The 57,671-nt window shown below is 69.9% G+C and carries 45 protein-coding genes and 3 pseudogenes (1 of these 48 running past the window's edge); 17 read left to right on the top strand and 31 right to left on the bottom strand.

Annotation, left to right across the window (positions count from 1 at the left end):
• Together dapC and fdxA are read right to left on the bottom strand one after the other, a co-directional pair.
• Positions 1-596 carry the 5' portion of a succinyldiaminopimelate transaminase gene (gene dapC, locus ABZ826_RS19215; RefSeq protein WP_361449213.1) on the bottom strand. 499 nt of this gene lie to the left of the window's left edge, so only the first 596 of its 1,095 coding nucleotides appear in the window; it begins with the start codon at positions 594-596; its stop codon lies off the left edge, out of view.
• Positions 597-710: 114 nt separating this feature from the next.
• Complete coding sequence (gene fdxA, locus ABZ826_RS19210) at positions 711-1,031, bottom strand: ferredoxin (protein WP_018956287.1); 321 nt, start codon at positions 1,029-1,031, stop codon at positions 711-713.
• A gap of 117 nt (positions 1,032-1,148) precedes the next feature.
• Here fdxA and ABZ826_RS19205 point away from each other — a divergent pair, with 117 nt between their 5' ends.
• Positions 1,149-2,150, top strand: a complete 1,002-nt coding sequence (locus ABZ826_RS19205; RefSeq protein ID WP_361449209.1) for a GNAT family N-acetyltransferase — start codon at positions 1,149-1,151, stop codon at positions 2,148-2,150.
• A 16-nt stretch (positions 2,151-2,166) separates the two neighbouring features.
• On the top strand, positions 2,167-2,997 hold the full coding sequence (locus tag ABZ826_RS19200; RefSeq protein WP_361449206.1) for a transglutaminase-like domain-containing protein: 831 nt from the start codon (positions 2,167-2,169) through the stop codon (positions 2,995-2,997).
• 156 nt (positions 2,998-3,153) lie between these two features.
• On the opposite strand, the gene ABZ826_RS19195 is transcribed toward ABZ826_RS19200, so the two are convergent.
• Together ABZ826_RS19195 and ABZ826_RS19190 are read right to left on the bottom strand one after the other, a co-directional pair.
• A complete protein-coding gene (locus tag ABZ826_RS19195) occupies positions 3,154-5,481 on the bottom strand; it encodes an ATP-binding domain-containing protein (RefSeq protein WP_361449203.1) in 2,328 nt (775 codons plus the stop codon).
• A gap of 238 nt (positions 5,482-5,719) precedes the next feature.
• Positions 5,720-7,804, bottom strand: a complete 2,085-nt coding sequence (locus ABZ826_RS19190) for a translation factor GTPase family protein (RefSeq protein WP_361449200.1) — start codon at positions 7,802-7,804, stop codon at positions 5,720-5,722.
• A 152-nt stretch (positions 7,805-7,956) separates the two neighbouring features.
• On the opposite strand from ABZ826_RS19190, the pseudogene ABZ826_RS19185 reads away from it, so the two are divergent.
• Positions 7,957-8,228 (top strand): annotated as a pseudogene (locus ABZ826_RS19185) (DapH/DapD/GlmU-related protein); the annotation flags it as partial.
• A 36-nt stretch (positions 8,229-8,264) separates the two neighbouring features.
• On the opposite strand, the gene ABZ826_RS19180 reads toward ABZ826_RS19185, so the two are convergent.
• Positions 8,265-9,515 (bottom strand): hypothetical protein, encoded by a 1,251-nt coding sequence (locus ABZ826_RS19180; protein WP_361449197.1) that lies wholly within the window; start codon positions 9,513-9,515, stop codon positions 8,265-8,267.
• A gap of 278 nt (positions 9,516-9,793) precedes the next feature.
• On the opposite strand from ABZ826_RS19180, the gene ABZ826_RS19175 reads away from it, so the two are divergent.
• Positions 9,794-10,519, top strand: a complete 726-nt coding sequence (locus tag ABZ826_RS19175) for a class F sortase (RefSeq protein ID WP_361449194.1) — start codon at positions 9,794-9,796, stop codon at positions 10,517-10,519.
• Between the two features lie 106 nt (positions 10,520-10,625).
• Here ABZ826_RS19175 and ABZ826_RS19170 read toward each other — a convergent pair whose 3' ends face one another.
• The 8 genes from ABZ826_RS19170 to ABZ826_RS19135 form a co-directional block, all read right to left on the bottom strand.
• Positions 10,626-11,237 (bottom strand): response regulator transcription factor, encoded by a 612-nt coding sequence (locus tag ABZ826_RS19170; RefSeq protein WP_361449192.1) that lies wholly within the window; start codon positions 11,235-11,237, stop codon positions 10,626-10,628.
• Complete coding sequence (locus ABZ826_RS19165; RefSeq protein ID WP_361449190.1) at positions 11,234-12,430, bottom strand: sensor histidine kinase; 1,197 nt, start codon at positions 12,428-12,430, stop codon at positions 11,234-11,236. Before ABZ826_RS19165 ends, ABZ826_RS19170 begins: the two co-directional genes overlap by 4 nt.
• Positions 12,427-13,182 (bottom strand): ABC transporter permease, encoded by a 756-nt coding sequence (locus ABZ826_RS19160; protein WP_361449187.1) that lies wholly within the window; start codon positions 13,180-13,182, stop codon positions 12,427-12,429. The genes ABZ826_RS19165 and ABZ826_RS19160 overlap by 4 nt, the downstream gene beginning before the upstream one ends.
• Positions 13,176-14,114, bottom strand: a complete 939-nt coding sequence (locus ABZ826_RS19155; protein ID WP_361449184.1) for an ABC transporter ATP-binding protein — start codon at positions 14,112-14,114, stop codon at positions 13,176-13,178. The genes ABZ826_RS19160 and ABZ826_RS19155 overlap by 7 nt, the downstream gene beginning before the upstream one ends.
• 240 nt (positions 14,115-14,354) lie before the next feature.
• Positions 14,355-16,115 carry a hypothetical protein gene (locus ABZ826_RS19150; RefSeq protein ID WP_361449181.1) on the bottom strand — a complete coding sequence of 587 codons (1,761 nt, stop codon included), beginning with the start codon at positions 16,113-16,115 and terminating at the stop codon, positions 14,355-14,357.
• A 430-nt stretch (positions 16,116-16,545) separates the two neighbouring features.
• Complete coding sequence (locus tag ABZ826_RS19145; protein ID WP_361449178.1) at positions 16,546-16,992, bottom strand: DUF6113 family protein; 447 nt, start codon at positions 16,990-16,992, stop codon at positions 16,546-16,548.
• Entirely contained in the window at positions 16,989-17,888 is a 900-nt protein-coding gene (gene mshB / locus ABZ826_RS19140) for an N-acetyl-1-D-myo-inositol-2-amino-2-deoxy-alpha-D-glucopyranoside deacetylase (protein ID WP_361449175.1), read from the bottom strand. Before mshB ends, ABZ826_RS19145 begins: the two co-directional genes overlap by 4 nt.
• 120 nt (positions 17,889-18,008) lie before the next feature.
• Positions 18,009-18,203: a hypothetical protein gene (locus ABZ826_RS19135; protein WP_093896879.1), complete on the bottom strand. Its 195-nt coding sequence runs from the start codon at positions 18,201-18,203 to the stop codon at positions 18,009-18,011.
• 166 nt (positions 18,204-18,369) lie between these two features.
• On the opposite strand from ABZ826_RS19135, the gene ABZ826_RS19130 reads away from it, so the two are divergent.
• Positions 18,370-20,502 carry an alpha/beta fold hydrolase gene (locus ABZ826_RS19130; RefSeq protein ID WP_361449170.1) on the top strand — a complete coding sequence of 711 codons (2,133 nt, stop codon included), beginning with the start codon at positions 18,370-18,372 and terminating at the stop codon, positions 20,500-20,502.
• Positions 20,503-20,531: 29 nt separating this feature from the next.
• On the opposite strand, the gene ABZ826_RS19125 is transcribed toward ABZ826_RS19130, so the two are convergent.
• From ABZ826_RS19125 to ABZ826_RS19100, 6 genes are all read right to left on the bottom strand, one after another.
• Complete coding sequence (locus ABZ826_RS19125) at positions 20,532-21,533, bottom strand: hypothetical protein (RefSeq protein WP_361449167.1); 1,002 nt, start codon at positions 21,531-21,533, stop codon at positions 20,532-20,534.
• Between the two features lie 226 nt (positions 21,534-21,759).
• Positions 21,760-23,031, bottom strand: coding sequence for a dipeptide ABC transporter ATP-binding protein (locus tag ABZ826_RS19120; protein WP_361449164.1), 1,272 nt, complete (start codon positions 23,029-23,031; stop codon positions 21,760-21,762).
• Complete coding sequence (locus tag ABZ826_RS19115; protein WP_361449161.1) at positions 23,021-23,998, bottom strand: ABC transporter ATP-binding protein; 978 nt, start codon at positions 23,996-23,998, stop codon at positions 23,021-23,023. The genes ABZ826_RS19120 and ABZ826_RS19115 overlap by 11 nt, the downstream gene beginning before the upstream one ends.
• A gap of 13 nt (positions 23,999-24,011) precedes the next feature.
• On the bottom strand, positions 24,012-24,986 hold the full coding sequence (locus ABZ826_RS19110) for an ABC transporter permease (protein ID WP_361449158.1): 975 nt from the start codon (positions 24,984-24,986) through the stop codon (positions 24,012-24,014).
• Entirely contained in the window at positions 24,979-25,902 is a 924-nt protein-coding gene (locus ABZ826_RS19105; RefSeq protein WP_361449155.1) for an ABC transporter permease, read from the bottom strand. Before ABZ826_RS19105 ends, ABZ826_RS19110 begins: the two co-directional genes overlap by 8 nt.
• A 72-nt stretch (positions 25,903-25,974) precedes the next feature.
• Positions 25,975-27,609 (bottom strand): ABC transporter substrate-binding protein, encoded by a 1,635-nt coding sequence (locus tag ABZ826_RS19100; RefSeq protein ID WP_361449152.1) that lies wholly within the window; start codon positions 27,607-27,609, stop codon positions 25,975-25,977.
• Between the two features lie 365 nt (positions 27,610-27,974).
• Between ABZ826_RS19100 and ABZ826_RS19095 the strand changes: the two genes are divergently transcribed.
• The 6 genes from ABZ826_RS19095 to ABZ826_RS19070 all read left to right on the top strand — a co-directional run bounded on the left by ABZ826_RS19095 (position 27,975) and on the right by ABZ826_RS19070 (position 35,048).
• Positions 27,975-29,009, top strand: coding sequence for an ABC transporter permease (locus ABZ826_RS19095; protein ID WP_361449149.1), 1,035 nt, complete (start codon positions 27,975-27,977; stop codon positions 29,007-29,009).
• Positions 29,010-29,089: 80 nt separating this feature from the next.
• Positions 29,090-30,859, top strand: a complete 1,770-nt coding sequence (locus ABZ826_RS19090) for an ABC transporter substrate-binding protein (protein ID WP_361449146.1) — start codon at positions 29,090-29,092, stop codon at positions 30,857-30,859.
• Positions 30,860-30,965: 106 nt separating this feature from the next.
• Positions 30,966-31,946, top strand: a complete 981-nt coding sequence (locus ABZ826_RS19085; protein ID WP_361449143.1) for an ABC transporter permease — start codon at positions 30,966-30,968, stop codon at positions 31,944-31,946.
• 58 nt (positions 31,947-32,004) lie between these two features.
• Positions 32,005-33,042 carry an ABC transporter ATP-binding protein gene (locus tag ABZ826_RS19080; protein ID WP_361449140.1) on the top strand — a complete coding sequence of 346 codons (1,038 nt, stop codon included), beginning with the start codon at positions 32,005-32,007 and terminating at the stop codon, positions 33,040-33,042.
• Positions 33,043-33,068: 26 nt separating this feature from the next.
• On the top strand, positions 33,069-34,154 hold the full coding sequence (locus tag ABZ826_RS19075) for a dipeptide ABC transporter ATP-binding protein (RefSeq protein WP_361449137.1): 1,086 nt from the start codon (positions 33,069-33,071) through the stop codon (positions 34,152-34,154).
• A 369-nt stretch (positions 34,155-34,523) separates the two neighbouring features.
• On the top strand, positions 34,524-35,048 hold the full coding sequence (locus tag ABZ826_RS19070) for a hypothetical protein (protein WP_361449134.1): 525 nt from the start codon (positions 34,524-34,526) through the stop codon (positions 35,046-35,048).
• A 121-nt stretch (positions 35,049-35,169) separates the two neighbouring features.
• On the opposite strand, the gene ABZ826_RS19065 is transcribed toward ABZ826_RS19070, so the two are convergent.
• From ABZ826_RS19065 to ABZ826_RS19035, 7 genes are all read right to left on the bottom strand, one after another.
• Positions 35,170-36,321, bottom strand: coding sequence for a dipeptide ABC transporter ATP-binding protein (locus ABZ826_RS19065; protein ID WP_361449131.1), 1,152 nt, complete (start codon positions 36,319-36,321; stop codon positions 35,170-35,172).
• Positions 36,314-37,372, bottom strand: coding sequence for an ABC transporter ATP-binding protein (locus ABZ826_RS19060; RefSeq protein WP_361449128.1), 1,059 nt, complete (start codon positions 37,370-37,372; stop codon positions 36,314-36,316). The genes ABZ826_RS19065 and ABZ826_RS19060 overlap by 8 nt, the downstream gene beginning before the upstream one ends.
• 14 nt (positions 37,373-37,386) lie before the next feature.
• The gene (locus tag ABZ826_RS19055; protein ID WP_361449125.1) at positions 37,387-38,337 is read right to left on the bottom strand and encodes an ABC transporter permease; all 951 of its coding nucleotides are present in this window, start codon (positions 38,335-38,337) and stop codon (positions 37,387-37,389) included.
• Positions 38,330-39,256, bottom strand: a complete 927-nt coding sequence (locus ABZ826_RS19050; protein WP_361449122.1) for an ABC transporter permease — start codon at positions 39,254-39,256, stop codon at positions 38,330-38,332. Before ABZ826_RS19050 ends, ABZ826_RS19055 begins: the two co-directional genes overlap by 8 nt.
• Before the next feature lie 150 nt (positions 39,257-39,406).
• The gene (locus ABZ826_RS19045; protein ID WP_361449119.1) at positions 39,407-41,050 is read right to left on the bottom strand and encodes an ABC transporter substrate-binding protein; all 1,644 of its coding nucleotides are present in this window, start codon (positions 41,048-41,050) and stop codon (positions 39,407-39,409) included.
• A 435-nt stretch (positions 41,051-41,485) separates the two neighbouring features.
• Positions 41,486-43,357, bottom strand: coding sequence for a translational GTPase TypA (gene typA, locus ABZ826_RS19040; RefSeq protein ID WP_361449116.1), 1,872 nt, complete (start codon positions 43,355-43,357; stop codon positions 41,486-41,488).
• 702 nt (positions 43,358-44,059) lie between these two features.
• Positions 44,060-46,501, bottom strand: coding sequence for an ABC transporter family substrate-binding protein (locus ABZ826_RS19035; RefSeq protein WP_361449113.1), 2,442 nt, complete (start codon positions 46,499-46,501; stop codon positions 44,060-44,062).
• A gap of 463 nt (positions 46,502-46,964) precedes the next feature.
• Here ABZ826_RS19035 and ABZ826_RS19030 point away from each other — a divergent pair.
• Positions 46,965-47,206: pseudogene (locus tag ABZ826_RS19030) on the top strand (succinate dehydrogenase/fumarate reductase iron-sulfur subunit); the annotation flags it as partial.
• Positions 47,207-47,231: 25 nt separating this feature from the next.
• On the opposite strand, the gene ABZ826_RS19025 reads toward ABZ826_RS19030, so the two are convergent.
• The 3 genes from ABZ826_RS19025 to ABZ826_RS19015 all read right to left on the bottom strand — a co-directional run bounded on the left by ABZ826_RS19025 (position 47,232) and on the right by ABZ826_RS19015 (position 49,856).
• Positions 47,232-47,786, bottom strand: a complete 555-nt coding sequence (locus tag ABZ826_RS19025) for an isochorismatase family protein (protein WP_361449110.1) — start codon at positions 47,784-47,786, stop codon at positions 47,232-47,234.
• Between the two features lie 34 nt (positions 47,787-47,820).
• Complete coding sequence (locus tag ABZ826_RS19020) at positions 47,821-49,233, bottom strand: MFS transporter (protein WP_361449107.1); 1,413 nt, start codon at positions 49,231-49,233, stop codon at positions 47,821-47,823.
• Positions 49,234-49,388: 155 nt separating this feature from the next.
• Positions 49,389-49,856: a MarR family transcriptional regulator gene (locus ABZ826_RS19015; protein ID WP_361449104.1), complete on the bottom strand. Its 468-nt coding sequence runs from the start codon at positions 49,854-49,856 to the stop codon at positions 49,389-49,391.
• 170 nt (positions 49,857-50,026) lie between these two features.
• On the opposite strand from ABZ826_RS19015, the gene ABZ826_RS19010 reads away from it, so the two are divergent.
• The gene (locus ABZ826_RS19010; RefSeq protein ID WP_361449101.1) at positions 50,027-51,079 is read left to right on the top strand and encodes a LacI family DNA-binding transcriptional regulator; all 1,053 of its coding nucleotides are present in this window, start codon (positions 50,027-50,029) and stop codon (positions 51,077-51,079) included.
• Between the two features lie 184 nt (positions 51,080-51,263).
• Here ABZ826_RS19010 and ABZ826_RS19005 read toward each other — a convergent pair.
• Positions 51,264-51,449, bottom strand: a pseudogene (locus ABZ826_RS19005) (DNA mismatch repair protein MutT); the annotation flags it as partial.
• Positions 51,450-51,558: 109 nt separating this feature from the next.
• On the bottom strand, positions 51,559-52,548 hold the full coding sequence (locus ABZ826_RS19000) for an acetylxylan esterase (protein WP_361449098.1): 990 nt from the start codon (positions 52,546-52,548) through the stop codon (positions 51,559-51,561).
• A 253-nt stretch (positions 52,549-52,801) separates the two neighbouring features.
• Here ABZ826_RS19000 and ABZ826_RS18995 point away from each other — a divergent pair, with 253 nt between their 5' ends.
• The 4 genes from ABZ826_RS18995 to ABZ826_RS18980 all read left to right on the top strand — a co-directional run bounded on the left by ABZ826_RS18995 (position 52,802) and on the right by ABZ826_RS18980 (position 57,292).
• On the top strand, positions 52,802-54,052 hold the full coding sequence (locus ABZ826_RS18995) for a sugar ABC transporter substrate-binding protein (protein ID WP_361449095.1): 1,251 nt from the start codon (positions 52,802-52,804) through the stop codon (positions 54,050-54,052).
• A 5-nt stretch (positions 54,053-54,057) separates the two neighbouring features.
• Complete coding sequence (locus ABZ826_RS18990; RefSeq protein WP_361449091.1) at positions 54,058-55,050, top strand: sugar ABC transporter permease; 993 nt, start codon at positions 54,058-54,060, stop codon at positions 55,048-55,050.
• A complete protein-coding gene (locus ABZ826_RS18985) occupies positions 55,047-55,967 on the top strand; it encodes a carbohydrate ABC transporter permease (protein WP_361449088.1) in 921 nt (306 codons plus the stop codon). Before ABZ826_RS18990 ends, ABZ826_RS18985 begins: the two co-directional genes overlap by 4 nt.
• A 122-nt stretch (positions 55,968-56,089) precedes the next feature.
• Positions 56,090-57,292, top strand: a complete 1,203-nt coding sequence (locus tag ABZ826_RS18980) for a family 1 glycosylhydrolase (protein WP_361449085.1) — start codon at positions 56,090-56,092, stop codon at positions 57,290-57,292.
• Positions 57,293-57,671: the final 379 nt, after the last annotated feature.

Here is a 57,671-nt window from a genome sequence, read left to right as displayed (position 1 = left end):
TCGGCCTCCCAGCCCAGCTCCAGGTAGCACTCGTCGCTGAAGACCAGCACGCCGTGCTCTCGCGCCCAGGCGACGATCCGGGTCAGCTCGTCCTTGGCCAGGACGCGGCCGGTCGGGTTGGACGGCGAGTTGAGCCAGAGCAGCTTCAGGCCGGCCGGGTCGAGCTCGGTCGGGTCGTCGTAGACCACGGGCTCGGCGCCGCAGATCCGGGCGCCCACCTCGTACGTCGGGTAGGCCAGGCGGGGATACGCCACCTTGTCGCCCGCGCCGAGACCGAGCTGGGTCGGCAGCCAGGCCACCAGTTCCTTGGAGCCGACGACCGGCAGGACGTTCTCGTGCGCCACGGAGACCGCACCGAGCCGCCGCTCCACCCAGCCCGTGATCGCGTCACGCAGTTCGGCGGTCCCCCACACCGTCGGATAGCCGGGGCTGTCCGCCGCGGCGACGAGCGCCCGCTGGATCAGCTCGGGCACCGGGTCGACGGGCGTGCCGACGGAGAGGTCCACGATGCCGTCCGGGTGGGCGGCGGCCGTCGACTTGTAGGGCGCGAGCTTGTCCCAGGGGAAGACCGGGAGACGGGAGGAGACTGCGGACACGGATCTCTGCTTTCTCGTACGGGGATTGCTCGGGCCGCTCGGCCGTGGAAATGCCTCGGTCCCGCACGGTGACGAGCCGTACGGGACCGGGGCTGCGCACGCGTCTGCCGCTGACTACTGGTTCTGCGGCGGCAGCGCGGCGATGAACGCGTGGTCGCGTTCGATCAGGCCCAGCTTGGAGGCACCACCGGGCGACCCGAGGTCGTCGAAGAACTCGACGTTCGCCTTGTAGTAGTCCTTCCACTCCTCCGGGGTGTCGTCCTCGTAGAAGATCGCCTCGACCGGGCACACCGGTTCACAGGCTCCACAGTCGACGCATTCGTCCGGGTGGATGTACAAGGACCGCTGGCCCTCGTAGATGCAGTCGACGGGGCACTCTTCGATGCAGGCCTTGTCCTTCACGTCGACACAAGGCTGCGCGATGACGTAGGTCACGCTGTCGTTCCTCCTCGGTAGGGCGTTGGCTCTCGCGCGGGAGCGCGGCGTCGTCGATGCCCGCCCCTAGTATCTCCGTTCCCGGGCACGAACCGAACAGGAGGGGCGGAGAGAGCTGTGGAATTCACCATCGGCGGACAACTCGAAGTCCGAATTACCCCGGCTGACGTGGGCAAACGTGTATCAGTCCGGCGCGTGACCGAGCGTGGTCCGCGGGGAGCGAAGTTCACCGACACGGTTGGTGTTCTCACATCATGGGACGCTGGTGTGCTGTCGATCACAACGAAGAGCGGTGACTCCGTCCGTATCACGGAATCGACGCTGGTGGCGGGCAAGGTCGTGCCCGCCGCGCCGGCCCGGCGGCGCGGCCCCGCGGCCTCCTTCGACGAGCTCGCGCGGGTCTGTGCCCGCGCCTGGCCACCGGTGGAGAGCGAGCCGCTGGGCGACTGGCGGCTGCGCGCCGCACAGGGGTTCACCCGGCGCGCCAACTCCGTCCTCCCGCTCGGCGATCCGGGTATACCGCTCGACGAGGCACTCGGGCGCGTCCGGGGGTGGTACGAGGAGCGCGGTCTGCCCGCGTACGTCCAGACCGCGACCGGCGCCGAGGGCACCCAGGAACGGCTCTGCGCGGAGCTTGAGGAGCGCGGGTGGCGGCGCGAGGTGACAGCGGAGGTCCGCATCGCCGCCCTGGCTCCGATCGCCGATCTGGACGCCGATGTGTCGGGGGTACGGCTGAGCCGGGACCTCGACGAGGCGTGGCTCTCCCGGTATCAGCGCTTCGAGACACCGGGACCGCACGTCCTGGAGGTGCTGCGCGGCGGCCCTTCGGTGTGGTTCGCCGTCGTGCCCGGTGGCGCCGGGGATGCGGCGCCCGCAGCGATCGGACGGTGCGTGGTGGACGGGCGGTGGGCCGGTTTCATGGCCGTCGAGGTCGATCCCGCGCAGCGGCGCCGGGGGCTCGCCACCGCCGTGATGACCGCGCTCGCCCGCAAGGCCCTGGACGAGGGCGCGTCGGCGGCGTGGCTGCAGGTGGAGACGGACAACGAGGGGGCGCGGGCGCTCTACGAGGGCATGGGGTTCGCGGTCCATCATCGGTATCACCACTTCCGGCGGGCGTGACGGAGGCAGGCATCCCATGAACCCCGAGAGGGAGGATCCGCGCAGCCGGTTCGCCGAGGAGGCGCGCGCCGAGCGGCCGGACCTCGCGCTGCTCTGCCTGCTGCTGGCCGCGGTGGCCGACCCCGCGCTGGACGCGGACGGGATCGACGCGGCGCAGATCGAACTGGACGAGCTGGCGGGCCGGCTTCCGTACGGGGTGCGGGGCGGCCGGGCCTGGGCCTCGGCCCTGGCCGAACTGCTCGGCGAGCGGTGCGGCTTCGCGGGCTCGTCGGCGGACTACCACCGGCTCGGTTCGTCACTGCTCCACGAGGTGCTGCGGCGGCGGCGCGGGCTGCCGATCCTGCTGTCCGTGGTGTGGATCGAGGTGGCGCGGCGGGCGGGCGCTCCGGTGTACGGGGTGGCGCTGCCCGGTCATTTCGTCGTCGGGTTCGGCGATCCGGCCGAGCGGGTGCTGGCCGACCCCTTCGACGGCGGCCGGCCGATGACCGGGCAGGACGCGGAGCTGCTGGTGGCGGGGGCGATCGGGGAACCGCTCGACGAGTCGATGCTGGTGCCCGCGCGGCCGCTGGAGATCGTGCTGCGGATCCTGAACAACATCAGGGCGTGGGCGGCGGCCCGTCCGGAGCGGACGGATGTCGCGCTGTGGGCGGTGGACCTCTCGCTGCTGCTGCCCTCGCATCCGGCCCGGCTGCGCTACGAGCGGGCTCAGCTGCTCGTGCAGAGCGGGCAGTTCGGGCGCGGGGCCGCGGAGATGGAGGAGTACGCGGATGTGGTCGAGGGGGTCGAACCCGAGACGGCGGAAGCGATCCGGCAGCGGGCACGGGCGGCACGGGCGTTGCTGAACTGACGGGCGCGGGCGGCAGGGCGGCCGTCGGCCCCGGCGGCGGGGGCGTCGCCGGGGCCGGCGGGACGAGCTGCGGAAGCGTCGTCGCAAGGGCAGCGCGGCGGGCCGTCGCCGGATCGGCCGCCCCGGCCCACCGCGCCCCGGCCCCCGGCCCCCGTCTCAGCGCAGTTCCGTCACCGCCGCCGCCAGTACTCCGGGGGCCGGTCCCTCGTGGATGATGCCGAGTCGCTGTGTCGCCCGCGTCAGTGCCACGTACAGGTCGTTCAGGCCCCGTGTCGAACGGCCGAGGACGGCCGCGGGGTCGGCCAGCAGCACCGCGTCGAACTCCAGCCCCTTGGTCTGCCGCACGCCGAGGACCACGACCCGGTTCTCCAGGTCGGGCTCCTCCCCGTACGCCGCTCCCGGCACGGCCCGCGCCACCGCGGCCCCCAGTTCGTCGCGCCGCGCGTCGGGGACGATCACGGCGAGCCTGCCCTCGTCCAGCGCCGCCGCCTCCTTCGCGGCCAGGTCGGCGAGGGTGCGGGCGGTGTCGCGGGTGTGCAGCCGCCAAGGGGCGACACCCGTCTCCCGTACCGAGCGCGGCGGTTCGAGACCGGGGCCGAGCGCGGCGAGCACATCGGTGGTGGACGCCATGATCTCGGCGGGGGTGCGGTAGTTGACGGTGAGCGACGCCTGCCGCCACCGGTCGCCGACGTGCGGGGCGAGCGCGGACGCCCATGAGGATGCCCCGGCCTCGTCACCGGTCTGGGCGACATCGCCCACCAGGGTCATGGAACGGGTCGGGCAGCGCCGCATCAGCAGCCGCCAGGCCATCTGGGAGAGCTCCTGCGCCTCGTCGACGATGATGTGCCCGAAGACCCAGCTCCGGTCGGCGAAGGCCCGCTCGGCGACCGTACGGGTGGTGCGCTCCTCATGGCGCTCGGCGAGGGTCTGCGCGTCGACCAGTCCGGCCAGGCCGCCGTCCTCCTCGTCCGCCCCGTCGGCCGCCGCGAGGTCCAGGACGCCCTGTGCGTACGCGACGCCCTCGGCGCGCTCGTGCGCGGCGACAGCCTCGGCCGCCCGGTTGTCCTGGCCGAGCAGTTCGGCGGCCTCGTCGAGGAGGGGTACGTCGGCGGCGCTCCAGCCGCCGACGTCCGGCGTACGGAACAGCAGCCCTCTTTCCTCGTCGGTGAGTCCGGCCGCGGCCGAAGCGAGGCGCGCGGGCTGTCCGTACAGCTCGGTGAGGAGTTGCTGCGGGGTGAGCGGCGGCCACAGGGCGTCCAGCGCGGCCCGTACGTCGGCGTCAGTGGTGAGCAGTCGCCGGGCGTCCGCGATGTCCTGGGCCTCGGTGCGTTCCCGAGCGGCGGCCGAGTCGTCGTCGAGGAGCCCCGGCAGGGCCTCCAGGTCGTCGCGGACGGCACGGTCGAGACCGGCCTCCGCGAGCACCTCGGCGATGTCCGCCTCCAGCCGGTCGGCGAGCGCGCGGGTGGCCGCCACGGAGCGCCGGGCGAGCGCGGTCACCATCTCGCGCCGGAAGACGGGCGCGGCGAGGTTGTGCGGCAGCCGGGTCGCGCGGGCGGCGTCGGCGGCGCGTACGCACTCCTCGTGATCGAGCCGGACGACATCGCCGTCGAACTCGACTTCGAGCGTCACGCCCGCCGGCACCTGACGGTCGAGTACCGCCGCCGCGATCACGGCCGCCATCTCCGTACGGCCCTTGAGCTCGGCGGTCTGCGGCTCCTCGGCGCGGTCGGCCCGGATCCCCGGGTACAGCTCGCCGACGGTGGACAGCAGCACGCTGTTCTCACCGAGGCCCGGCAGGACCTGTCCGATGTATCCGATGAAGGTGGGGTTGGGGCCGACGACCAGCACACCGCGGGAGGCCAGCTGCTGGTGGGTGTAGAGCAGATACGCGGCCCGGTGCAGGGCGACGGCGGTCTTGCCGGTGCCGGGCCCGCCCTGGACGACGAGGACCCCGCGGTGGTCGGAGCGGATGATCGCGTCCTGCTCGGCCTGGAGGGTGGCGACGATGTCGTGCATGCGGCCGGTGCGCCCGGCGTCGAGGGAGGCCAGCAGGGCCGCCTCGCCGGTCAGTTCGCTGTCCGGCACTCCGTCCCGGTCGAGCACCTCGTCGTCGAGCCGGACGACCCGCCGGCCACGGGTGGTGAGGTGGCGGCGCCTGCGCACCCCGTGCGGGGCCGCGGGCGTGGCGACGTAGAAGGCGCGGGCCGCCGGGGCCCGCCAGTCGAGCAGCAGCGGATCCTCGTCGGCGGACTCCGCGGGCAGTCCGATACGGCCGATGTAGTAACGCTCCCCGTCGCGCAGGTCGAGCCGCCCGAAGCAGAGCCCGTTCTCGGCCGCGTCGTACCGCGCGACCTGTCCGGCGTACCGGGCGGCGGCGGCCTCCCGCTCCAGCCGCCCCTGCCGGGTCCCGCCGGTCTCCCGCAGCACACCGGTCAGCTGCTGCCCGGCGTACGCGCGCAGCGCCTCCACACGGGCGTGAAGCATGTCGAGATGGTCCTGCTCGTGTGTGATCTCAACTCTGGACAACGGTGTACTGACCCCCTGCGGGCGGTGGTGGGCGGCAGCCCAGGGTGCCTTACAACGGGGCGAAACGGGAGCCGTGCAGGTCCGGGCAGGTACGGGCACGGGCGGGAGGGCGCCCGGACCGGTCCGGCGGGGGCGGGAAGGCGCCGGAACGGCCCGGCACGGGAAGCGGACCGTGCCGGGCGGGTCCGGGCCGGTGTCAATCCCCTCGGGCGGCGATCCTGCGTACCGTGTGCAGCAGGTACTCCTTGCGGTTGAGCGGATCGCGGTCGGTGCGCGGCCGGTCCGGGACCGTACCGACGACGGCCCGGTAGCAGTCGAAGTCGGATTCCAGGACCCCTTCGCCACGCGTCAGGGCCGGAAGCTGCTGTTGCAGTTCATGGACCCGGGCCGCGGGAATCTCTCCCTCCAGCACACATCCCGCACCGTGCACGGCCGGCGTTCCGGGGACGGCCCGCAGCTGTGCGAGTACGGGCAGGAGCGGGCCGAGCAGGTCGGCGGGGAATTCCAGGCGGAAGCGGTGCATCGGCTCGTACACCGTGGTGCCGGCCCGCTCCAGCGCGCTCATGAGGACCAGCGGGGTCAGATTGCGGAAGTCCCCGGCGGTGCTCGACATGCTCTTGTCGAAGGCGGCGTGGGAATGGCTCTGCCTTGGCCAATAGCCGGAATGCGTCATGGTGACGACGCAATCGGTGACCTGCCAGCCGTGGATTCCCTGGCGCAGGGTCACGCCGACGGTCTCCTCCACCGCCCTCATCAGGGAGAACGGCATCGATCCCAGCTCCACCTCCAGCCGGTACGCGATACCGCTTCCGATCGGGCCGGGGTCGACGCGAAGGCCGATGGTCGCCAGAAAGGGATTGGGGTCCTGGTCGCCGACCTCGTACGCCGCACCACTGCCGTTCGGCCGCTCCAGACAAATGGTCGTGGTCTCGCGGAAGGTGACGTCGATTCCGAATTCATCGGCCAGCGTCGCCTGGATGACTTCCTTCTGCACCTCGCCGTAGAGCGAGACGGACACCTCTTTCCGGATGTCGTCCTGACGCAGATTGATCAATGGATCCTGCTCGGCGAGTTGTGCGAGCGCGAAATGCAGCTCACCCCTGCTCGCCGGAGGACGAGGGACCACGACCGATTCCAGCGTCGGCGGGGCGAACCAGCGATCCGGCGCGCGCGTCCCCGGTTCGCCGACCGTATCGCCGATCCGGATCTCACCGAGACCCCGGAGCTTCGCGATCCGGCCCGCGCCGACCGCGGGCTCGCGCACCGCCGCACCGCGGTCGAAGACGCTGATCCCGGTCACTTTCCCCGCGCCGCGCCCGTCGCCCCGTTTCCCCTCGCCCCGCTTTCCCTCACCCGTCCCGTTTCCTTCGCCCCGTCCGTCGCCGCACTTTCCTTCGCTCCGGCCGAACGGCAGCCGGTCGCGGACGCGTACCGTGCCCGAGAACATCCGGACGTACGCGATCTTCTCGCCGCCCGGCCCCCGCTCCACCTTGAAGACGGTGCCCGAGACCGGCCCGTCCGCCTCGCCCTCGCTCACCGGCAGCAGCTCCTTGATCCCGCCGATCAGGGCGTCCACTCCGGCCCCGGTGATCGCCGAGCCGAAGAACACCGGATGCACCAGCGCCCGCCCGGTCTGCACGGACAGTGCCTCGCGCAGCCTGCCGTACGGAAGGGCGGCCGCGCTCTCGACGTAGGCGGCCAGCAGCGCGTCGTCGTGATCGGTGAGCAGTTCGGTCAGCCGGTCCGTGAAGTCCGCGTCGGCGGCGGTGTACGGCGTACAGCGGGCGGCCCTGCGACCGGCCCCGTCGACCGACCCCATGGCGACGACGGCCGGGGTCAGCTTCTCGGAAATGCCGCGCAGAACGGACTCCTCCCGCGCGCCACCGCGATCGACCTTGTTGACGAAAACGAGCGTCGGAATGCGCAGGCGGCGCAGCGTCCGCATCAGAACACGGGTCTGCGCCTGGACGCCCTCCACCGCGGAGACGACCAGCACGGCACCGTCGAGCACGTTCAGCACCCGTTCCACCTCGGCAATGAAATCCGGGTGGCCGGGTGTGTCGATCAGATTGATGGTGATGTCGTCGATGGCGAACGAGACAACTGCGGATTTGATCGTGATGCCGCGTTGCCGTTCCAGGGCCAGGGAATCGGTCTGAGTGTTCCCGTCGTCGACGCTGCCGATCTCGTCGATGACACCGGCGGTGTGGAGCAGCCGCTCGGTCAGGCTCGTCTTACCGGCGTCGACATGCGCCAGAATTCCCAGATTCAGCGTGTGCACGAAACTCCATGGATTCGAGAGCGGTGGCGATTTCCGTCTGAATGAACATGAGAGTTCCGCGCATGATCTTCTCCTCGGTCGATCGACTGGTGCGGGGAGTACAGCAGGCGCCGCCCCGCACGACAACCGATTTACCGGCGGCTTCACCGCCGCCCCGCCGGGCGAAGTGGGAGGCGGCGCGGCCCATCACATCGGTGACAACGTCCGGCTCGGCGGCGGGGTCATCGTCTGCCCCGGCGTGACGATCGGTGAGAACACCGTGGTCGGCGCGGGTGCGGTCGTCACCCAGGACCTGCCGGCCGATGCAAGCATCCCGGCCTTCGGCGCGTCGCCGGTCCACAAGCACCGCCACGCGAATTCGAGGGGTGATTCCCGAGAGCACCCCATCGGACGTCGCACCTTTGCCCGTCACCGCACGCACTGAGAAAACCATCCGAACTCCCGTTGTTCCAGGCGGCGTTCACGTCAACCCGAGGGACCACCGCCGACCGGGAGGACGGCCGGACGGCGGTGCCGCCATGCTGGCAAACGGGTGGAAGGGCGCCGCCCAAACCTCGCGCGGCACCGCGTGCAGTCCAACGGGTGATAATCGGCGCTTCGCCACCCGAAGGGCCCAGGGCTTAGCTCCAATGCGGCGCGCCCCGATGGCGCGGAACCGCATTTCGGCTGACGGTGGATCACGTCGCCACTGCTCCACATTGAGTCGACACCCAGTCACTCTTCGCAGTCGCGGCGGAAGGAATGTGTTCAGATGCGCTCTGCCCGCACACTGTTCGCTTCGGCCGCTGTCACAGCGGTCCTCGCCATCACCGGCCCCTCCGCCTACGCCGTGGTCACGGCGGCGGACTCGGGGCCCACTAACGGCACCACGTCCTCGCGCGGCGATGACCAGGGACGGGACGACTACGGCGACCGCGGCGGAGACCGCGGGGGCCGGGACGACGACTACGGCGACCGCGGCGGAGACCGCGGCGGTCGCGACGAAGGTGGCCGCGGCGGCGACCGCGGACGCGACGAGGGCAGGCCCCGCGGTGGCGTCCACGCCGGCGGCGGCTTCATGGCCGGCATCGTCGCCGGTGACCACGGTGGCGACGAGGGTGGCCGCGGTGGCGACCGCGGTGGCCGCGGCGGCGACGAGGGTGGCCGCGGCGGCGACCGCGGCGGCCGTGACGAGGGTGGTCGCGGCGGCGACGAAGGCGGCCGCGGCGGCGACCACGGCCGTGGCGAGGGCAAGCCCCGTGGCGGCGTCCACGCCGGCGGCGGCTTCATGGCCCGGGTCACCACCAGCGACGAGGGCGGCCGCGGCGGCGAGGGCGGCCGCGGTGGCGACGAAGGTGGTCGCGGCGGCGACGAAGGCGGCCGCGGCGGCGACGAAGGCGGCCGCGGCGGCGACGAAGGCGGCCGCGGCGGCGACCGTGGCCGTGACGAGGGCGGGCGCGGCGGCGACCGCGGTCGTGACGAGGGCAGGCCCCGTGGCGGCGTCCACGCCGGCGGCGGCTTCATGGCCCGGGTCACCACCAGCGACGACGGCGGCCGCGGTGACGAGGGCGGCCGCGGTGACGACGAAGGTGGCCGCGGCGGCGACGAAGGCGGCCGCGGCGGCGACGAAGGTGGCCGCGGCGGCGACTACGGCGGCGGCCGCGGCGGCGACGAAGGCGGCCGCGGTGGCGACCACGGCCGTGGCGAGGGCAAGCCCCGTGGCGGCGTCCACGCCGGTGGCGGCGGGATGGCGATGACCGGTAGCAGCCTGGCCGCCGGCTCGGCGCTGCTGCTCGGTGGCGTCGGCGTCGGCGCGTACAAGCTGCGCCGCCGTCAGTCGTCGGGTGGCGCGATCGCCTGACCGGCTCCAGACCTCAGCCGGTCGTCACATTGCCGCGGCCGTCGTCCCCCGGGCGGCGGCCGCGGCGCCTTCGTTTCCCCGCCGGTCGACACCGGCCGAGCCCCGGCACACCCCTCCTCCAGCACCGCGCAAGTGAAAGGCACGTTCCCATGGCCGCCCCGCAGTCGCCCGGTTCCACCCCCACCCGGACTGCCCCCGGAACCACACTAGGCCGCGCCTTGATGTGGCCCGCCGTGACAGCCGGGCTCGGCATGCTCCTCATCTACAACTCCTTGAACACCTCGGTCGACGACAAGCCGCCGGCCCCGCCCGCCGCCGTCGCGCCCGCCATGCCCGCGCCCGAGATCCTGGGCTCCCATGCCGCACCCCCTCCCGTCACCCCGTCGGAGTCACCCGTCGGCCCGGCGATGGCGCGCTCGGCCCCCACGCGGCTGCAGATTCCGTCCATCGGCGTCAACGCGCCCTTCACCGACCTGGCCGTCGGCGCCGACGGCCGGCTGAACCCGCCGCCCGCCACCGACCCCAACCTGGTGGGCTGGTTCAAGGGCGGCGTCACCCCCGGCGAGCGCGGCGCCTCGATCGTGGCGGGCCACGTCGACACGATGACGGGCCCGGCCGTGTTCCTGCAGCTTCAGTTCCTCAAGCCGGGTGCCGCGGTCAATATCACCCGCGCCGACGGCTCGATCGCCACGTTCAAGGTCGACACCGTCGAGACGTTCAGCAAGGCGAAGTTCCCGGACAAGCGCGTCTACACCGACACCCCGTCCGCCCAGCTGCGTCTGATCACCTGCGGCGGCCCGTACAACAAGACGGTCAAGGACTACGAGGACAACGTGGTGGCCTTCGCCCACCTCGACACCCCGCAGAACGGCTGACGACCGGCGGCCGACCGCGGACTGACGCCTCGCCGGGGCGGGCGCAGGCGTGCACCGGCACGTGTGCTCGGAAGCGCGTCGCACCACAGAACCCCTGGCCGACGCCCTACAACCAGCCCTTCTCGCGGGCGATCCGGACCGCCTCCGCGCGGTTGCGGGCCGCCAGTTTCTGGATCGCCATCGAGAGGTAGTTGCGGACCGTGCCCTGGGAGAGGTGGAGCGCTGCCGCGATCTCCACGTTGGTGGAGCCGTCCGCCGCCGTGCGCAGCACATCGCGTTCGCGGTCGGTGAGCGGGCTCGCCCCGTCGGCCAGCGCCGCCGCCGCGAGGGTGGGATCGATGACCCGCTCCCCGGCGAGCACCTTCCGTACCGCTGCCGCCAGTTGTGCGGCGGGGGCGTCCTTCACCAGGAAGGCGTCCGCGCCCGACTCCATGGCCCGGCGCAGATAGCCGGGGCGGCCGAAGGTCGTGACGACGACGACCTTCACGGCGGGGAGTTCGCGCCGCAGGGCGGCCGCCGCGTCGATGCCCGTCATCCCCGGCATCTCGATGTCCAGGAGCGCCACGTCGACGCGGTGCTCGTGTGCCGCGGCCAGCACCTCGTCCCCGCGGGCGACCTGGGCCACCACCTCGATGTCGGGTTCCAGGCCGAGGAGTGCCGCGAGGGCCTCGCGCACCATGGACTGGTCCTCGGCGAGGAGGAGTCTGATCATGCTCATTCCGCGGATCCTAGGCCGGAATCGAGCGGAACACTCAAGGTCAGGGTGAAGCCTTTACCGGATCCGGAAGCGGAACCGGCACCAATGCCGCCGGACCGGGTGGTCAGCGTGCCGTCGACCGTGGCGAGGCGTTCGGTGATGCCGGTGAGGCCGTTGCCCGGCTTCGTCCCCGCGGCTCCGACGCCGTCGTCCGTGACGGTGAGTTCGAGGACCCTGCCGTCGAGGGTCTGACGCGGGGCGAGGGTGACCGTGCAGTGCCGGGCCTCGCTGTGACGTACGACATTGGTGACGGCTTCCCGCAGCGCCCAGGCGAGCACCTCCTCCGGCTTCTCGGGGAGGCCGTCGGGGGCCTCGGCCGGTATGTCCGCGGCGATGCCCGCAGCGGCGAGGGCGGTACGGGCTCCGGCCAGCTCGCCGGGGAGGGTCGGCCGGCGGTAGCCGGTGACGGCGCCGCGTACGTCGACCAGGGCCTGACGGCTGACCTGTTCGATGTCCGCGACCTGGGCCGCCGCCTGCTCCGGGTGGTCGGGGAGCATCCGCCCGGCCAGCTCGCTCTTGAGCGTGATGAGCGAGAGCGAGTGGCCGAGCAGGTCGTGCAGATCGCGGGCGAGCCTGAGCCGCTCCTCGTTGGCGGCGAGCTGGGCGACGGTCGCGCGGGCCTCACGCAGCTGGACCGTCGTACGGATCAGCTGCCGTACGCCGGTCATCGCGAACCCGCCGAGCAGCGCGGGGAAGACCAGGGCGGTGATGATCTCCCGGGAGTGGTTGCCGGTCAGACCGATCGCGACCAGGACGGCGGTGACGGCGGGGATCAGCCAACGGGCGGTCCGCAACGGCATGGTGGCGCCGACGGAGACCGAGACGTACACGAAGAGGACCAGCCACGCGGTGCCGAGAGTCAGCGAGAGGACGGCGGCGAGGGCGCCCAGGAAGGCGATCGTGGAATGGACGAGGCGCCGGTCCAGGGCCTTCGCCGTCTGGCGGAGGACCAGCACGAGATACGCCCCGACGAACACCACCAGACCGAAGGTGCCGAGCGCCGTCGCCCACGCGGGGTGATTGCCGTCGATGAGGTCCTTGACGGGAGCGCTCATGAACGCGAGCCAGACACCGATCCAGAGCAGCTTGATCCCGACCTGTCGGCGGCCCGTCGGCGGGCGCCCGACGCCCACGGACGTCTCGTCGTCGTTCACGCCTTCAGGGTGTCCTTCCGGTAGAGCCAGGCCGCCCCGCCCGCGAAGATCAGGAAGTAGACACAGAGGATGGCGACGTCCTTGGCGTGCGGCGATCCGCCCATCTCGATCGCCTGGCCGAGAGAAGCGTACGCGTGCGTGGGAAGCCATTCGGAGATGTTCTGGAGCCACTGCGGGAAGGTGTCGCTCGGCATCCACAGGCCGCCGAGGATGGAGAGACCGAAGTAGATGATCATCGTGATCGGGCGGACCGCGTCACCGCTGGCGATGTAGCCGATGGCGACCCCGAGCGCGGCGAAGACCAGTGAACCGGCCCAGATGACCCCGGCCAGCGCGAACCACTGCCAGGTCTCCACCCGGACGTGCTTGACGGCGGCGGCGACCAGGAAGACGACCACGATGCAGGGCAGGGTGACCATCGCCGCGCTGGCGATCTTCGCCAGGACGTAGCCCCGGCCGGGCAGTGCGGTGAGCCGGAGCTGACGGACCCAGCCCTTCTCGCGCTCCTTGGCGATGCGTTCGCTGTTGCCCATGAGGACGGCGGTCAGCGCGCCGAAGGAGGCCATCGAGACCATGAAGAACGCCTGGAAGGTGAGATCGGTGTGCGGGATCCTGTCGCTGGTGTTCTGGGTGCCGGAGATCAGCAGATAGATCACCGAGGGGTAGATGACCGAGAAGAACATGAACTTCTTGTTCCGCAGGGTGCGGGTCACTTCGAGCCTGATGAGGGTCCACGAAAGGTAGTTCAGCATGCGGTCCTGGCCTCCTCGGCCTCGGTGATGGCTACGAAGGCCTGCTCCAGGCCGAGTCCCGCGACTTCGAGTGCGCGCGGGTAGAGGCCGAGCCCGTAGACCGCGTGGACGGTCGCGTCGGCATCGTGCGACTGGATACGGACCCGGTTGCCGGTGATGTCGAGCGCGGCGAGGAACGGCAGCCCGCGCAGGGCCGCTTCATCGACCGGACCGTCCAGCTCGAAGGTGATCCGGCGGGCCCCGGCCTTCGCCTTGATCTCGGCGGCGGTGCCGTCGGCCAGCAGCCGGCCCTTGTGGAGGACGAGGACACGGTCGGCGATCGCGTCGGCCTCTTCGAGGTAGTGGGTGGCGAACAGGACGGTGCGGCCCTGCTCGGCCTGCTCGCGCATCGTGGCCCAGAACGCCTGGCGCGCGGTGACGTCCATGCCGGTGGTCGGCTCGTCGAGGACGATCAGGTCGTTGGCCCCGGCGGTGGCGAGCGCGAACCGTACGCGCTGCTCCTGGCCGCCGGAGAGCTTGTTGACCATGCGGTCGGCGATCTGCGCGATGCCGGCACGGGACAGCACCTCGCCCACCGGGTGGGGCTTGGGGTGCAGATCGCAGGCGAGACGGACCAGTTCCTCGACCTTGACGTCCTCCATCAGGCCGCCGGTCTGCAGCATCGCGCCGACACGGCCCGCGGCGATGGCGTTCTGCGGGGTGGTGCCGAAGACCCGGACCGAGCCGGAGTCGGCGGTGCGCAGTCCGAGCAGCAGATCCAGGGTGGAGGACTTCCCGGCGCCGTTGGGGCCGAGCAGCGCCACGGTCTCGCCGGGACGGAGGTCGAGGGTGAGCCCGTCGACGGCGCGTACCGCTCCGTACGCCTTGCTGACCCGGTCGAAGCGGACCGCGGCGGTCTTCGCCCCGGTGGCCTCGGTTGCTGTCGTTGTCATGCGTCCAGCGTGGCGGAGGGAGGGGTACGCCCGGCAGGGTCGCGAATCGTGGAATCGGGATGACAGATGTCATGCCGAGCGCATGACCCCGTGGCCGGGCCCGCGCGTGAACGCGGCCCCGTCATCGGAACGCAGCCGCCGCGCACGCACAGGGATCCGCACACGCACAAGGCCCCGCCCCCGGCCGGAGATCCGGGCGGGGGCGGGGCGGGTGGGATGCTGTTCGCCGCTGTGGGGCGGTTATCCGTTGCCGTTCAGGGCGATCGTGGCCGTCCGCTCGACGGGGGTCTTTCCGCGCAGCGCGGTCTGCATGGCCGCCGCCACGTCGTCGGCGTTGAGCTGGTGCTGCTTGCCGTCGCCCTTGGTGATCATGATGCCGTTGAAGACGCCGTCGCACAGGGTGTCGATGGCGTTCTTGTCGTAGTGCTCGACCAGCCGGCCCTTGACCGGCACCATCGTGAGGATCTGCGGCAGCGACTTGGCCGGGCCGAACTGGATCTGCTTGGGGCCGGCCTTGATCGTGACCAGACCGGACATCGCGGGCTTCGCGAACTCCCTCATCGCCCGGTCCAGTTCCGCCTGGTTGATCGTGGGCTCACGGATGGTGACGGGCAGTTGGACGGTGGCCACCTTGCCGGTCTGCACCTGGGCCCGGTACGCGTCGCGCACCGAGATCATCGAGCGGTTGACGTCCAGCGTCTTGCCCGACTTGCCGGGTACGGCGACGGCCTTGCCCGGCTCGAACTTGATCGTGCCGTCGTTGGCCGAGCCGGAGACACCCGCCAGATCCGCCAGCGCGACACCGAGCTTCTCCTCGTCGACCGGGATCACCGGGTCGACGACGCGCTTGCCGCCGAAGAGGGACCCGATGACGGAGACCGGGTTGTAGTCGCTGCCCGCGGCGGACCGCACGGTCTCCTGGCTGTCCAGGCCGAGCCCGGCCTTGTCCGGCGCGAGCTCGGTGTTCTTGCCGTCCACCGACAGCTGGAGGGGTGCCACGGCGCGCTTGCCGAGAGCGGCGTCCAGCTTCGCGACGCCGTCGTCCTTCGTGCCGCCGCCGATGTCGACGCCGAGAACGGTGGTGCCCTTGGGCACGTCGGAGTGGTTCATCAGCAGCCCGGCACCGTACGCGACACCAAGCAGGCCGACGATGCCCGCGCACAGGAGGACCAGCTTGGAGCGGCCCTTCTTCTTCGCGGGCACGGGCGCCGGGGCGGGGCGCGCCGCGGCGGGGGCCGGTGACGGGGCGGCCGGACCGCCGGGGCCCGCCGGTCCGGTGCCCATCGCGTCATCCGCGATACGGGGCGTCAGATCGGGGCGTCCGCCGCCGGGGCCTCCGAACGGGGACGGGGAGCGGTGCTCCGGCGGAACGACGGGGATGCCGCTGGTGAGCGTGTCACCGGAGACGTTGCCGCCGGGCCCGGGGGCGGCCGGGGCCGCGAACTGGGGCGTCAGCACCGCCGTGTCGTCGGGCATCCGCGGGGGCGTGCCACCCGGGCCGCCGGAGCCCGGTGCGCCCGGTCCGTCGAGGTTCGGGGTCAGGGACGAAGTGCCGGTGACCGGGCCCGTGGTGGGTCCCGAGGGGCCGGGGGTACGCACTCCGAGGTTCGGCGTGGGGCGCGAGGCGCCCGCGCCGAACTCGTCGAGGGCGCTGCCGCCGGAGCCGGGCGTGTCCTGGTCGCCCGTGCGCTGCGGACCGTCCGAGAAGTACGGCAGGTCGGGGCGGGGCGGGGCGGGCGCGGCGCCCTTGGGGCCGTCGGCGCCACCCGGCGCGCCGCCGGTGGCGATGACCGAGGTGTTCATGGGGGCCTTGCGCGGGGCGAACCAGTCGCTGCCGCTCTTCTCCCTGGCCGGCTTCTCGGCGGCCGGTTCCGCGGTCGCCGGACCGGCCGCGGCGCCCGGCGCGGCGTCGGAGGCGTCCGACGTGCCGTTCGGCGCGGGCGGGCCGGGGCGCGGGATGGTGCCCGTGCGTTCGACGTCGGCGGTGTCGGCGTCGCTCATGGGCGTACGCATGACCACGGGCGGGATGGGACGCGAGCCCGGGATGTTGATCCGGATACGCGTCGTCAGCGTCGTCTCGGTCCTCGGCTCTTCGAACTGAGGCGGGTCCGCAGGCTCCGGGGCCCCCTCCGGGGCGTCCTGCGAAGGGTGCAGCGACGGATACTGGCGGGATCCGTACGGCGGCGTCCCCGAGGGGTACGCGGCTCCTCCGCGCCCCTGGGGCCCGGAGGACGAACTGTCAGTTTCACGACTCAAAGCAGGTTCTCCCGATTGGCTCCGCCGCCCGTACTTCCCCCATGCCGCAGGCCAGGGGACGGCTCGGCGCGCGAACCACCATACTGGCCGCCGCCGACAGACACCCCGCGACCGGGGGAAACGATCGCATGACCGACGAACGGACAAGGGGCATTACGGGATCGGACGTGGCACATTACTTGCCAGGTCGGCCGCTGTCGGCGGCCGGACGGGGCGACCGCGACATGGTGGCACAGATCACAGCGACGGCCATCCCGCCGAGCATGAAGAGGGTAAGACCCAGTTCATCGCCGAAGACATAGTCGCCCTCCGGCCGTCCGCCGAGCAGCACAACGACCGAAATCAGCCAGCCCGCCGCGGGTGTCAGGGCACCGAGCTGGGTGTCGAAGACGCGGCGCCCGCCGTAGAACAGCCCGGCGCAAGCGAGCAGCGCCAGCAGCAGTCCGGCGGGGAACCAGGCGGCTTGGACGAGCGCCCCGGCGATCCCGACGAGCGCGCCGAGGACGGCCAGGCCCACGTAGGCGGCGATCCGCCCGGGGTTGAGGGGGGCGGCCAGGCCGGTCGCGGGAACGCCCCCGGAGGGCGCGCCGGAGCGCGGTGCGCGCTGCTTGCCGTCGCTCATCGCTCCGCTCCCGCCACGCCGGCGAACAGGTCGTCCTCGCGCGCCCCTCGCGGGGCTCCGGAGGTGCCGCGCACCAACTCGTAGTACTCCGTGGTGAGGACGGGCTGGCCGAGGTCGTTGGAGAGGGCGAAGAAGGGGCCGTCCACGGCGATCTGGGTGACATGGGCCCGCATCGCCGCGCTCTTGGCCGCGGCATGGGCCGTGCCGTCGATCCGCGCGGTGATCCTCGCGTCGTCGACCACACCCGGTACGTCGTCGATGGCGGCGATCCCCGGGAAGGCGTCCGGCGCCGTGTCCCGCAGACGCGCGAAGCCCTCTTCGACGACCGAGCGCGGCACCCGGTTCCAGTAGATCTTGGCGACGGTGTGCGGGGCGTCCGGTCCGGGGCGGTACGCGGGGTCGGCGGCGAGCTCGGCGGCGCGCATCGCGACGCGGTGGGCCTGGATGTGGTCGGGGTGTCCGTAGCCGCCGTCGGGGTCGTAGGTGACGAGGACCTGCGGGCGCACCGAGCGGATCACCTCCACGAGGTACCCGGCGGCGTCGTCCACGTCCGCGTTCCAGAAGGCGCCGGGGCGGTGGTTCTGCTCGGCGCCCATCATTCCGGAGTCGCGGAAGCGGCCGGGGCCGCCGAGGAGCCGGTGGTCGGCGACCCCGAGCTCCTTCATCGCCGCGGCGAGTTCATCCCGGCGGTGGGGGCCCAGGGTGTCGTCCCGGTCCGCGGCGAGATGGGCGAGTCCGGGCGGGATGACCTCGCCCTCCTCGCCGAGCGTGCAGGTGACCAGGGTGACCTGGGCGCCCTCGGCCGCGTACCTGGCCATGGTGGCGCCGTTGTTGATCGACTCGTCGTCGGGGTGCGCGTGCACCAGGAGCAGACGCCGGGCTGGATGGTCCGTCATGGGGACCAGCCTACGAGCCGAACGCCCCGGGGCCGTGCCGGGCGTCGCGCCGCAGGTCCCGATCCGCCGACCGGGCCCCGGCCGGCCGCCCCCGCGCACCGGCCGCCGACGAGTCGGGGCTCAGAACTTGAGGCTTCCGATCATGCCCGCCACATTCGTGGTCAGGTTCGAGATGCTGGGGGCAATGGACGAGCTGGCGAGATAGAAACCGAGCAGTGCGCAGACCACCGCATGTCCACCCTTCAGTCCGGATTTCCGGATCAGCAGGAAGACGACGATCGCCAGCAGCACCACCGCCGAAATCGAGAGTGCCACGGCGGTTCACCTCCATCAGTACGGTCGGGACGGGCAGCACACATGGAGCCAGCAGGTTCATACCCACCGAGCGCTACGGATCATAACTATCCGTCGCACCGCATTGATCGGGGCACAGCAGCACGAGGGGCGCACGACCGGGCGGTCGGGCGCTAGGTTCGGGCCCATGACTTCGCAGAAGATCTCATTTCCGCGTCAGCACGCCAGGACGATGCGATTCACCCTCGGCGCTCCCCGTGCGTTCACCGTGTCACCCGACGGAGAGCGGGTGGTCTTCCTGCGGTCGGGATCCGGCACGGACCGTACGGGCCGGCTGTGGGTGCTGGACCTGCCGGAGGGCGGTACGCCCCAGGAGCGCGTCGTCGCCGACCCCGAGACGCTGCTGGGCGGTTCGGCGGAGCGGCTGTCGCCCCAGGAGCGGGCCCGGCGCGAGCGCAGCCGTGAGGGCTCCTCCGGGATCGTGGGCTACGCGGTCGACGCGGCGGCCGAGTTGGCCGCGTTCGCGCTCTCGGGCAAGGTGTACGTCGCGGAGCTGCGGGCGGGTACGGCGCGGGCACTGCCGGTGCCCGGCCCGGTGATCGACCCGCGGCCGTCGCCGGACGGGCGCCTCGTCGCGTACGTCGCCAAGGGCGCGCTGCGCGTCGTGGGCGCCGGGGGCGAAGGGGATCTGGCGCTCGCCGAGCCGGAGGGGCCGAACGTCTCGTACGGCCTCGCGGAGTTCATCGCGGCCGAGGAGATGCAGCGCTCGCGGGGCTTCTGGTGGTCGCCGGAGTCGGACCGGCTGCTGGTCGCCCGGGTCGACGACAGCCCCGTACAGCGGTGGTGGATCGCGGATCCCGCGCACCCGGACCGCAAGCCGGCCGAGGTCGCCTATCCGGCGGCGGGGACCCCCAACGCCGAGGTGCGGCTCTTCGTGCTGGGCCTGGACGCCACCCGTACCGAAGTGGTCTGGGACCGGACGCGTTACCCGTATCTGGCGCAGGTGCACTGGTCGTCGGCCGGGGCTCCGCTGATCCTCGTGCAGGCCCGTGACCAGCAGAGCCAGCTCTTCCTCGCGGTGGACCCGGAGACCGGTACGACCCGGACGGTGCATGTCGACGAGGACCCGGTCTGGCTGGAAATCTTCCCCGGTGTGCCCGCCTGGGCGCCGGACGGACGGCTCGTGCGGATCGCGGACGAGGGCGGGGCACGGGTGCTCGCGGTCGGCGACCGGCTGCTGACCGGGGCGCAGTTGCAGCTCCAGGCGGTCCTGGACATCGGTGACTCGGATGTCCTGGTGTCGGCGTCGGCGGGCGAGGAGGCCGCGGAGCCGGAGATCGGCGAGAGCCATGTGTACCGAGTCAACGAGCTGGGCGTCGAACGGGTCTCCGAAGGGGCCGGGGTGCATTCGGCCGTCCGCTCGGGCGGGGTGACGGTACTGGTCTCCCACTCCCTGGAGCGGCCGGGGGCCCGTGCCGAGGTCCTGCGGGACGGCAAGCGGATCGCCACCGTGGCGAGCTTCGCCGAGGAGCCGGTCCTGTCCGCGCGGGTACGTCTCACCGAGGGGGGCGCACGGCGAATTCCGTGCGCCGTGCTGCTCCCCGATGGGTACAAAGAGTCGGACGGTCCCCTTCCTGTACTGATGGACCCGTACGGCGGGCCGCACGGCCGACGGGTGCTCGCCGCCCACAATCCGCATCTGACCTCACAGTGGTTCGCCGACCAGGGTTTCGCGGTGGTCGTCGCGGACGGCCGGGGCACACCGGGGCGTTCGCCGGCCTGGGAGAAGGCCGTCAAGAACGATGTCGCCCTCACCATGGACGACCAGATCGAGGCGCTGCACGCACTCGCCGGGCGGTTCCCGCTGGACCTCGGCAAGGTGGCGATCCGCGGCTGGTCGTTCGGCGGATTTCTGGCGGCGCTGGCCGTACTGCGCCGGCCGGATGTCTTCCACGCGGCGGTGGTGGGCGCGCCGGTGACCGACCAGCGGCTGTACGACACCCACTACACCGAGCGCTATCTCGGCGATCCGGCGAAGCAGCCGGAGGTGTACGCGCACAACTCGGTGCTGACGGACGAGGGGCTCTCCGAGGCCGCGGACGAGGCCCGGCCGATGATGATCATCCATGGTCTGGCCGACGACAACGTGGTGGTCGCGCACGCGCTCAGGCTGTCGTCGGCGCTGCTCTCGGCGGGGCGGCCGCACGAGGTGCTGCCGCTCAGCGGGGTGACGCACATGACGCCGCAGGAGCAGGTGGCGGAGAATCTGCTGCTGCTCCAGGTGGACTTCCTGAAGCGGTCGCTGGGGCTGCGGGGGTGACCTGAGCAAGGCGGTGCGGGCCGCGCCCGTCACCAGCCCGGCGGGGGCTGGGACGGGGGCGGCGGACCGAAGACGCCGGGCCGCGGATAGCCGTACCCCTGCCCGTAGCCCTGGTGGGGCGGGGCAGGGTCGTCCGCGGTGCCCCGCCGGGCCAGCACGAGCAGTACCACCGCTGCGGCGATCGTCTCGAAGAACCAGCTCAGCAGGGTGAGTTGGTCCTCGGTCCGCAGATCGGCGAAGTGGTCCAGCATCTTGTAGTGCGCGGAGCGGATCACTCCCAGCGCCCCGGCGGACAGCAGCGCACCGGCTGCGATCAGGCCGAACGGCCGTGCGTGCACGGTGTGGAAGAGCGCACTCGTCCCCGCGAACAGACAGAGCAGCGCGAGGACGGTGTTGTTCCAGCCAGGCGGTGCGTCGATCAGTCCCTGGAGGAGCCGGTCCCCGCCCACGTACCAGTCGGGGTAGATGAAGGGGAACCGCACCGCCTGGCGGATCTCCCAGGCGATCACCACCGCTCCCGAGGCGCCCAGCAGCAGAAAGGCGGTCACACTCGCGCCCTGGCTCGGCCGGGTGGGGGTGCGCTCGGAGAAGTCGCGCGGCGATCTGCGGCCGGCGCCCGCGGTGATGATCAGCGCGATGCCCACCGCGAGGGCCGCGAAGGCGCAGAGCAGGGCGCGGGTGCGCAGATCGTCGGAGAACCGGTCGTTCATCCGGGACGCACCGATGTTCCAGAGCCCCGGCAGCCGTACGGCGAGAGTGACCGCTCCGGTGGCGACCAGGGCGGTTGCGGCCACCGCGGACCGCAGGGCCGCGAACGCGGCGGCGACATAGACCAGGAGCAGCACCACGTCGTCGGCCGAGGTGGCCGGCACAGCGAGCAGTCGCGCTTCGCGGTAGCCCGCCCAGTACCGCCACAACTGGCCCGGGTCGCCGACCGCCCTGACATCCCGTACGAGCCAGCCCGCGACCATCACCGCGAGCAGGGCGCAGAGAACGGCGCCGGTGACCCTTGCCCCCCGTGTGAGTATCACCCCAGCGATACTCCACCGCCCCCGGCCGCCGGACAAGGGCCGGGCCGCGAAGATGTGCGAACGGGCAACCGGCCGGGGGGACTTGACGGCCCCCCGGCCGGTTCACGGCACCCGCACGGCCGTACGCGGACCAGGGTGGCGCATGCGTATGCCGGACGTGCGACGGCCGAGTTGCCCCGGCGTCAACGGCCTCTCCATTGTGGGGAAGGCCGTGACGTGCGGGCCGTCAGACGGCCCGGCTGCTGCCGGAGGGCGGCGGCCCGTCCTCCTCGCCCTCGGCGTCCGGCGTGCCCGCCCCGCTCGTCCCGTCCTCGCGCGTCTGCGGTGGCACCCCGGCCTCCTCCACCATCGTCTCCCCCGGCGTCTCCAGCAGCCCCTCCGGCGGCACCACCTGCTTCTCCGCCGCGAAGTGGCAGGCCGAATCGTGTCCGGCGGGTGTGTCCGTCAGCCGGAAGACCGCCGGAACCGCCAGCAGCGGCACCTCCAGCTCGCACCGCTCCCGCGCCTTCCAGCAGCGGGTACGGAAGCGGCAGCCGGAGGGCGGGTTGGCGGGTGAGGGGACGTCGCCGTGCAGGATGATCCGCTCCCGGTGCTCGCGGGCCGTCGGGTCCGGCACCGGGACGGCGGACAGCAGCGCCTGGGTGTACGGGTGCGTGGGGTGGTCGTAGATCTGCTCGTCGGTGCCGATCTCGACGATCCGGCCGAGGTACATCACGCCGACCCGGTCGGAGATGTGCCGGACGATCGACAGGTCGTGCGCGATGAAGACGTAGCTCAGCCCGAACTCCGTCTGGAGGCGGTCCAGCAGATTGACGACCTGTGCCTGTACGGAGACGTCGAGGGCGGAGACGGGTTCGTCGGCGACGATGATCTCGGGGTTCAGGGCGAGGCCGCGGGCGATGCCGATGCGCTGGCGCTGGCCACCGGAGAACTGGTGCGGATAGCGGTTGATGTACTCCGGGTTGAGACCCACGACGTCCAGCAGGTCCTGGACCTTGCGGCGCCGGTCGCCCTTCGGGGCCACCTCGGTGTGGATCTCGTACGGCTCGCCGATGATGTCGCCGACGGTCATGCGGGGGTTCAGCGACGTGTACGGGTCCTGGAAGACCATCTGGATGTTGCGGCGCACGGCCTTCAGGGCGCGTCCCGACAGCTTGGTGATGTCCTCACCCTTGTACTTGATCGCGCCGGCCGTCGGCTGTTCCAGATGCACCAGCATCCTGGCCACGGTCGACTTGCCGCAGCCCGACTCCCCCACGATGCCGAGCGTCTCGCCCGCCGCCAGGTCGAAGGAGACCCCGTCGACGGCCTTGACGGCGCCGATCTGCTTCTTGATCAGGATGCCCTGGGTGAGCGGGTAGTGCTTGACCAGATCGCGGACCTCCAGGATCGGCTCGCGTCCGGCCACCGGGAACCCTGCCCGCTCCTCGGCGAGCACGGCGTGGGCCTTCCCACCCCCTTCGCGCGCTTCCGCGCGCCCCGAGTGGTCAGCGTGCATCGAGCGTCTCCTTCCAGAAGTAGCAGGCGCTCTCACGGTGCTCGGCCACCTCGAACAGCGGCGGGACCTCGCCTCGGCAGACCTCCTGGGCCATCGGGCAGCGCGGGTTGAAGGCACAGCCCGGCGGGATGTGCAGCAGGTTGGGCGGCAGGCCCTTGATCGCGTACAGCTCCTGGCCCTTCTGGTCCAGGCGCGGGATCGACTGGAGCAGGCCCTTGGTGTACGGGTGGGCGGGGGCCCGGTAGATGTCGTGGACGGGGGCGGCCTCGACGATCCGGCCCGCGTACATCACGGCGATCTTGTCGGCGACGTCCGCGACCACGCCCAGGTCGTGGGTGATCAGGATCAGGCCCATGTTCAGCTCGCGCTGGAGCTCGGCGAGCAGGTCCATCACCTGGGCCTGGACGGTCACGTCGAGGGCGGTGGTGGGCTCGTCCGCGATGATCAGCGACGGTTCCAGCGCCAGCGCCATGGCGATCATGATGCGCTGGCGCATTCCGCCGGAGAACTGGTGCGGATAGTTGCCCACGCGCTCCTTCGCGGCCGGGATGCGGACCCGGTCCATCAGTTCGACGGCCTTCAGCCTGGCGTTCTTGCGGGACATCCCGCGATGGACGACAAACATCTCGCCGAGCTGCTCCCCCACGCTGAGCACGGGGTTGAGGGAGGAGAGCGCGTCCTGGAAGATCATGGCCATCTCCTGGCCGCGGATCCTGCGCCGCTCGTCCTTGCGCATCGTCAGCAGATCGCGGTCCTTGAAGAGGATCTCGCCGCCGCTGATCCTCCCGGGCGGCATGTCGAGAATGCCCATGATCGCCTGCGCGGTGACCGACTTGCCGGAGCCCGACTCGCCGAGGACGGCCAGCGTCTCGCCCTCGGCCACCGAGTAGTCGACCCCGTTGACGGCCTTGGCCACCCCGTCGCGGGTGTGGAACTCCACGTGCAGATCGCGCACTTCGAGCAACATGGCAGTGGGCTCCTCAGCGCAGCTTGGGGTCGAGGGCGTCGCGCACCGCGTCGCCGAGCATGATGAACGCGAGCACGGTGACCGCCAGCGCACCGGCGGGCCAGAGCAGCATGTGCGGAGCGTTGCGGATGTACTGGGACGCGGCGGAGATGTCGATGCCCCAGGAGACGGCCGGCGGTTTCAGGCCGACGCCGAGGAACGAGAGGGTCGCCTCCAGCGAGATGTACGTACCGAGCGCGATGGTCGCGACGACGATCACCGGCGCGACGGCGTTCGGGGTGATGTGGCGCAGCAGCATCCGCGTGTTGGAGGCGCCGAGCGCCCGTGCCGCCTGCACGTAGTCGTTCTGTTTGGCGGTGATCACGGAGCCCCGGCCGATGCGGGCGATCTGCGGCCAGCCCAGCAGCACGATGAAGCCGATGACCGGCCAGACGGTGGCGCTGGTGACCACGGAGAGGAAGACCAGGCCGCCGAGGACCACCGGGATGCCGAAGAAGATGTCCGTGAGGCGGGAGAGGACCGAGTCCCACCAGCCGCCGAAGAATCCGGCCAGGCCGCCGAGGACGCCGCCGAGCAGGGTGACGCCCAGGGTGGCGCAGACGCCGACCGTCACCGAGTTCCTGGCCCCGTAGACGGTACGGGTGTAGACGTCGCAGCCCTGCCCGTCGAAACCGAAGGGGTGACCTGGCTGGGAGCCCTGCTGGGCCTTGGCGAGGTTGCAGTCGAGCGGGTCCTGATCGGCGATCAGCTGCGGCCAGATCGAGATGATCACCAGGAAGAGGATGATCAGGGCGGAGATGATGAAGACCGGGTTGCGGCGCAGGTCCCGCCAGGCGTCCGACCACAGGCTGCGCGGTTTCTCGGCGGGGCCGGTGCCGTCCGGCCCGCCCGGTGTCTTTTCGAGGGTCGTGCCCTCCTCCAGGGCGAGGTCCATCACGCCTCCCGCTCCGGCCGGTGAGATCGCCTCGTCCGGTGTCTGCTCAGGCATAGCGGATCCTCGGGTCGAGTACGGCGTACAGCAGGTCGACGATAAGGTTCGCCGCCAGGAAGACGAGGACCAGAATGGTGACGAAGCCGACGACGGTCTGTGAGTTCTGGCGCAGGATGCCCTGGTAGAGCTGGTAGCCGACGCCGTGGATGTTGAAGATCCGCTCCGTGACGATCGCCCCGCCCATCAAGGCGCCCACGTCCGTACCGATGAAGGTGACGACCGGGATCAGCGAGTTGCGCAGCAGATGCCGGAGCACGACGCGGCGCCTGGGCAGTCCCTTGGCGACGGCGGTGCGCACGTAGTCGGCGCGGGCGTTCTCGGCGATCGAGGTCCGGGTGAGCCGGGTGACGTACGCCAGGGAGACCGAGGCGAGGACGAGTCCCGGGATGAGGAGCTCGTTGAAGGGCGCCTCCGGGGAGACGGACGGTTTGATGACGCCCCACTGCACTCCGAGGAGGAGCTGGAGCAGCAGACCGGTGACGAAGGTCGGGATGGAGATGACGACCAGGGTCAGGATGAGCACGGTGGTGTCGACGGGGCGGCCGCGGCGCAGGCCGGTGACGACGCCGAAGCTGATGCCGATGACGATCTCGAAGACGGTCGCGACGACGGTGAGCCGGATGGTGACGGGGAAGGCGCTGCCCATCAGCTCGGTGACCTTCTGCCCGTTGAACGCGGTGCCGAAGTCGCCGGTGAAGACATTGCCCATGTAGGTCGCGTATTGCTGCCAGACAGGCTTGTCGAGGCCGAATTCCGAGCGGAGTCGGGCGGCGGTCGCCGGGTCGCACTGGCGTTCGCCGCAGAGGCCGGCGATGGGATCGCCCATCACGTTCACCATGAGGAAGATCAGCAGTGTGGCGCCGAAGAAGACCGGGATCATCTGCAGCAGCCGCCGGATCACATAACGTCCCATGAAGGGCTCCGGGGGTCGCGGGGGGCCGGGCGGCCGGCGCAAGGAACACGCCGGCCGCCCGGCCTCGACGGGTCACTTGACCTTGATCTGCTCGTACACCGGGACGCTGAACTGATTCAGCGACACATGGGTGACCCGGTCCGAGTAACCGGCGCTGCCGTTCTGGTACCAGAGCGGGATGACGGGCATCTGCGCCGCCAGGACCCTCTCCGCGTCCTGGAAGGTCGAGACGGCCTTGGCCTTGTCGGACTCGGCGTTGGCCTTGTTGATGAGGCCGTCGAACTGCTTGTTGCTCCACTTGCCGTCGTTGGACGAGGCGTCGGTGTAGTACACCGGCTGGAGGAAGTTCTGGATCAGCGGGTAGTCCATCTGCCAGCCGGCCCGCCAGGCGCCGGTCAGCTTCTGCTGGGAGACCTGGCTGCGGAAGTCGGCGAAGGTGCCGACGGGGCCGCCGACGCACGCCTTGTTGTCGCCCAGCGCCTTGTTGATGCTGTTGCAGACGGCGTCGACCCACTCCTTGTGCGAGCCGGTGTCCGCGTTGTACGAGATCCTGAGCTGGCCGCCGGGGATGCCGCCGCCCTCCTGGATCAGCTTCTTGGCGTTCGCCGCGTCGTACTCGCAGGGCGCGCCGCACAGCCCCTTCTTGAAGCCGCCGTTCGTGCCGAGGACCGGGGAGGTCCAGTCGGATGCGGGGGTGCGGGTCTGCTGGAAGATCTGGCTGGTGATCTGATCACGGTTGATGGCCATCGACAGGCCCTGGCGGACCTTGACGCCGCCGGGGGTGTCCCATCTCTTGTCGTAGAAGGGGAAGGCGAGGGTCTGGATGATGCCGGCCGGGGTGTTGATGTACCGGTCGCCGAGATCCGCCTTGACGTTCTTCAGCTGCGAGGCGGGCACGTCGTCGACGAGGTCGAGGTTGCCAGCGGTCAGGTCGGTGTAGGCGGTGTTGTTGTCGGTGTAGACCTTGAGGTCGATGCCACCGTTCTGCGCCTTGTCGGCCCCGGGGTACTTGTCCCACTTGCGCAGGTTCATCGACGAGCCCTTGGTGTATGTGTCGACGGTGTAAGGGCCGTTGCCGATCGGCTTGGACAGCCAGGCGGAGTGGTCGGTGAAGAATGCCTTGGGCAGCGGGGCGAAGGCCGGGTAGCCCAGGGTGTCGGGCCAGAGGGAGAACTTCTGCGACAGCTTGGCCGTGAAGGTCTTGTCGTCGACGAGCTTGAGGCCGGAGAGCGTGTTCGCCCTGGAACTGCCGGTGTCGGGGTGGACCTTGTCGTATCCGTCGATGTACCCGAAGAAGTAGGCGTTCTTCTGATTGTTCTTCAGCAGGGCCCCGTAGTTCCAGGCGTCCACGAAGGACTTCGCGGTGACCTTCTCTCCGTTGCTGAAGGTCCAGCCGTCCTTCACGGTGATCGTGAAGTTCTGGTTGTCCTTGGACTCGATCTTCTCGGCGAGCATGTTGATGGCCGCGCCGGTCTTCGGGTCGTACCTCTTGAGTCCCCGGAAGATCAGGTCGAGAACCTTGCCGCCCTGCACCTCGTTGGTGTTCGCGGGTTCGAGGGGGTTCTGCGGGTCGCCCCAGGAGGAGCTCACGATTCCATTGGCCCCACCGCCGCCACCACCGCCGCCACCACCGCCGCCGCAGGCCGTCGCCGTCAGGGCGACGGCGACCGCGCATGCGGCCCACTTGGCCCGTGTGGCTCCGCGCATGGAGTTCCTCCTCTGAGTCTTCGTCACATGTAGAGCCAAATATCACCCGATAACGACATCAATGCACCTTATCTACGGCCGTACGTGTGGGGGTGACATCAAGCCGTTCAGGTGTGCCGCATAACGAAAAGGACACACCCGTGATCGGACGCCCCGCCCGAGTCGCCCCGATTCCCCCGTTCCGTAAAACGGCTGTCCACCTTGAGGACATCTACGTATTGTCAAGTTCAAGTCAAGAACCTAAAGACCAGGTGTGGACTTTCATAGCTGATTGACCGTTGTCAACTCGATTGATTGGGTCCGTTCCAACCCCTTAGCTCCTCCTGCCCGGAGGATGCCGCTTTCCGTACGGGGACAGGAGCTCGATGACCACGCCATCCCCGGCCCCCATCGCTCCGGTGGACGCCACAGCCACCGAAGCCGTTGAGGAGTCCCGGCAGCCCGCAGGACCCGACAAGGGCGCCGACGCACGGAGTCCAGGCCAGCTGGCCTGGCGGCGCTTCAAGCGCGACAGGACGGGCGTGCTCTCCGCCTACATCGTCGTGTTCTTCTTCGCGATCGCGATAGGCGCGCCGCTGATAGCGAAGTTGTACGGCAAGGATCCGTACACGACGTACGGCCAGGACAATCCGGAACTGCTCAACGGCTTCGGCTATCCGGCCCTGCCCAACGGCGGTATCACCGGCGACTTCTGGTTCGGCATCGAGCCCCAACTCGGCCGGGACGTCTTCACCTTCCTGCTGTACGGAATCCGCACCTCGCTGCTGCTCGCGGCGGCGGCCACCATTCTCGTCACGGTCATCGGTGTGGTCATCGGTGTCACCGCCGGATATCTCGGCGGCAAGACGGACTACTTCATCGGCCGGGTCATCGACATTCTGCTGTCGTTCCCGTCGACGCTCTTCTTCATCGCCTTCATGCCGGTCGTCTACGGGCTGTTCGTGGCGCCGGACGACGAGATCCCGACGTCGCTGCGGGCCATCTGCCTGATCCTGGCCCTCACCGTCTTCGGCTGGGCCTCGATGGCCCGCCTGCTGCGCGGCCAGGTACTGGCTCTGCGCGAGCGGGAGTTCGTCGAGGCCGCGAAGGTGACCGGCGCCTCTCCCGCCCGGATCATCTTCAAGGAACTGCTGCCGAACCTCTGGACGCCGATCCTGATCCAGGCCACGCTCGCCCTGCCGGCCTTCGTGACGGCCGAGGCGGGCCTGGCCTTCCTCGGCGTGGGCATCATCGACCCGACGCCCGACTGGGGCGTGATGATCCAGCGCGGAGCGTCCTTCTACACGGACGACATCACCTTCATGCTCTTCCCGGGCATCTCGATGATCGTCTTCGTGCTCGCCTTCAACCTGCTCGGCGACTCGGTACGCGACGCACTCGACCCGAAGTCGAAGCGCTGAGCCTCTGCTCCATCCAGCCCGGCCGCTGTGGTCCGGCCTGCCGTACCTGCTCCGTCCACCGATCCCAAGGACCGATACGCATGTCTTTCTCCCGCAGAAACTTCCTGATAGCCACCGGTGTGGCGGCCGCGAGCTCCACTGTCCTGAGCGCATGCAGCAGCGGTGACGCAGGCGGCGGCACCAAGGGGGGCGACAAGGGCACCCCGAAGGTCAGCGGCAGCAAGGAGGCCGCGATCCTGGTCGGCACCAAGGCCGACTCCACCGGTCCCGCCCCCGAGGTTCCGGGCGCGGTCAAGGGCGGCACGCTCTACACGATGGACCAGATCGACTGCGACCACCTGGACCCGGCGCAGATCTGGTCGAGCTACGAGGGCTTCCTCACCCCGCTGTTCATGCGTGGCCTGGTCGGCTACAAGGTCGCGATGGACGGCACCACCACGCTCGTGGGCGACCTCGCCACCGACGCCGGCACCACGAAGGACGGCGGCAAGACCTGGTCGTTCACCCTGAAGGACGGGGTGAAGTGGGAGGACGGCTCGGACATCTCGATGGACGATGTCCGCCACACCTTCGAGCGCCTCTTCGCCAAGTTCGTGACCTTCGGCCCGCGCTACCCGCAGGAGTGGCTGGTCGGCGGCGACAAGTACAAGGGGCCCTACGAGGGCAAGCACCTCGACTCGATCGAGATCGACGGCAAGACCGTCACCTTCCACCTCAAGGAAGCCCGCGGCGACTTCAACTTTACGCTGGGCATGCGCGCCTTCTCCCTGGTGCCGAAAAAGAAGGACACCAAGGAGGACTACGACAAGAAGCCGTTCTCCTGCGGCCCGTACAAGATCGACGCCCGCCAGGTCGGCAAGTCCATGTCGCTGTCGCGCAACCCGCACTGGGACCCCAAGACCGACCCGATCCGCAACGCCTACCCGGACAAGTTCCAGCTGCAGTTCGGCTTCCAGTCCCTGGCGTCCACGGACCGCTACATCGCGGACCAGGGCGACGACCAGCACACGTTCTCGCTGCTCAACGAGATCGCGCCGGAGCGCATCCAGAAGGTACTCGGCGACGCCGAGCTGAAGAAGCGCGTCCTGACGCACCTCGACACGGCGACGTACTACTACGCGATCAACACCACGCGCATCAAGGACGTCAAGGTCCGCCAGGCACTCAACTACGCCTGGCCGTCGCAGCAGACCCAGCTGCTCCGCGGCGGTGCCTCCTCCTCCGAGATCGCCACCACCGTCATCAGCCCGATGACCCCGGGCCACGCGGACTTCGACCTCTACGGCAAGAAGACGAAGCCGGCCGGAGACCCGGAGAAGGCCAAGGAGCTGCTGAAGGAGGCCGGCAAGGAGGGCCAGAAGGTCGTCATCGCCTTCCAGCAGTCCGACAACCAGGTGAAGCAGGCCGTTGCCATCAAGAGCGCGCTCACCAAGGCGGGCTTCGACGTGGTGACGCAGCAGGTCGACAAGACCTCCTTCTACAGCCAGATCGCCCAGCTCGACAACCACTTCGACATGTTCGCCGCCGGCTGGTCCGCCGACTGGCCGGGCGGCTACACGGCCCTCCAGCCGACCTTCGACGGCCGCGTGATCGCCAACGGCGCCTCCAACTGGCCGCAGCTGAACGACGCGAGCGTCAACAAGGCCATCGACGCCGCCGCCAAGATCACCGACCTGGAGGAGGCCAACAAGGCCTGGGGCGCGATCGACCGGCAGATCATGGAGCTGGCCGCATGCGTTCCGGACTACTGGCCGATCCGCAACTGGCTCCACGGTTCCAAGGTCGGCGGTCTGGTCTACGACGCGGGCACCACCGGCATCGCGATCACCAAGCTCTACGCCATGGCGTGATCCGGTAGGGGAGGGGCGGCTGGACCGGCCGCCTCTCCCCGGTCCCGGTCACTCCCCCGCTCACCACCCCTCGGCGACGGCGCCCCACCCGGAAAGTCACGACCCCATGCTTCGATTTCTTCTCCGCCGCGTGACCGGCGCTCTCGTCATTCTGTTGGTCATCAGCGCCATCACCTTCTACCTCTTCTACGCGATCCCCCGTGAACCTGCCCGGATGGCCTGCGGCAAGGTCTGCACACCCGAACTCATCACTCAGATCAAGCAGAACCTGGGGATCGCCGACCCGATGCCCGTCCAGTACTGGCACTGGCTGTCCGGCATCTTCGTCGGCCGTGACTACGGGAACTACGGTTACTGCCCGGCGCCCTGCCTCGGCTACTCGTTCACCAACCGTCAGCCGGTCTTCGGCACGATCATGGACCGCCTGCCGCTGACCCTCTCGCTCTCGGCGGGCGCGGCCTTCTTCTTCGTGATCTTCGGTGTCGGCGCGGGCATGCTCGCTGCGGTCAAGCAGGGCAAGGCGCTCGACAAGATCGCCAGCTCCCTCTCGCTGCTGGGCTCCTCGCTGCAGATCTACTTCGTCGGCTACATCGCGATGTTCCTGCTGGTGCAGCAGATGGGACTGCTCGAACAGCCCTCGTACACGCCCCTCACCGAGAACCCGGCCAAGTGGGCCGGCGGGCTGCTGCTGCCCTGGCTGGTGCTGTCGATCATCTTCACCGCCAACTACACCCGCATGACCCGCTCCCAGCTCGTCGAGCAGCTCAGCGAGGACTACGTCCGCACCGCACGCGCCAAGGGCCTGTCCCGCCGCTCGGTCTTCTTCCGCTTCGCCTGGCGTGGGGCGATGGGCCCGATCGTCACGATCTTCGGTATCGACCTGGGCACGCTGATCGGCGGCGCCATCATCACCGAGGTGACCTTCAGCCTGCAGGGCCTGGGCCAGCTGTCCGTGCGCTCGGTCGACACCAGCGACCTGCCCATGCTGCTCGGGGTCACCATCGTCGCGGCGGGCGCGATCGTCTTCGCCAACATCATCGTGGACGCCGTCTACGGCCTCATCGACCCGCGGATCCGGCTCGCCTGACCCCGCCCCCCGTTCCGGCCCACCCCCTTCTCCCGCAACATCCTCCTGGAGCGTCCCCGTGACGAGCACCGATCAGCAGCCCCTCCTCTCCGTCAGGGATCTACACGTTCACTTCTCGACCGAGGACGGCGTCGTCAAGGCCGTCGACGGCCTCTCCTTCGACGTGGAGAAGGGCAGGACCCTCGGCATCGTCGGCGAGTCCGGCTCCGGCAAGTCCGTCACCAACCTGACGATCCTCGGCCTGCACGACCCCGACCACACCGAGATCGACGGCGAGATCCTGCTCGAAGGCCAGGATCTGCTCGCCGCCTCGGAGCGGGAGCTGGAGCGGCTGCGCGGCAACAAGATGGCCATGATCTTCCAGGACGCGCTGGCCTCGCTGTCGCCGTACCACACCGTCGGCCGGCAGATCAGCGAGGCCTACCGCAAGCACACCGGGGCCTCCAAGCGGGAAGCCCGGGCGCGGGCCGTGGAGATGCTCACCAAGGTGGGCATCCCGCAGCCCGATCTGCGGGTGGACGACTATCCGCACCAGTTCTCCGGCGGTATGCGCCAGCGCGCGATGATCGCCATGTCGCTGGTCTGCGACCCGGAACTGCTGATCGCGGACGAGCCGACCACGGCGCTGGACGTCACCGTGCAGGCCCAGATCATGGACTTGCTCAAGGACCTTCAGCAGGAGACCGGCACCGCGATCGTCTTCATCACCCACGACCTCGGTGTCATCGCCGACATCGCGGACGACGTACTGGTGATGTACGGCGGCCGGTGCGTGGAGCGCGGCACCAAGAAGGAGGTGCTGCGGGCGCCCCAGCACCCGTACACCTGGGGTCTGCTGGGGTCCATGCCGAGCCTCGACGGTCCGGTCGACGTACCGCTGTCGCCGATCCCCGGCTCCCCGCCCAGCCTCCTCAACCCGCCGCCCGGCTGCCGCTTCCATCCGCGGTGCTCGTTCACCGAACAGGTCGGCGCCTCGCGCTGCGCGACGGAGCAGCCTCCGCTGGAGCTGGTGGACGGCCGTGGGGCCGCCTGCCACCTCACCCCGGAGCAGCGCACCGAATTCTTCGCCGACTTCGCCGGTATCCGGCCCAACTGACGTACAAGAGACGGGACTTCCCCACTATGAGCAGCGCAGATCCCCTCCTGGACGTCTCCGGACTCACCAAGCACTTCCCGATCAAGGGCGGCTTCCCGATCCGACGGACGATCGGCGCGGTCCAGGCCGTCGACGGGCTGGACTTCACCGTCGGCGAGGGCGAGAGTCTGGGCCTGGTAGGCGAGTCCGGCTGCGGCAAGTCGACGACCGGCCGGCTGATCACCCGGCTCCTGGAGCCGACGGCCGGCAGCATCACCTACCGCGGCCAGGACATCACCCACGCCTCGCGCAAGCAGTTGGCGCCGGTCCGCTCCGAGATCCAGATGATCTTCCAGGACCCGTACGCCTCGCTGAACCCGCGGCAGACCGTCGGCAAGATCGTCGCCGGACCGATGGAGATCAACGGCATCAACCCGGCGGGCGGCCGCGAGGCGCGCGTACGGGAGCTGCTGGAGATCGTCGGGCTCAACCCGGAGCACTACAACCGCTTCCCGCACGAGTTCTCCGGCGGCCAGCGCCAGCGCATCGGCGTGGCCCGCGCGCTCGCCCTGGAACCGAAGCTGATCGTGGCCGACGAGCCGGTCTCGGCGCTGGACGTGTCGATCCAGGCCCAGGTGGTGAACCTGCTGCAGAAACTGCAGAAGGACCTCGGCATCGCGTTCCTTTTCATCGCCCATGACCTGGCCGTGGTGCGCCACTTCTCGCAGCGCGTCGCCGTCATGTACCTCGGCCGGATCGTGGAGATCGCCGACCGGGACGATCTGTACGGCAACCCGCGGCACCCGTACACCAGGGCGCTGCTCTCGGCCGTGCCCGAGGCGACCGCCGACGAGGTACCCGCCCGGGAACGCATCCTCCTCACCGGCGATGTGCCCTCCCCGGTCAATCCGCCCTCGGGCTGCCGCTTCCGTACCCGCTGCTGGAAGGCGACGGACAAGTGCGCGAGCGAAGCTCCGCCGCTGGTGCGGGTCGAGGGCAGCCGAGACGGCCATCTGACGGCCTGCCACTACCCCGAGGGCCCCCAGGCCGCGTCGTCCGTCCCGCAGGCCCGTGAAACCGCTGCGGGGCCGAAGCTCGACAAGGCCGCCGAAGCCCCCAAGACCGAGGCCTGACACCCCTGGCCCCGGCCTCGTGGGCGCCCCCGCCGACACGGACCTGACCGGTCCGCGAACCGCGGGACTCCCCCGCCCAAGGAACCGAGCACGTCGGCCCATTGACCCGAGCCACCTGCGAGCCCGGTTCCCGGGTACACGGGAAAGGTGCCCGGAACCGATCGGTTCCGGGCGCTTCCGCATGTCCGCCCAGGAACGGCTTCCGAGGGTTCGGCACCCGTTGGAGAAGAAATCACGGCCACGTACCCGCCAGGCAACCAAAGCTCAATAATCCCTCAACCCCCATGTGTCACACGGACTTTGACTGCAAGGATGTGACGCACACCGCACAAGAGCACCTCAGACTGGAGGATCTGCGTGAAGCGTGTCATGAGCACCGTTCTCACCACCGCGCTGCTGAGCGCCGGAGTCGTGGCAGGGACCGCAGCACCGGCCTCGGCCGGCACCAAGTGCGACGCCTCCCCGATCTACTCGATCGGTGACAAGAAGACCGTCTGGCGAGCCACCAACGTGCACAGCGACTGGGCGAAGCCGGGCGTGACCATCAGCTACGCCAAGAACAAGACGGGCACCTGGACGGCCACCGGCACCGCGACCGTCGGCGCCGAAGCGGGCGTCATCTTCGCCAAGGCGTCGGCCTCGTTCAGCGTCTCGGTCGGCTACTCCTGGTCGAAGTCGGACACCTGGACGTACGCAGCCACGGTCGCGAAGAAGAAGGGCAAGAGCCGGGGCCGGCTGATGATGTACCACGAGGCGAAGGGCTTCAGCGTCACCAAGTACCACCTGGAGCCGAAGTTCGGCGGTGGCTGCAAGAAGGTGCAGAGCTGGAAGAAGAGCAACAACGTCGCCCCCGTGAAGAAGAGCAGCAACCTGTGGGGCATCCAGTACGCGTAGTACGTCCCCCGGGGACGTCGCCGGACCGGCATGAACGCGGAGGATGACGGTACGGCGGTCACGACGAAGGGCCCGGAACCTGTCCCCCAGGTTCCGGGCCCTTCGTGTCACACGTTCCGTGCTACGAGGCCGCGCCGACGACGTCCTTCTCCTCGGCGAAGTGGCAGGCCGACTCGTGCGCGGCCGGCGTGTCCGAGCCCTTGAAGCGCTCGGGGATCGCCAGCAGCGGCATCTCCGTGGCGCACTTGTCCTGGGCCTTCCAGCAGCGCGTACGGAAACGGCAGCCCGACGGCGGGTTCGCCGGCGACGGGACGTCACCGGTGAGGATGATCCGCTCGCCGCGGTCGCGGGCCTCCGGGTCGGGGACCGGGACCGCCGACAGCAGCGCCTGGGTGTAGGGGTGCGTCGGGTGGACGTAGATCTCCTCGTCCGTGCCGATCTCGGCCATCTTGCCGAGGTACATCACGCCGACCCGGTCGGAGATGTGCCGGACGATCGACAGGTCGTGCGCGATGAAGACGTAGGAGAGGTTGAACTCGTCCTGGAGCTTCTCCATCAGGTTGATGACCTGCGCCTGCACTGACACGTCGAGCGCGGAGACCGGCTCGTCGCAGATGATGATCTCCGGGTTGAGCGCGAGGCCGCGGGCGATGCCGATGCGCTGGCGCTGACCGCCGGAGAACTGGTGCGGATAGCGGTTGATGTACTCCGGGTTGAGACCCACGACGTCCAGCAGGTCCTGGACCTTGCGGCGCCGGTCCCCCTTCGGGGCCACCTCCGGGTGGATCTCGTACGGCTCGCCGATGATGTCGCCGACCGTCATACGCGGGTTCAGCGACGTGTACGGGTCCTGGAACACCATCTGGATGTTGCGGCGGACCGCCTTCAGCGCGCGGCCGGACAGCCGGGTGATGTCCTGGCCCTTGTAGAAGACCTCGCCGGCCGTGGCCGTCTCCAGCGTCATCAGCAGTCGCGCGACCGTGGACTTCCCACAGCCCGACTCGCCAACGATGCCGAGCGTCTCGCCCTGGTAGAGGTCGAAGGAGACCCCGTCCACGGCCTTGACGGCGCCGACCTGGCGCTTGAAGAGGATGCCCTGGCTCAGCGGGAAGTGCTTGACCAGATTGCGCACCTGGAGGATCGGCTCACCGCGTTCCACCGGGGCCTCGATCGCCGCGACCGCCGCCGTCTCGTCGGCGGCCTCGACCTCCACGACGTCGGTGACGTTCGGGGTGCTGTCCAACGATCCGTCCGTCTTGTCGAGCTCAGCCATGGATCGTCTCCTTCCAGAAGTGGCAGGCGCTGCCGCGGCCGGGCAGTTCGCTGCCGTCCTGCTCGGAGACCGGCACCAGGGCCGGAATCTCCGTGCGGCAGATGTCCTCCGCCTTCGGGCACCGGGGGTTGAAGGCGCAGCCGGACGGAATCTTGAGCAGGTTGGGCGGCAGCCCCTTGATCGCGTAGAGCTCGTGGCCCTTCTGATCGAGGCGCGGGATCGAGTCGAGCAGACCCCGGGTGTACGGGTGCGCGGGCCGCTTGTAGAGCTCGTGCACCGGTGCCGTCTCGACGATCCGGCCGGCGTACATGACCGCGATCTTGTCCGCGACGTCGGCGACGACGCCGAGGTCGTGGGTGATCAGGATCAGACCCATGTTGAACTCGGTCTGCAGCTCCTTGAGCAGGTCCATGACCTGGGCCTGGACCGTCACGTCGAGCGCGGTGGTGGGCTCGTCCGCAATGATCAGGTCCGGCTCCAGGGCCAGCGCCATGGCGATCATGATGCGCTGGCGCATACCGCCGGAGAACTGGTGCGGGTAGTCGCCGACCCGCTCCTTGGCGGCGGGGATCTTGACCCGCTCCATCAGCTCGATGGCCTTGAGCTTCGCCTGCTTCTTGGAGAGTCCCTGGTGGACACGGAACATCTCGCCGAGCTGGTAGCCGACCGAGAGCACGGGGTTGAGCGAGGAGAGCGCGTCCTGGAAGATCATCGCAATCTTCTGGCCGCGGATCTTCCGCCGCTCCTCGTAGCCCATCGTGAGCATGTCCTGGCCGCGGTACAGGATCTGGCCCTGCGGGATCTTGCCGGGCGGCATGTCGAGAATGCCCATGATCGCCTGAGCGGTCACGGACTTGCCGGAGCCGGACTCGCCGAGCACGGCCAGGGTCTCGCCCGAGTCGACGCTGTAGTTCACACCGTTGACGGCCTTGGCCACTCCGTCACGGGTGTGGAACTCCACGTGCAGGTCGCGCACTTCGAGGAGCGGGCTGTCGTCCGGTCCCCCGGCACGGGGCGCCGGGATGTCTGCTGTCTTGTCCATGATGGTCACGTCGTACGCCCTCCTCAGCGCAGCTTCGGGTCGAGGGCGTCGCGTACCGCGTCGCCCAGCATGATGAACGCGAAGACCGTGAGGCTGAGCATTCCTGCCGGGAACAGCAGCGCGTGCGGGTTGTCCCGGATCGCCTGGCTGCCCTCGGCGATGTCGATGCCCCACGAGATCGTCGGGTCCGCGAGCCCGAGTCCGAGGAACGAGAGCGTCGCCTCGGCCGAGATGTACCCTCCCAGCGCGATCGTGGCCACGACGATGGTCGGGGCGAGCGCGTTCGGCAGTACGTGCCGGAAGAGGATCCGCGGGGTGCCGGCGCCGAGCGCGCGGGCCGCCGTCACGTAGTCCGCCTGCTTGGCGGTGATCACGGAGGACCGCATCACACGGCAGATCGAGGTCCAGCCCAGGAAGGCGAGGGCCAGGATCACCACATAGACCTTGCGGTCGGTGAAGGCGTTCAGGACGACCATCGCACCGAGCAGGAAGGGGATGCCGAAGAAGATGTCGGTGATCCGGGAGATCACGGAGTCGAGCCAGCCGCCGAAGTACCCGGCGAGCATGCCCAGCAGGCCGCCGACCAGGGTGACGGCCGCGGTGACGCCGACACCGACCAGGATCGAGGCGCGGGTGCCGTAGATGACACGCGCGTAGATCGAACGTCCCTGACCGTCGTAACCGAACCAGTCGGCCTGGAAGAAGTGTCCCAGCTCCGGCTTGGTCAGGAAGTGGTTGGTCAGATCGCCGTCGCGCGGATCGGCGCCGGTGAACAGCCCCGGGAACGCGGCGATGACCAGCAGGATCAGCAGCAGGATCGAGGAGATCCAGAACATCGGACGGTGACGCAGGTCGAACCAGGCGTCGCCCCAGAGGCTGCGCGGCTTGCCCTGGGCCTTGTGGCCGTCGGCGGCCGAGGGGGCGGCGGTGGCGTCCACCGCCTCTGCGGTCTGGGTCTCGGTCACGTCAGGCATACCGGATCCTCGGGTCCAGGACCGCGTACAGCAGGTCGACGAGCAGGTTGATCACAAGGATGACGAGGACGAAGACCGTGACAACGCCGACGATCGTCGATCCCTCACGCTGCTGCAGCGCCTTGAAGAGCAGGTTTCCGACACCCTGGACATTGAAGATGCCCTCGGTCACGACCGCTCCGCCGATGAAGCCGCCGACGTCGGTACCCAGGAAGGTGACGACCGGGATCAGCGAGTTGCGCAGCAGGTGCACACCGATGATGCGACGTCGCGGCAGGCCCTTGGCCATCGCGGTACGCATGTAGTCGGCACGCAGGTTCTCCGCGAAGGTCGTGCGCGTCAGCCGTGCCACGTACGCCATGGAGAGCATGGCGAGAACGAAGCCCGGTAGGAACAACTGCGCGTAGTTCGTGGAGTCCTGGACGTTCGGGGCGACCCAGCCGAGCTGGTCCGCGAGGACGAAGCGGGCGAGGAAGCCGAGCACGAACACCGGGATCGAGATGACGATCAGGGTGAAGATCAGCACGCCGGTGTCGGCGGCCTTGCCGGCCCGCAGGCCCGCCCAGGCGCCGAGCCCGATGCCGACGACGATCTCGATGAGCATCGCCACGGCGGTCAGCCGGAGCGTCACCGGGAACGACTCGGACATCTCGTCGATGACCTCGCGGCCACCGAACGTCTTCCCGAAGTCGCCCTGGAAGAGGTTGCCCATGTAGTCGATGTACTGCTTCCACAAGGGCTGATCGAGCCCGAACTCATGGCGCAGCGACGCAACCTGTGCGGGGTCCGCCGCCTTGTCTCCCCACATCGCCCGGATTGGGTCACCGGGAAGGATGTGGACCATGAGGAAAATAATCAGAGTGGTCCCGATGAACACCGGGATCATCTGGAGCAGTCGCCTTGCGACGTAACGCCCCATCATGCCTCCATGCCGTGAGGGGTCGGCGATGGCCTTCTCAGAGTTGTCTCCGCCGCGGGGTGTGGGGGGAGAGCCCCGGGGCCTGCGCCTACGGGCCGGTTCCGCCATTCCCAAGAAGGAACGGCGGAACCGGCCTTCGGGTCCCGATACTTACTTCTTGGCCTTCACCTGGACGTCGGTGAAGATGGGGTCGCCGTCCTGGCCGTAGACGATCTTGCCGAAAACGTTCTCCGACTGGCCGGAGTTGACCTTGTAGAACCACAGCGGGATGGCCGGCATGTCGTTCTTCAGGAGCTGCTCAGCCTCCTGGTACATCTTCACGGTGTCGTCGAGCGTCTTGGCCTTGTCGGCCTTCGAGGCGAGAGCGTCGAACTCCTTGTTGGAGTAGCCCGAGGTGTTGCCCGCGGCGGTGGTGCCGTACAGGTCGCGCATGAAGTTCGAGTTGACCGGGTAGTCGAGCACCCAGCCACCGCGGTACATGGACTTGACCTGCTTGTTGTCGCGGGCGTTCAGGTCCGCCTGGAAGTCCGGCTTGGAGTCGCCGGTGCACTCGACACCGGTGGCCTTGCGGATGCTGTTGCAGACCGCGTCGACCCACGGCTTGTGCGACTGGTCGGCGTTGAACTGGATCGAGATCTTGTTGCCCGGGACGCCGCCACCCTGCTTGATGAGGTCCTTGGCCTTGGCCGGGTCGTACTTCACGACGTCACCGAGGGCGCCGGGCTTGTAGCCGAGCACACCGCGGGCGACGAACGAGTCGGCCGGGGTACGGGTGCCGTGCAGCACGGTCTTGGTGATCGTCTCGCGGTCGATCGCCATCGACAGACCCTGGATGACCTTGGGGTCGATGTTCTTGAACTGCTTGGTGTAGAACGCCGGGACGATCGACTGGACCGCGGAGTACTCGGAGTCGATGGCGCGGTCGCCGAGGTCCTGCTTGTAGCTGGTCAGCGAGGTGGTCGGAATCTGCTCGATCCAGTCGAGGTTGTTCGACCGCAGGTCCGAGTAGGCGGCGTCGGCGGTGGTGTAGTTCTTGAAGTCGATGCCACCGTTCTTGGCCTTGTTCGGGCCCTGGTAACCGTCGAACTTCCGAACCTTGATCAGCTTCTTGTGCTCCCACGAGACGAACTTGTAGGGGCCGTTGCCGATCGGGTGCTGGCCGGCGGCCTGCGGGTCCTTGAAGAAGGACTCGGGCAGCGGCGCCCACACGTCGTAACCCAGCTTGTACGCGAAGTACGAGACCGGGCCGCTCAGCGTGATGGTGAAGGTGTTGTCGTCGACGACCTTCAGACCGGACATCTTGTCCGACTTCGGGGCACCCTTCTCGGGGTGGACGTCGGCGTAGCCCTTGATGTCCTGGAACCAGCTGGAGTTGGTCTGGTTGTTCTTGACGTTGGCCGACCAGTTCCAGGAGTCCACGTAGGACTTGGAGGTGACCGTGGTGCCGTCGTGGAACTTCCAGCCCGGCTTGAGCTTGACGGTCCACACGGACGAGTCCGCGTTGGGCGTCACGGACTCGGCGTTGATGTACGTGAGCTTGCCGGTGCCGGGCTCGTAGCTGACCAGGCCGGAGAAGATGGCGCCCAGGACACGGCTGCCCTGGCTCTCCTTGGCGTTCGCCGGCTGCAGCGGGTTCTGCGGCTCGCCGAGCTGGGCGGTCAGGATCCCGTTCGGGTCCGCCTTGCCCGACTTCATGCCACTGTCACTGCCCTTGTCGCTACCACCACAGGCGGTCGCGGCCAGGGCGATGATGGCCGCTCCCGCGACCCACTTGGCGCTCTTGGCACCACGCATGGGTTTCCTCCTCATGAGTCCACTTTTGACTACAAGAAGGGCACTGGAGTGATACACCGACACCCCTGACGGTGATCGTTTCCGTGCCCTGAGTGTGCTCGTGAGTCGGCACTCCCCACAGTGCGTGACCCATTGACCCGAGCTCAATGGAGCCAACTATTAAGTACGTCCGGGCCGTAAACCACACTTAAAGGGTCTCGGTTTGACAACATCGACAGGGCGCGGTTGATCGAAATCCGGACAAAGTGATCCCAGACAGACACACCCGAAACGGACCGTTAACACATGTTCCGGAGAGCGACGCTCGATAACCGGACACCTCGGGCAGAAAAACGAGTTGACGAAAAGACCGGGCCCCCACAGTGTCTGCGGGGGCCCGGGTCTCATGTCAATGGCTCGAACGGCTCTTGCTGACGACCGTCGGCCTACGCCGCGTCAGCGCTTGGCGCGGGACGCGGCGCGGCCGCGCTCCTTCTGGTCCAGGACGACCTTGCGGATGCGGACCGTCTCCGGGGTCACCTCGATGCACTCGTCCTCGCGGCAGAACTCCAGGGACTGCTCCAGGGAGAGCTTGCGGGCCGGGACCACGTTCTCCGTGGTGTCCGCGGAAGCCGCACGCATGTTGGTGAGCTTCTTCTCCTTGGTGATGTTCACGTCCATGTCGTCGGCGCGGGAGTTCTCGCCGATGATCATGCCCTCGTAGACCTCGGTGCCGGCCTCGGTGAAGATGACACCGCGCTCCTGGAGGTTGACCATCGCGAACGGCGTCACGGAGCCCGCGCGGTCGGCGACCAGGGAGCCGTTGTGGCGGGTGCGCAGCTCGCCGAACCACGGCTCGTGGCCCTCGAAGATGGAGTGCGCGATGCCCGTGCCGCGGGTCTGCGTCAGGAACTCCGTACGGAAGCCGATGAGGCCGCGGGACGGGACGATCCACTCCATGCGGACCCAGCCCGAACCGTGGTTCGTCATTGTCTCCATGCGGCCCTTGCGGGTCGCCATCAGCTGGGTGATCGCACCGAGGTGCTCCTCGGGGGAGTCGATCGTCATGCGCTCGATCGGCTCGTGCGTCTTGCCGTCGACCTGCTTGGTGACGACCTCCGGCTTGCCGACCGTGAGCTCGAAGCCCTCACGGCGCATCTGCTCGACGAGGATGGCCAGCGCGAGCTCACCGCGGCCCTGGACCTCCCAGGCGTCCGGGCGCTCGGTGTCCAGGACGCGGAGCGAGACGTTACCGATCAGCTCGCGGTCGAGGCGGTCCTTCACCTGGCGGGCGGTGACCTTGTGGCCCTTGCCGCCCTTGCCGACGAGCGGCGAGGTGTTCGTGCCGATGGTCATCGAGATGGCCGGCTCGTCGACCGTGATCAGCGGCAGCGCGATCGGGTTCTCGGGGTCGGCCAGGGTCTCGCCGATCATGATGTCCGGGATGCCCGCGATGGCGCAGATGTCGCCGGGGCCCGCCTTCTCGGCCGGCTGGCGGGTGAGCGCCTCGGTCATCAGCAGCTCGGTGATGCGGACGTTGGACATCGTGCCGTCGCGCTTGATCCAGGTGACGGTCTGGCCCTTGCGCAGCTCGCCCTGCTCGACGCGGCAGAGCGCGATACGGCCGAGGAAGTTGTCGGCGTCCAGGTTGGTGACGTGGGCCTGCAGCGGGGCCTCGTCGTCGTACTCCGGGGCCGGGACGTGCGACAGGACCGTGGAGAAGAACGGCTCCAGGTTGTCGCTGTCCTGCGGGACGGTGCCGTCCTCGGGCTTGGTCAGCGAGGCCACGCCGTCACGGGCGCAGGCGTAGACGATCGGGAACTCGATCTGGTCCTCGTCCGCGTCCAGGTCCAGGAACAGGTCGTACGTCTCGTCGACGACCTCGGCGATCCGGGAGTCGGGGCGGTCCGTCTTGTTGATGCAGAGGATGACCGGCATCTTCGCGGCGAGTGCCTTGCGCAGCACGAAGCGGGTCTGCGGAAGCGGGCCCTCGGAGGCGTCGACGAGCAGCACGACCGCGTCCACCATCGACAGACCACGCTCGACCTCGCCGCCGAAGTCGGCGTGGCCGGGGGTGTCGATGATGTTGATCGTGATCGGGTCCCCGCCGTCCTTGGGGTGATACTTCACCGCCGTGTTCTTGGCGAGGATCGTGATGCCCTTCTCACGCTCCAGGTCGTTCGAGTCCATCATGCGTTCGTCGAGGTTCTCGGCGGCGTGCGCGGCGAAGGCGCCGGCCTGCCTGAGCATGGCGTCGACCAGGGTGGTCTTGCCGTGGTCGACGTGGGCGACGATGGCTACGTTACGGATGTCGTGGCGCGTGGGCATGGGTGGCTAGCGCTTCTCTCGGGTCGTGGGATCAGGCGTCTCAGTCGGTCTCGGGTCCTCGTACGCCCGCCGGGCGGACGCGCCACGGCTACCCACCATGGTACGGGGCTGGCGCCGTGGCGGCTTCCCGGGCGATTCCTACCGGCCTCGGGACGGGCGTACGGCCTCACGGGCCGCGGCCTCGCGAGCGTGCGCGGCAGCTCGTCGCGGTCGGGCACCGCGCCGCCCGGACTGCCCCCCTGTCCTCGCGTGCCCGGCGGCCGGCTCCAGGTCGGCCCCGTTGCGCGCGGCCCCGCCCGGTCGTCGTCGAACCGGCCGTCCGGAGGCTCTCGCGGATGGTTCCGTCGCTCGCCGTACCGGCGCTCGCGCCCGTCCCCCGCACGGCAGCGCGGGCCACGGCCGCCGCGTCCGCCGCGTGTTTCCGCCCCCGTGGTCATGTCTTCCGGTGGATTTCACCAGTGGCCATGACCACGGCCCCGGGGAGGGGGACGGCGGACACGGGGCGGAAGCGGCTTCAGAGGTGGGGCTCCGAAGCGGCGGCTCCGGGACGGGGCCCGGAGCCGGGGCTCCGGGGTGGGGGCTCGGAGGTGGGGGGAGTGAGCGGCCACCCGGCTCGGCGGGCAGGCACGACCTTGCCCGCCGGGGAGCCCGGCGGGCAAGGGACTTGAGCCAGTTCTGAGCTTCCGATTCGTTTCTGACTTGCTACTTCTTCTTGTTCCCCGGGGCTCCGGCAGCCTGCGGCTCCTTGAAACCGATGTCCTGGTAGTGGGGTGCCCCGAAGCCGAAGGCGCCGACGTTCGCCAGCTTTCTGTTCGTCGCGACGAGCTGCGGACGCTGATAGAGCGGAATCGATCCTGCCGCGGCCCAGATCCGGGCGTCCGCCTGCTTCATCAGGTCCTGCGCGGCCCCCTCGTCGAGCTCCGAGGCCGCCTGGTCGAAGAGCTGGTCGATGTGGTCCGTACCGACGCGGGTGTAGTTCTGCTCGACCAGCAGCGAGCCGTCGGTGGCGGGCACCGGCTTGGCGAAGATCGGGCGGTCGTCGGTGGCCGGGTAGGCGGTGGCCGGCCAGGAGTACAGCGCCAGGTCGTAGTCGCCGGAGGCGATGTGGTCCTTGAAGTAGCTGTCGTCGGAGACCTTGGTGACCGTCGTGCCGATGCCGATCGAGTCGAGCATCGCCGAGATCCGCTGCCCGACCGCGCGCAGCGGCTCCGACCCCGGACCCGACGGCAGGACGAAGCGCAGGTTCAGCGGCTTGCCGTCCTTGCCGAGCGGGCCGCGGCGTGCCTCGGCGGCCTGGGCGGGGGCCGCGGTGCCCGCGGGGGCGTACGCACCGGTGGTGCCGCCCGGCCGCTTGTCCTGGGCGGTGACCTTGGAGACGGTGTCCTCGGAGGTGCCGGCCCCGGCCAGGTGTCCGGCCTGGCGCAGCAGGGCGGCGCTGTGGAACGCGGCGGCGGGCGCGGGGGCGAGGACCTGGAGGGCGCTCCCCGCTCCTTCGGCGTCACCGGGCTTGTTGTCGTCCCCCACGATGTACAGGCCGTCGTCGGCGGCGGGCTCGCGTCTGTGGGCGGCGCCGTCGGCCTTGCCGTCGTCGCTCCCGGTGCCCGGGGTGCCGGTGCCGGGCTTGTTGTCGTCGCCCTCGGTGCCGGGCTTGCCGGGTGGGCGGCCGGCCTTCTCGGAGCCGGCCGGCTTGTCGTCCTTCCCGGCGGTGCTCCCCTTGTCCTTCGTGTCCTTCTTCCCGGCCTCGCTGCCCGCCTTGGTGCCGTCCGGCTTCTTGACCGCGCCCTCCTGCGTCCAGCCCGCTTCGGCCAGCAGCGCCCGTGCCTCCTCGGTGTTCTGGCCGCCGAGCGCGTCGCTGTTGTCCTGGTACGCGGGCTGTCCGGCCAGGGCCAGGTGACTGCCGAGCGGTACGGCGGGCAGACCGAGCGGTTTGAGCACGGTGTCGACGAGCTCCTGGCGGTTCAGGGCGCGTGCGACCGCCCGGCGCACCCGGTCGTCGGCCAGCGGCCCGGACTCGCCGTTCAGCGCGAGCTGGGTGTACGCGGGCTCCAGCGACTTGCGGACCGCGTACGAGCGCAGCTTGCCCTGCTCGGCGGTGTACGCCTCGGCCGCCGCCCTGGCCTTCTCCCTGGCCGCCTGCGCCGCAGCCGCCTCCTCCGCGTTCGAGCCGTGTGCCACGGCCCAGGAGCGCAGTGCGGCGGCCGGGCCGTCCCCGGAGCCGGGGCCCTGGGCGAGCGGCTGCCCGTTCCCGCCGCTGTCGCGGCCCGCCTGCACGATCCGGTGCGCCGCGGCGGCGTCGACATCGGCGACGTCGACCTTCCCCTCGGTCAGCGCCTGGGCGCGGTCCTGCGGCTTGACGGCCCGGAAGACCAGCTTGTCGAGCTTGGCGGTCGCGCCCCACCAGCGCGGATTGCGGACCAGGGTGACCTCGCCCGCCTTCGTGTCCATGCCGGCCAGCCGGAATGGTCCGGCGGTGGCCTTGAGAGTGGTGCGCGCGCCGTCGTTGAAGGAGTTCGGGGAGCCGGTCACCTCCTTCGGGTACAGCGGGGAGAAGAGCGAGCGCCAGTCCGCGTACGGCTTGGCGAAGGTGACCCGGACCTCCAGGTCGTCGGCGCCCCGCTCGATCTTCTCGATCCGCTCGTAGCCGGCGTTGCGGGCGGTCCAGTACGCCGAGTCCTTGCCGCTCAGCGCCCGCCACTGGGCGACGAAGTCGGGCGCCCCGATGTCCCGTCCGTCGCTCCACACCGCCTGTTGGTTGAGCCGGTAGACCACCACCTGCCTGGGCTCGCGCTCGACCACCTTCGCGGACTCCAGATAGTCCGGATTCAGCTGCGGCCTGCCCTTGGCGTCCAGGGGGAACAGCGTCGGCAGCAGGGCACCGGTGATCCGGGTGGTGGCGCTGTCGGCGTCGGCCTGGAAGACGTTGAGGGTGGTGGGCATGGTGTCGATCGCCCAGTTGACCGTGCCCCCCTGGGCGACCAGGTCCCGGCCCGCGACCGCGATGTCCTGGGGGACGACGGCGCCCGCCGTGCCGCCGTCGTCGGAGCTGCAGCCCGCCAGCACGGGGAGCGTCAGCACGCCCGTCGTGAGGAGCGCGAGCGAGCGGCGCTTTCTGGCCGTCCCCCGCGGGACGCCGACGTGGGACATGGCTGATACCTCCGAGGCCGGACCGGCCCACCCGCACCGGAATGGGTCAGATTCTGGATTCTTGGTGTCATATGTAGCTGATCACACTGGTTTCGTCCGTCCACTGAAGGCGCCCTCGCGCGAGCCGCGGCGCAGACACGGCGCAGCGGCCCGCAACCTCACCCGGGCGGCGCAACGTCGCGCGATACCGGGAAGGCCCACGCTCTTCACCCCGCGGTTGTGACGCGTGACACTCTCGGGCGCATGAAGATGGCCGCCCGCGACCGCGGAAGTGAGGGCAAGTCATCTCACTGCACGAAGAATTGACGGTTGTTCAGCACTGCCTCGACGACCTGGTCCGCACCGTCGACCGGCTGGAGCGGAGCATCGCGCGGCTGCGCGGGACGGAAGCCGGAGCGGCGTCGCTCGAAGCCGCCGACCGCACCGGACCCGTCGACGTGCCCTGCCTGGCTGAGAACTGCGCGCCGAGCTGGACATGCCCCCCTGGCCGCCGCCGAGGCAGGACTCGGCCGGAAGGCGACGGCCCAGGAGGAGCACGGGTTGGGGTACTGCGACATCACGAAGGGCTGCACGGAGGTGTGCCCCGAACACATCAGGATCAGCGACAACGCGCTGATCCCGCCGAAGGAGCGGGCCGTGGACCGGAAGTACGACCCGCTGGTGTGGCTGGGGAACAAGATCGGCCGGCGCGGGGACCGGGTGTGAGGCTCAGAGGCCGCCCGACAGGCTCTCAGCCGAGCAGCTTGACGATCGCCTCGGTGGTGTCCGTCTCGCCGAGGCGCGGGAAGATCTTCTCGACGCTGTTGCGGTGGGTGTCCGCGTCCATGTCGGTGACCGCGTCCGTGGCGATGGTCACGTGGTAGCCGTACTCGTGCGCGAAACGGGCGGTGGACTCGACGCCGATGCTGGTCGCGACGCCCGCGACGACGATCTGGGTGACGCCTCGGCGGCGCAGCTGGAGGTCGAGGTCGGTGCCGTGGAAGGCGCCCCAGTTGCGCTTGGTGACGACGATGTCGTCGTCGCGCGGGCCGAGCTCGGGCACGATGTCCGCCCAGTCGGCGGGCGGCCGGCCGCCGGACTGCGCCGGCGCCTCGTTGCGGCCGGGGGCACCGCCGGTGACCCGGACCAGGACGACCGGGAGGTCCTTGGCGCGGAAGACGTCGGCGAGGGTCACGGCGTTCGCGACGACATCGGCGACGGGGTGGACGGTGGGCCGGCTGACGATGCCGTTCTGGAGGTCGACGACGACCAGGGCGGTCTTCGGGTCCAGAGTGGTGGCGGTCATGGTGGAGCTCCTGTGACTCGGGGGTGGAAACGGTTCAGGTACGTGCGCGCAGGGCGCGGTCGGTGACGGTCAGGACGATCAGCAGCAGGCCGAGGACGACGGAGACCGCCGCCATGAGGTGGAGCCCGCCGTTGCTCGCCGACCGCCCGTAGGCGAGGGCGATCAGGCTGGACGCGGTGATGGCCCCGATGTACTGGGCGGTGCGCTGGAGTCCGGCGGCGGAGCCGATGCTCTCGGGCGGGGCGTACGACTGGACGGCGGCCTGGTTGCTCGTACCGATCAGCCCCTGCGGTATGCCGAAGCAGGCTCCGGCGAGCAGCAGTACGGCGAGCGGGGTGGAGCCGGAGAAGAACGCCAGCACCCCGGCGCCGACGGTGAGCAGCACACAGGCCAGGGCGAGCGGACCGCGGATCCCCTTCGTCCGGGCGCCGAGCAGCGAGCAGACCAGCGCGGCGAGCGACATCGGCAGCATCAGCAGTCCGGTGTGCCCGGAGGAGTAGCCCCGTACCTCCTCCAGCCACTGCGTGTACCCGTACATCACGCAGTAGATCAGCAGATAGCTCACACCGTGCCGCAGATACGTACGGGCGAGTGCTCCGTTGTCCGCGAGCATCCGCAGGTCGATGAAGGGCCGGGGACTGCGCAGCTGCCACCACACCAGGACGCCGGTCAGTACGGCGAACGGCGCGAGCAGCCACCACATGGGATGGGAGAGATCGAGCACGAAGACGACCAGCACGGTGAGCGCGGTCGAGAAGAGGCCGATGCCGAGCGGGTCCAGGTCGAGCTTCGGCACGCTGCCGTCGGCGGCCCGTCCGCGCGGCGGGTCCGCCGGGATCCAGAGCAGCGCGGAGCCGAACGCGAGGAGCGCGACGGGCACGTTGACGGCGAAGATGCCGCGCCAGCCGACGGCCATGACGAGCAGCCCGCCGAGGGTGGGCCCGACGGCGGCGCTGCCGAGCGCGGCGAAGGAGAGCCTCGCCAGGACCGCACGCGGGGTCGGGCGGCCGATCCGCCGGGACTCGTCGCGCAGTACGGCCATGGCCGCCGGATACGCCGCCGACGTGCCGAGGCCGAGCAGCAGCCGGGAGACCAGCAGCCACCCGAAGTCCGGCGCGAACGTGCCGACCAGGCCGGATGCCATCACGACGATCAGCCCGGCGAGGAAGACGCGGCGGGGGCCGAGGACATCGGCGAGCTTGCCGAGTACAGGCTGGGCGACGGCGCTGGCGAGATAGAGGACCGAGATCAGCCAGGCGGTGTCGGCGGCCCCGATGCCGAAGTGGTGTCCGATCGCCACCAGGGCGGTGGAGATCATCGTGGTGTTGAGCGGATTGAGCAGGGAGCCGATGAGGAGCGGGGCGGTGAGGCGGGCGCTGAATCCGGGGGCGGGCCGCCCCGCGGACGGCGGTACGGCTGCTCCGGCGGGTGCCGGCGCGGAGGTCACGGTCCCTGCCTGCGCCGGTGCGGAGGTCGCGGTCCGCGTCTGCGCCGGCGCGGGAGCCGGCACCGCCGCGGATATCGCCGCCGCGGGTGCCTCACGGCCGGTCGGCTCCCGGCCGGAGGGTCGACCGGTCGGCTCCCGGCCGGAGGGCCGGCCGGTCACTTCCCGACCAGTCGGTCGAGCAGCTCCGCCGCCTCGGCGACCGTGCGGCGTTCGGCCCCGTCGAGCTCGGCGGCGATGGCTTCGGCGAGCCAGTTGTGCTTGGCGGCCCGGACCGCGGCGAGCGTGGTGAGTCCCGTCTCGGTGATCGATATCACCGACTTCCGGCCGTCGGCCGGATCGGGCGCCCGCTCGACGAGTCCCTGGCCCTCCAGCGCACCGAGGGTCAGCCGCATGGACTGCGGACGCACGTACTCGGCGCGGGCCAGCGCGGCCGTGGTGGCCGGGCCCTCACCCTCCAGCCGGGCTAGCACCGAGCGCTGGGTCGGCGTGAGCAGGCTCTCCGACGACGTGGTGCGCAGCCGCCGCAGCAGTCGGCTGACCGCGGCGGTGAGCCGCGTCGCCAATTGTTCGGCGGTCGGCTCGGCACGAGGGTCCACAGGCCTGGCTTCGGTCGGTTCCGGCATGTCTTCACCGTAGAAGATGCACAGGCCATCTTGCAAGGTTACCTGTCTGTTCTTGGATGGTCTTGCCCGTCGTGCAACCAGCGATCTAGGGTGAATGCGCTTTCAAAAGAGGGTCGGTACGTGCAACAGCAGGTACTTCGGTACGGAAGAAGAAGCGGACGGTCGGTCGAGTGAGCGCGCCAACGGTGTACGACGTCGCCGAGCGGTCGGGCGTCTCCATTGCCACGGTTTCGCGGGTCTACCGCACCCCTGATTCGGTACGCGCCCAGACCCGCGAGCGGGTCCTCGAAGCCGCCCGCCAGCTCGGCTACGTACCCAGCGGGAACGCCCGGGGCCTGGCCAGCCGGACCACCGGCGTGCTGGGTCTCTGCTTCCCCGACATGGCCGATCCCGACGCCGAGGCCGACGCGGAGGCCGACAGCGACGCCGACGACGCGGTGATGCTCTACTCCGACCAGATCATCCGGGGCATGGAGCGGGCGGCGCGCCGGCACGGTTACGCGCTGCTGATCGCGGCTTCGCTGGAGGGCGGGGCGGAGAGCGTCGCGAAGGTCGCGGGACGGGTCGACGGCTTCGCCGTACTGGCGCGGACCGTGCCGACCGAGGATCTCGAAGTGATATCGCGCCGACTGCCGGTGGTGATGCTCGCCGGACCGCGCGAGATCGACCACCTCGACCACATCGTCGTCGCGAACGCCGACGGGGAGCGTGAGCTGGCCCGCCATCTGATCGAGGACCACGGGCTGCGCAGACTCGCGTTCGTCGGGGGTGAAGCCGACTCGCCGGACGCCGAGGCGCGGTTCCGCGGCTTCCAGGAGGCGTGCCGCGACGCCGGACTGCCGGTGCCTGACGAACCCGACCTGCGAGCCGAGCTGATGACGCAGGCGGAGGGCGCGCGGGCCGCGGAGGCGCTGCTCGACCGGGGGCCCGAATGGCCGCAGGGCGTGCTGTTCGCCAATGACCAGATGGCGGTGGGCGCGCTGCGCGCGCTGGAGCGGCGCGGGGTGCGCGTACCCGAGGACATCGCGGTGACCGGTTTCGACGGGATTCCGCTCAGCCGGATCGTACGGCCGCCGCTGACGACCGTACGCCAGCCGATCCGCCAACTCGGCGAGCAGGCCGTCGAGTTGCTGGTACAGCGCCTGGGCAACAGCGGGCGCGAGCCGGTGTCGCTCATGCTTCCGGTATCGGTGATCCACCGCGCGAGCTGCGGCTGCGCGTGACGGGAGCGGCACGCACGGGCGCGATCAGATGGCGCCCGCCCGGCACGTCGAGCCCGTCCGGCCCCTGAAGGCGAAGTCCCCCGCCGGTCGAGCCGCCCGAGGGGGAACCATCCACTGGTTGTCTGCGCCGGAACCGGTCCCTGGAAGGTCGGGTGAGTCCGCGGAAGGTTCGGCCAGTGCACCGCTACCCCGGGTAGAGGGCAGGGCGGCACTCCAGGAAGTGGCACAGCCGACGGCGCTGCGTGTGGTGCATGGGCAGTGGGTCGAGTTCTGCCGGTTTCACGGAGCGGAGTTCCGTGCTCTCGTCCGAGATGACCGGCGCGCCCCCGGTGATGGGCGCGGTGAAGCAGACGTTGAACTGTCGCCTCACCGCGCGGGCCCGCGCCCCGCTCGCACCGCCGACCGCGTGTGGGCCGGGCTCTGACGTGCGATGCCACGGGCGGCAAGGGCCGCAGCCCCGGCCGCCGCCCCGCCCCGCCTCACCGCCCCAGGCGCGCCCCGAAGAACTCCCGACGGGCCGCCCGCAGCCCCTCCGTCTCCGCCGCCAGCCCCTCGTGCTCGAAGTGCCCCGCGCTCAGCACCAGCAGCTCGTGCTCGCCGGCCAGCGCGTTGTGCACGGCGAACTGCCCCGGCGGCGGCACCGAGGGGTCGAACAGCGCCGCGGCCACCAGCGTGGGCAGCTCCAGCCGTGTCGCGGCCGTGGCGGCGTCGAAGTACCGCAGCACCTCCACGACCTCGGGATGCTCCCGGTGATGACCCCGCACCGCCTCCCCGCTCCCCCCGCACGGCAGCGTGAGCCTCAGCGGATGGTTGCCGAAGGTCGGCACGGTCAGCTGCGCGGCGCCGAACCGGTCGTCCCAGGGCAGGGCCAGCGCGCCGAGTCCGCCACCGAAGCTCTCGCCGAGGTACCCGAGCCGCGGGCCGCCCCGGTCCGGTGCCAGTTCCGGCACCAGTTCGTGCAGCGCCGACGCCGCGCACCACAGGTCCGCCACGCAGTCGCCGATGACGTAGGTGTCGCGCGATGCGATGCCGTGCAGCACATGGCGGTCGGCCACGTCCGGGATGCCCGCCCACAGGCCGCGCGCGCCCATGCCTCGTACACACGGCAGGATCGCCGCCGCCCGGGGCAGCGGCAGCGGTACGTCGGGGCCCGGCTCCTGCCTGCCGCCGTAGCCGTGCCCGACGACGAATCCGTACTCCGCGGCCCCCTCGGCGGGCAGTGCGACCCAGCCGCCGAGCCGTACCCCGCCGACGGAGGTGAAGGTCACCCCGTGGATCCGTACGCCGTCGCGCTCCTCCTCCAGCGGGCCGAGTTCCGGCTCCGTGGCGACCTTGCGGGCCTCCTCGAAACGGGCCTGCCAGAAGGAGTCGAAATCGTCCGGGGCGGCCGGAGCGGGGACGTCCAGCAGGTCCTGGAGCGTACGCCCGTAAGCCGGATCGAAGGGGAAGTCGTGTTCGAACGAAGCCATGGACCCGACCGTATCGGCCGCGCCCGCGGCGGTACAGGCCGTTGATCATCATGGGGCCCTCAGCGAAATCGGTCACATCATCCACAATTTCGCAAACAGTGCACTTACCGTGCCAAGTTGAACATTCAGATGTCCAGCACGTTGCACGAGTGTGACCTAGCACCCTCTTGCGGATTCCTGAATCTCTGCCGCAGAGTGATGTATGCGCTTACAGGCAGCGCATACATTCGGATTGCTCAAGGAGGAGCCCTCCATGTCCCGCACCGCCAGAACAGCCACGGCCGGAATCGCGACCGCAGTCGCGCTCACCTTCGGTATCACCGCGTGCGGCAGCTCCGGTGGCGACGACGTCGCCGCGGACAAGAAGCAGACACTCACTGTCTGGGCCATGGGGGCCGAGGGCGAGAAGCTCGCGGATGTGGCCAAGGTCTACGAGAAGGCCAACCCGAACGTGACCGTGAAGGTGACCCCGGTCGGCTGGGACGTCGCCCACCAGAAGCTGGTCTCCGCGGCCGCCGCCGGCACCCTGCCGGACGTGGCGCAGATGGGCGGCAGCTACATGGGCGAGTTCGCCGAGCTCGGCGTGCTGGAGCCGGTCGACACCAAGACCTTCCAGGAGAAGGACTTCTTCCCGGCCGGCTGGCAGCAAGGCGAGGTGGACGGCAAGGCGTACGGCGTGCCGTGGTACGTCGACACCCGCGTCCTCTACTACCGCACCGACCTGGCAGAGAAGGCCGGCGTCAGCAAGGCCCCGACCAACTGGAAGGAGATGCAGGACCTCGCCACGGCCTACCAGAAGAAGGCCGGAACCAAGTGGGGCCTGTCCATCCAGCCGAGCGGCCTGGACACGGTGCAGAACTTCTACTCCTTCCTGTACTCGGCCGGCGGCGAGATCGTCAACGACAAGGGCGAGGTCGTCATCGACAGCCCCGAGGCCGTCAAGGCGCTCAAGGAGTACGGCTCGTACTTCGACAAGGGGCTCTCCAACAAGTCCGTGCAGCCCGGCTACGACGTGGTGAAGGACTTCGGCAACGGCCGTGTCCCGATGTTCTTCGGCGGTCCCTGGCACGTCACCCTGCTGAACGAGGGTCAGCCGCAGGTCAAGGGCAAGTGGGCGGTGGCCAATGTGCCCGCCGACAAGTCCTCCGTCTCCATGGCCGGCGGTTCCTCCCTGGTCGTCTCCAAGGACAGCAAGCACAAGGCCGCCGCCACCGAGTTCATCAAGTACCTGACGGACACCAAGGGCCAGGCCGACTGGTACAAGCGCACCAAGGACCTGCCCGCCAACACCTCCGCCTGGACCTCCGGCGACCTCGCCGACGACGCCGACCTCCAGGTCTTCAAGAAGCAGATGGACACCGCCAAGTCCTCGCCCTCGCTGTCCAACTGGACCGAGATCACCGACAAGGTCGACCAGGCCATCGCCAAGGTGACCCAGGGCAAGGCGTCCGCCGAGGACGCGCTCAAGACGGCCCAGTCCCAAATCGAAGGCCTCGTGAAGTAGGAGTCATGCGCACCATGACCTCAAAGGCCGCGGAGTCGGCCAAGGGGCAGGCCGGGCCGGGGGGCTCCACGCCCCCGGCCACCGGGCCCACGGGTCGCCGGGGCGGCAGGAAGCCCTCGATGGGCGTGCAGAACGTGGCCGGCTGGCTGTTCTCCACTCCCTTCCTCGTGCTCTTCCTCGTCTTCATGGCGTTCCCGATCGTCGCCACGCTGGTGATGAGCTTCACCGACTTCGGGCTGCGCAATGTCACGCACCCGCTGGACGCGAACTTCATCGGCTTCGAGAACTACGTCAATCTCTTCAGCGACGACAAGTTCCTCAAGTCGCTGTTCAACACGGCGTACTTCGTGGTGATCGGTGTCCCCCTGACCATCTTCCTCGGGCTGGGTGTCGCCGTACTGCTGAACAACGGCATCGACCGGGCGCGGACCTTCTTCCGCGTCGGCTTCTACGCACCGGTGGTCACGACCATCGTCGCGGTCGCCGTCGTCTGGCGGTTCGTGCTCGACCCGAGCGACGGGCTGATCGCGGGGCTCTTCTCCGAAGTGGGCCTCACCTCACCCGACTTCCTCGGCTCCGAGAAGCTCGCCATGCCCTCGATGATCGCGATGGCCGTCTGGCGCAACCTCGGCACGGTCATGGTGCTCTTCATCGCCGGTCTGCAGGCCATCCCCACCGAGGTGCGGGAGGCCGCGCGGCTGGACGGTGCCGGTGTCTGGCAGGAGTTCAAGGGCATCACCGTGCCCCTGCTGCGGCCCACGCTGCTGTACGCCACGGTGATCACCACCATCGGCTACCTCAATGTCTTCGAGGAGCCGTTCGTGATGACCCAGGGCGGTCCCTCGGACTCCACGCTCACCGTCTCGCTGAACATGTACCGCGAGGGCTTCAACTTCTTCCACATGGGCTATGCGAGTGCCATGGCGTATGTCCTCTTCGTAGTGATCATGGGCATCACGGTGCTGCAGCTCCGACTGCTGAAGGACAACACGAAATGAGCGCCACCAGTGCACCGGGCGCCGTCTCGACGGCCCCGTCGAAGGAGCCCGGGGACACACGGCCGGCCGGGACGACGTCCAAGGCGAAGAAGGCCCGCAACCCCAGGCGCCCGCTCGTCTACGTCCTGCTCTCGGTCGGTCTGCTGATCATGTCGGCGCCGTTCCTGTGGATGGCCCTCTCGGCCTTCAAGACACCGCAGGAGCTGACGGCCAGCCCGCCCGTGTGGATCCCGACCGACTGGACCCTGGAGAACTTCCGGGAGCTGCTCGACAAGCTCGACCTGCCGCTGTACTTCATGAACTCGGTGATCGTGGCGGTGCTGGTCACCGTCTCGAACCTGGTGTTCTGCTCGATGCTCGGGTACGCCCTGGCCAAGCTGAACTTCGCCGGCCGCAACAAGATCTTCGGCCTGGTCCTCGGCGCCCTGATGGTGCCCGGCAACCTGATGCTGCTGCCGCTCTTCGTGCTGATGAGCAAGCTGCACCTGATCGACTCGTACGCCGGGCTGGTGCTGCCGTTCGCCGCCGGGGCCTTCGGTGTCTTCCTGATGCGGCAGTTCATGCAGTCGATCCCGGACGAGCTGCTGGAAGCGGCCCGGATGGACGGCGCCGGCGAGTGGTACATCTTCTGGCGGATCGTGATGCCCCTGGTGAAGCCCGCCCTGGCGACGCTTTCGATCTTCACGTTCCTGGGCTCCTGGAACAACTTCGTCTGGCCGCTCATCGCGACCAACGACCCCGACAAGTACACCCTTCCGGTCGCCCTGGCCACCTTCGCCACCGACCCCAACAAGGCGGGCGGGTCCAACGGCATGCTGATGGCAGGGTCCCTGCTGGTCGTCCTGCCCGTCGTGGTCCTGTTCATCGCGCTCCAGCGGCACTTCACCCAGGGCATCGCCACGGCGGGCATGAAGTAGCCCGCCCCGGGCGGGCCGAACCGGGCAGCCGCCCGGCCCGGCCGCCCCACCGAAACGTACGAGGCCGCGCGCCCCGCACCCCGCCGGCCACACCCCTTCACGCACCAGAAAGACAGTTTGCGATGACTCACACCCAGGTCCCGTTCCCCGAAGGCTTCCTGTGGGGCGCCTCCACCGCCGCCCACCAGATCGAGGGCAACAACACCAACAGCGACTGGTGGGTCAAGGAGCACACCGCGGGCACCCACATCCAGGAGCCCAGCCTGGACGCCTGCGACAGCTACCACCGCTGGCACGAGGACATGGACACGCTGGCCGGCCTCGGCTTCACCGACTACCGGTTCTCCATCGAGTGGGCGCGCATCGAACCGGCCGAGGGCCGGTTCTCCCGGGCCGAGCTCGCCCACTACCGCCGGATGGTCGAGGGTGCGATCGAGCGCGGCCTGCGCCCCATGATCACCCTGCACCACTTCACCGTGCCGCAGTGGTTCGAGACGCGCGGCGGCTGGACCGCCGAGGGCGCGGTCGAGCTCTTCGCCCGCTACGTCGCGGCCTGCGCGCCGGTGATCGCCGAGGGCGTCAGCCACGTCTGCACGATCAACGAGCCGAACATGATCGCCGTGATGGCCGGCCAGGCCAAGCGGGGCGACAACAGCTTCCCGCCCGCCGGGCTCCCGACCCCTGACGACGAGACCACCGAGGCCGTCATCGCCGCGCACCACGCGGCCGTCAAGGAGGTCCGCGCGATCAACCCGGACATCGAGGTCGGCTGGACCATCGCCAACCAGGTCTACCAGGCCCTGCCCGGCGCCGAGGAAGTCACCGCGGCCTACCGTCACCCCCGCGAGGACGTCTTCATCGAGGCCGCCCGCGGCGACGACTGGATCGGGGTGCAGTCCTACACCCGGACCAAGATCGGCCCCAAAGGCCCCGTCCCGACACCGGACGACGCCGAGCGCACCCTCACGCAGTGGGAGTACTACCCCTCCGCGGTCGGCCACGCGCTGCGCCACACCGCCGAGGTGCTCGGCAACGACGTGCCGCTGATCGTGACCGAGAACGGCATCGCCACCGACGACGACAGCCGCCGCGTCGACTACTACACCGGCGCGCTGAACGAGGTCGCGTCCGCGCTGGAGGACGGCCTCAACATCCAGGGCTACCTGGCCTGGAGCGCGCTCGACAACTACGAGTGGGGCTCCTACAAGCCGACCTTCGGCCTGATCGGCTGGGACCCGGAGACCTTCGAGCGCCTGCCCAAGCCGTCCGCCGTCTGGCTGGGCGGGATGGGCCGCACGCGCGCGCTGCCGCGCATCGCCGACTGACGTCGGCCCCCCGACCGGGAGCGACCTGACCGCTCCCGCCCGTACGGGAACCGGCGACACCTGACGGACGCCGGTTCCCGTACAGCCGGGCCCTGTCCGGCCCCGATCCGCCGGACAGGCCCTTCGCCCGCGTGGGCGCCGCACGTATCCAGCCCCGCCCACGTGCGGCACCCACGCGGGTGCCGTACGCACGGCACGGCGTCCCGCGCCCTCAGAGCCTGTCGGGCGGCCTCTGATCGGGCGGCCACGCCCTGGCACGCACTCCCCCAAGGCCTCAAGGGCCAGGGGGACCCCCTCCCGCGTTGCCGAAATGCCCTAGTAGCTCCATCCCCGAGCTCTCAGCTTCGTTCGAGCAGGGGAGACCCCATCCGAGGACATC

Origin of the sequence: Streptomyces sp. NPDC047515 (assembly GCF_040643055.1) — a bacterium.
Lineage (GTDB): Bacteria > Actinomycetota > Actinomycetes > Streptomycetales > Streptomycetaceae > Streptomyces.
This window is presented reverse-complemented; position numbering and strand designations above follow the sequence as displayed.

Excerpts from the sequence above, each read along its gene's own strand:
- ABZ826_RS19200 (WP_361449206.1), top strand. The coding sequence starts at position 2,167 with ATGAACCCCGAGAGGGAGGATCCGCGCAGCCGGTTCGCCGAGGAGGCG.
- ABZ826_RS19195 (WP_361449203.1), bottom strand. The coding sequence starts at position 5,481 with ATGCTTCACGCCCGTGTGGAGGCGCTGCGCGCGTACGCCGGGCAGCAG.
- ABZ826_RS19175 (WP_361449194.1), top strand. The coding sequence starts at position 9,794 with ATGGCCGCCCCGCAGTCGCCCGGTTCCACCCCCACCCGGACTGCCCCC.
- ABZ826_RS19170 (WP_361449192.1), bottom strand. The coding sequence starts at position 11,237 with ATGAGCATGATCAGACTCCTCCTCGCCGAGGACCAGTCCATGGTGCGC.
- ABZ826_RS19160 (WP_361449187.1), bottom strand. The coding sequence starts at position 13,182 with ATGCTGAACTACCTTTCGTGGACCCTCATCAGGCTCGAAGTGACCCGC.
- ABZ826_RS19155 (WP_361449184.1), bottom strand. The coding sequence starts at position 14,114 with ATGACAACGACAGCAACCGAGGCCACCGGGGCGAAGACCGCCGCGGTC.
- ABZ826_RS19150 (WP_361449181.1), bottom strand. The coding sequence starts at position 16,115 with ATGAGCGACGCCGACACCGCCGACGTCGAACGCACGGGCACCATCCCG.
- ABZ826_RS19145 (WP_361449178.1), bottom strand. The coding sequence starts at position 16,992 with ATGAGCGACGGCAAGCAGCGCGCACCGCGCTCCGGCGCGCCCTCCGGG.
- mshB (WP_361449175.1), bottom strand. The coding sequence starts at position 17,888 with ATGACGGACCATCCAGCCCGGCGTCTGCTCCTGGTGCACGCGCACCCC.
- ABZ826_RS19130 (WP_361449170.1), top strand. The coding sequence starts at position 18,370 with ATGACTTCGCAGAAGATCTCATTTCCGCGTCAGCACGCCAGGACGATG.
- ABZ826_RS19120 (WP_361449164.1), bottom strand. The coding sequence starts at position 23,031 with ATGCACGCTGACCACTCGGGGCGCGCGGAAGCGCGCGAAGGGGGTGGG.
- ABZ826_RS19115 (WP_361449161.1), bottom strand. The coding sequence starts at position 23,998 with ATGTTGCTCGAAGTGCGCGATCTGCACGTGGAGTTCCACACCCGCGAC.
- ABZ826_RS19110 (WP_361449158.1), bottom strand. The coding sequence starts at position 24,986 with ATGCCTGAGCAGACACCGGACGAGGCGATCTCACCGGCCGGAGCGGGA.
- ABZ826_RS19105 (WP_361449155.1), bottom strand. The coding sequence starts at position 25,902 with ATGGGACGTTATGTGATCCGGCGGCTGCTGCAGATGATCCCGGTCTTC.
- ABZ826_RS19100 (WP_361449152.1), bottom strand. The coding sequence starts at position 27,609 with ATGCGCGGAGCCACACGGGCCAAGTGGGCCGCATGCGCGGTCGCCGTC.
- ABZ826_RS19095 (WP_361449149.1), top strand. The coding sequence starts at position 27,975 with ATGACCACGCCATCCCCGGCCCCCATCGCTCCGGTGGACGCCACAGCC.
- ABZ826_RS19090 (WP_361449146.1), top strand. The coding sequence starts at position 29,090 with ATGTCTTTCTCCCGCAGAAACTTCCTGATAGCCACCGGTGTGGCGGCC.
- ABZ826_RS19085 (WP_361449143.1), top strand. The coding sequence starts at position 30,966 with ATGCTTCGATTTCTTCTCCGCCGCGTGACCGGCGCTCTCGTCATTCTG.
- ABZ826_RS19075 (WP_361449137.1), top strand. The coding sequence starts at position 33,069 with ATGAGCAGCGCAGATCCCCTCCTGGACGTCTCCGGACTCACCAAGCAC.
- ABZ826_RS19070 (WP_361449134.1), top strand. The coding sequence starts at position 34,524 with ATGAGCACCGTTCTCACCACCGCGCTGCTGAGCGCCGGAGTCGTGGCA.
- ABZ826_RS19065 (WP_361449131.1), bottom strand. The coding sequence starts at position 36,321 with ATGGCTGAGCTCGACAAGACGGACGGATCGTTGGACAGCACCCCGAAC.
- ABZ826_RS19055 (WP_361449125.1), bottom strand. The coding sequence starts at position 38,337 with ATGCCTGACGTGACCGAGACCCAGACCGCAGAGGCGGTGGACGCCACC.
- ABZ826_RS19050 (WP_361449122.1), bottom strand. The coding sequence starts at position 39,256 with ATGGGGCGTTACGTCGCAAGGCGACTGCTCCAGATGATCCCGGTGTTC.
- ABZ826_RS19045 (WP_361449119.1), bottom strand. The coding sequence starts at position 41,050 with ATGCGTGGTGCCAAGAGCGCCAAGTGGGTCGCGGGAGCGGCCATCATC.
- typA (WP_361449116.1), bottom strand. The coding sequence starts at position 43,357 with ATGCCCACGCGCCACGACATCCGTAACGTAGCCATCGTCGCCCACGTC.
- ABZ826_RS19035 (WP_361449113.1), bottom strand. The coding sequence starts at position 46,501 with ATGTCCCACGTCGGCGTCCCGCGGGGGACGGCCAGAAAGCGCCGCTCG.
- ABZ826_RS19025 (WP_361449110.1), bottom strand. The coding sequence starts at position 47,786 with ATGACCGCCACCACTCTGGACCCGAAGACCGCCCTGGTCGTCGTCGAC.
- ABZ826_RS19015 (WP_361449104.1), bottom strand. The coding sequence starts at position 49,856 with ATGCCGGAACCGACCGAAGCCAGGCCTGTGGACCCTCGTGCCGAGCCG.
- ABZ826_RS19000 (WP_361449098.1), bottom strand. The coding sequence starts at position 52,548 with ATGGCTTCGTTCGAACACGACTTCCCCTTCGATCCGGCTTACGGGCGT.
- ABZ826_RS18995 (WP_361449095.1), top strand. The coding sequence starts at position 52,802 with ATGTCCCGCACCGCCAGAACAGCCACGGCCGGAATCGCGACCGCAGTC.
- ABZ826_RS18990 (WP_361449091.1), top strand. The coding sequence starts at position 54,058 with ATGCGCACCATGACCTCAAAGGCCGCGGAGTCGGCCAAGGGGCAGGCC.
- ABZ826_RS18985 (WP_361449088.1), top strand. The coding sequence starts at position 55,047 with ATGAGCGCCACCAGTGCACCGGGCGCCGTCTCGACGGCCCCGTCGAAG.
- ABZ826_RS18980 (WP_361449085.1), top strand. The coding sequence starts at position 56,090 with ATGACTCACACCCAGGTCCCGTTCCCCGAAGGCTTCCTGTGGGGCGCC.